Source organism: Streptomyces sp. NPDC001401, assembly GCF_042895385.1.
GTDB lineage: Bacteria > Actinomycetota > Actinomycetes > Streptomycetales > Streptomycetaceae > Streptomyces.
The window spans coordinates 111,017-167,168 of sequence record NZ_JBIAWI010000010.1 but is presented as its reverse complement, the minus strand read 5'-3'; the positions used below and the strand labels follow the sequence as shown (position 1 = coordinate 167,168).

At 70.8% G+C, this 56,152-nt stretch carries 51 protein-coding genes, 1 tRNA gene and 1 pseudogene (2 of these 53 cut by a window edge); 27 read left to right on the top strand and 26 right to left on the bottom strand.

Annotated features, from left to right (window positions below; genetic code table 11):
* Window positions 1-146 carry the 5' portion of a DUF4177 domain-containing protein gene (locus ACFY10_RS30420; RefSeq protein WP_003967454.1) on the bottom strand. The gene continues 13 nt to the left of window position 1, outside the view, so the window shows 146 of its 159 coding nt (coding positions 1-146); it begins with the start codon at window positions 144-146; its stop codon lies off the left edge, out of view.
* Window positions 147-241: 95 nt separating this feature from the next.
* Here ACFY10_RS30420 and ACFY10_RS30415 point away from each other — a divergent pair, with 95 nt between their 5' ends.
* Both ACFY10_RS30415 and ACFY10_RS30410 read left to right on the top strand, forming a co-directional pair.
* Entirely contained in the window at window positions 242-1,219 is a 978-nt protein-coding gene (locus tag ACFY10_RS30415; RefSeq protein WP_390668395.1) for an ArsA family ATPase, read from the top strand.
* Window positions 1,220-1,268: 49 nt separating this feature from the next.
* Window positions 1,269-2,621 carry an ArsA family ATPase gene (locus ACFY10_RS30410; protein ID WP_390668394.1) on the top strand — a complete coding sequence of 451 codons (1,353 nt, stop codon included), beginning with the start codon at window positions 1,269-1,271 and terminating at the stop codon, window positions 2,619-2,621.
* 14 nt (window positions 2,622-2,635) lie between these two features.
* Here ACFY10_RS30410 and wblA read toward each other — a convergent pair whose 3' ends face one another.
* On the bottom strand, window positions 2,636-2,974 hold the full coding sequence (wblA, locus tag ACFY10_RS30405; RefSeq protein WP_185124443.1) for a transcriptional regulator WblA: 339 nt from the start codon (window positions 2,972-2,974) through the stop codon (window positions 2,636-2,638).
* 408 nt (window positions 2,975-3,382) lie between these two features.
* On the opposite strand from wblA, the gene ACFY10_RS30400 reads away from it, so the two are divergent.
* Window positions 3,383-5,647 (top strand): transglycosylase domain-containing protein, encoded by a 2,265-nt coding sequence (locus tag ACFY10_RS30400; protein ID WP_390668393.1) that lies wholly within the window; start codon window positions 3,383-3,385, stop codon window positions 5,645-5,647.
* Window positions 5,648-5,807: 160 nt separating this feature from the next.
* Here the strand turns inward: ACFY10_RS30400 and ACFY10_RS30395 are convergent, their stop codons facing one another.
* On the bottom strand, window positions 5,808-6,275 hold the full coding sequence (locus ACFY10_RS30395; RefSeq protein ID WP_390668392.1) for a GatB/YqeY domain-containing protein: 468 nt from the start codon (window positions 6,273-6,275) through the stop codon (window positions 5,808-5,810).
* Between the two features lie 119 nt (window positions 6,276-6,394).
* On the opposite strand from ACFY10_RS30395, the gene ACFY10_RS30390 reads away from it, so the two are divergent.
* The 3 genes from ACFY10_RS30390 (at window position 6,395) to ACFY10_RS30380 (ending at window position 8,370) form a co-directional block, all read left to right on the top strand.
* Window positions 6,395-7,333, top strand: a complete 939-nt coding sequence (locus ACFY10_RS30390; RefSeq protein ID WP_390668391.1) for a metallophosphoesterase — start codon at window positions 6,395-6,397, stop codon at window positions 7,331-7,333.
* Window positions 7,334-7,468: 135 nt separating this feature from the next.
* A complete protein-coding gene (locus ACFY10_RS30385) occupies window positions 7,469-8,254 on the top strand; it encodes a Pr6Pr family membrane protein (RefSeq protein WP_390668390.1) in 786 nt (261 codons plus the stop codon).
* A 42-nt stretch (window positions 8,255-8,296) separates the two neighbouring features.
* Window positions 8,297-8,370 (top strand) — tRNA-Pro (locus tag ACFY10_RS30380).
* Window positions 8,371-8,488: 118 nt separating this feature from the next.
* Here ACFY10_RS30380 and ACFY10_RS30375 read toward each other — a convergent pair.
* A pseudogene (locus ACFY10_RS30375) lies at window positions 8,489-8,665 on the bottom strand (LacI family transcriptional regulator); the annotation flags it as partial.
* A gap of 321 nt (window positions 8,666-8,986) precedes the next feature.
* Here ACFY10_RS30375 and ACFY10_RS30370 point away from each other — a divergent pair.
* Window positions 8,987-9,508: a DUF5994 family protein gene (locus tag ACFY10_RS30370; RefSeq protein WP_390668389.1), complete on the top strand. Its 522-nt coding sequence runs from the start codon at window positions 8,987-8,989 to the stop codon at window positions 9,506-9,508.
* 64 nt (window positions 9,509-9,572) lie between these two features.
* Here the strand turns inward: ACFY10_RS30370 and ACFY10_RS30365 are convergent, their stop codons facing one another.
* Together ACFY10_RS30365 and ACFY10_RS30360 are read right to left on the bottom strand one after the other, a co-directional pair.
* Window positions 9,573-9,971 carry a DUF5994 family protein gene (locus ACFY10_RS30365; protein WP_390668388.1) on the bottom strand — a complete coding sequence of 133 codons (399 nt, stop codon included), beginning with the start codon at window positions 9,969-9,971 and terminating at the stop codon, window positions 9,573-9,575.
* A gap of 42 nt (window positions 9,972-10,013) precedes the next feature.
* Entirely contained in the window at window positions 10,014-11,015 is a 1,002-nt protein-coding gene (locus tag ACFY10_RS30360) for an acyl-CoA desaturase (protein WP_390668387.1), read from the bottom strand.
* Between the two features lie 502 nt (window positions 11,016-11,517).
* Here ACFY10_RS30360 and ACFY10_RS30355 point away from each other — a divergent pair.
* The 6 genes from ACFY10_RS30355 to ACFY10_RS30330 all read left to right on the top strand — a co-directional run bounded on the left by ACFY10_RS30355 (window position 11,518) and on the right by ACFY10_RS30330 (window position 14,849).
* The gene (locus tag ACFY10_RS30355) at window positions 11,518-11,865 is read left to right on the top strand and encodes a hypothetical protein (RefSeq protein ID WP_390668386.1); all 348 of its coding nucleotides are present in this window, start codon (window positions 11,518-11,520) and stop codon (window positions 11,863-11,865) included.
* 148 nt (window positions 11,866-12,013) lie between these two features.
* Window positions 12,014-12,631: a DUF5994 family protein gene (locus tag ACFY10_RS30350; RefSeq protein WP_390668385.1), complete on the top strand. Its 618-nt coding sequence runs from the start codon at window positions 12,014-12,016 to the stop codon at window positions 12,629-12,631.
* 10 nt (window positions 12,632-12,641) lie between these two features.
* Window positions 12,642-12,917 carry a hypothetical protein gene (locus ACFY10_RS30345; RefSeq protein WP_390668384.1) on the top strand — a complete coding sequence of 92 codons (276 nt, stop codon included), beginning with the start codon at window positions 12,642-12,644 and terminating at the stop codon, window positions 12,915-12,917.
* 53 nt (window positions 12,918-12,970) lie between these two features.
* Window positions 12,971-13,297, top strand: a complete 327-nt coding sequence (locus tag ACFY10_RS30340) for an STAS domain-containing protein (protein WP_390668383.1) — start codon at window positions 12,971-12,973, stop codon at window positions 13,295-13,297.
* Window positions 13,297-13,998, top strand: coding sequence for a hypothetical protein (locus ACFY10_RS30335; RefSeq protein WP_390668382.1), 702 nt, complete (start codon window positions 13,297-13,299; stop codon window positions 13,996-13,998). Before ACFY10_RS30340 ends, ACFY10_RS30335 begins: the two co-directional genes overlap by 1 nt.
* Window positions 13,986-14,849, top strand: a complete 864-nt coding sequence (locus tag ACFY10_RS30330; RefSeq protein ID WP_390668381.1) for a slipin family protein — start codon at window positions 13,986-13,988, stop codon at window positions 14,847-14,849. Before ACFY10_RS30335 ends, ACFY10_RS30330 begins: the two co-directional genes overlap by 13 nt.
* Before the next feature lie 66 nt (window positions 14,850-14,915).
* Here ACFY10_RS30330 and ACFY10_RS30325 read toward each other — a convergent pair whose 3' ends face one another.
* Window positions 14,916-16,910 (bottom strand): YncE family protein, encoded by a 1,995-nt coding sequence (locus tag ACFY10_RS30325; RefSeq protein WP_390668380.1) that lies wholly within the window; start codon window positions 16,908-16,910, stop codon window positions 14,916-14,918.
* A 448-nt stretch (window positions 16,911-17,358) separates the two neighbouring features.
* Here ACFY10_RS30325 and ACFY10_RS30320 point away from each other — a divergent pair, with 448 nt between their 5' ends.
* A complete protein-coding gene (locus tag ACFY10_RS30320) occupies window positions 17,359-21,369 on the top strand; it encodes an AAA family ATPase (RefSeq protein ID WP_390668379.1) in 4,011 nt (1,336 codons plus the stop codon).
* 246 nt (window positions 21,370-21,615) lie between these two features.
* Here ACFY10_RS30320 and ACFY10_RS30315 read toward each other — a convergent pair whose 3' ends face one another.
* The 3 genes from ACFY10_RS30315 to ACFY10_RS30305 all read right to left on the bottom strand — a co-directional run bounded on the left by ACFY10_RS30315 (window position 21,616) and on the right by ACFY10_RS30305 (window position 23,879).
* Window positions 21,616-22,101 carry a hypothetical protein gene (locus tag ACFY10_RS30315; protein ID WP_390668378.1) on the bottom strand — a complete coding sequence of 162 codons (486 nt, stop codon included), beginning with the start codon at window positions 22,099-22,101 and terminating at the stop codon, window positions 21,616-21,618.
* A gap of 123 nt (window positions 22,102-22,224) precedes the next feature.
* Window positions 22,225-22,959 carry a TIGR03943 family putative permease subunit gene (locus tag ACFY10_RS30310; protein WP_390668377.1) on the bottom strand — a complete coding sequence of 245 codons (735 nt, stop codon included), beginning with the start codon at window positions 22,957-22,959 and terminating at the stop codon, window positions 22,225-22,227.
* Window positions 22,956-23,879, bottom strand: coding sequence for a permease (locus ACFY10_RS30305; RefSeq protein WP_390668655.1), 924 nt, complete (start codon window positions 23,877-23,879; stop codon window positions 22,956-22,958). The genes ACFY10_RS30310 and ACFY10_RS30305 overlap by 4 nt, the downstream gene beginning before the upstream one ends.
* A 331-nt stretch (window positions 23,880-24,210) precedes the next feature.
* Here ACFY10_RS30305 and ACFY10_RS30300 point away from each other — a divergent pair, with 331 nt between their 5' ends.
* Complete coding sequence (locus ACFY10_RS30300; RefSeq protein ID WP_390668654.1) at window positions 24,211-26,082, top strand: NAD-binding protein; 1,872 nt, start codon at window positions 24,211-24,213, stop codon at window positions 26,080-26,082.
* 104 nt (window positions 26,083-26,186) lie between these two features.
* Here the strand turns inward: ACFY10_RS30300 and ACFY10_RS30295 are convergent, their stop codons facing one another.
* The gene (locus ACFY10_RS30295; RefSeq protein WP_390668376.1) at window positions 26,187-28,001 is read right to left on the bottom strand and encodes a prolyl oligopeptidase family serine peptidase; all 1,815 of its coding nucleotides are present in this window, start codon (window positions 27,999-28,001) and stop codon (window positions 26,187-26,189) included.
* 114 nt (window positions 28,002-28,115) lie between these two features.
* Here ACFY10_RS30295 and ACFY10_RS30290 point away from each other — a divergent pair, with 114 nt between their 5' ends.
* A complete protein-coding gene (locus ACFY10_RS30290; protein ID WP_390668375.1) occupies window positions 28,116-28,952 on the top strand; it encodes a class I SAM-dependent methyltransferase in 837 nt (278 codons plus the stop codon).
* A 61-nt stretch (window positions 28,953-29,013) separates the two neighbouring features.
* Window positions 29,014-29,793: an SURF1 family protein gene (locus tag ACFY10_RS30285; RefSeq protein WP_390668374.1), complete on the top strand. Its 780-nt coding sequence runs from the start codon at window positions 29,014-29,016 to the stop codon at window positions 29,791-29,793.
* Between the two features lie 120 nt (window positions 29,794-29,913).
* Here the strand turns inward: ACFY10_RS30285 and ACFY10_RS30280 are convergent, their stop codons facing one another.
* The 4 genes from ACFY10_RS30280 to ACFY10_RS30265 form a co-directional block, all read right to left on the bottom strand.
* Entirely contained in the window at window positions 29,914-30,960 is a 1,047-nt protein-coding gene (locus ACFY10_RS30280) for a hypothetical protein (RefSeq protein ID WP_390668373.1), read from the bottom strand.
* Window positions 30,961-31,073: 113 nt separating this feature from the next.
* Window positions 31,074-31,649, bottom strand: coding sequence for a SigE family RNA polymerase sigma factor (locus ACFY10_RS30275; protein ID WP_390668653.1), 576 nt, complete (start codon window positions 31,647-31,649; stop codon window positions 31,074-31,076).
* Window positions 31,650-32,184: 535 nt separating this feature from the next.
* On the bottom strand, window positions 32,185-33,243 hold the full coding sequence (locus ACFY10_RS30270) for an aspartate-semialdehyde dehydrogenase (protein WP_390668372.1): 1,059 nt from the start codon (window positions 33,241-33,243) through the stop codon (window positions 32,185-32,187).
* Complete coding sequence (locus ACFY10_RS30265; protein WP_390668371.1) at window positions 33,243-34,520, bottom strand: aspartate kinase; 1,278 nt, start codon at window positions 34,518-34,520, stop codon at window positions 33,243-33,245. The genes ACFY10_RS30270 and ACFY10_RS30265 overlap by 1 nt, the downstream gene beginning before the upstream one ends.
* A 251-nt stretch (window positions 34,521-34,771) precedes the next feature.
* On the opposite strand from ACFY10_RS30265, the gene ACFY10_RS30260 reads away from it, so the two are divergent.
* From ACFY10_RS30260 to ACFY10_RS30245, 4 genes are read left to right on the top strand one after another with little or no spacing between them, the layout of a single operon-like run.
* Window positions 34,772-35,500 (top strand): tRNA-dependent cyclodipeptide synthase, encoded by a 729-nt coding sequence (locus tag ACFY10_RS30260; RefSeq protein WP_390668370.1) that lies wholly within the window; start codon window positions 34,772-34,774, stop codon window positions 35,498-35,500.
* Window positions 35,490-36,686 carry a cytochrome P450 gene (locus tag ACFY10_RS30255; protein ID WP_390668369.1) on the top strand — a complete coding sequence of 399 codons (1,197 nt, stop codon included), beginning with the start codon at window positions 35,490-35,492 and terminating at the stop codon, window positions 36,684-36,686. The genes ACFY10_RS30260 and ACFY10_RS30255 overlap by 11 nt, the downstream gene beginning before the upstream one ends.
* 58 nt (window positions 36,687-36,744) lie before the next feature.
* A complete protein-coding gene (locus ACFY10_RS30250; RefSeq protein WP_390668368.1) occupies window positions 36,745-37,434 on the top strand; it encodes a response regulator transcription factor in 690 nt (229 codons plus the stop codon).
* Window positions 37,431-38,822 (top strand): sensor histidine kinase, encoded by a 1,392-nt coding sequence (locus ACFY10_RS30245; protein WP_390668367.1) that lies wholly within the window; start codon window positions 37,431-37,433, stop codon window positions 38,820-38,822. Before ACFY10_RS30250 ends, ACFY10_RS30245 begins: the two co-directional genes overlap by 4 nt.
* On the opposite strand, the gene ACFY10_RS30240 is transcribed toward ACFY10_RS30245, so the two are convergent.
* Window positions 38,788-39,288, bottom strand: a complete 501-nt coding sequence (locus ACFY10_RS30240) for an SgcJ/EcaC family oxidoreductase (RefSeq protein ID WP_390668366.1) — start codon at window positions 39,286-39,288, stop codon at window positions 38,788-38,790. The two genes, ACFY10_RS30245 and ACFY10_RS30240, sit on opposite strands and share 35 nt — an antisense overlap.
* A 148-nt stretch (window positions 39,289-39,436) precedes the next feature.
* Between ACFY10_RS30240 and ACFY10_RS30235 the strand changes: the two genes are divergently transcribed.
* The gene (locus tag ACFY10_RS30235; RefSeq protein ID WP_390668652.1) at window positions 39,437-40,159 is read left to right on the top strand and encodes a sulfite exporter TauE/SafE family protein; all 723 of its coding nucleotides are present in this window, start codon (window positions 39,437-39,439) and stop codon (window positions 40,157-40,159) included.
* Window positions 40,160-40,178: 19 nt separating this feature from the next.
* Here the strand turns inward: ACFY10_RS30235 and ACFY10_RS30230 are convergent, their stop codons facing one another.
* The 3 genes from ACFY10_RS30230 to ACFY10_RS30220 are packed head-to-tail and all read right to left on the bottom strand — an operon-like array spanning window position 40,179 to window position 41,838.
* A complete protein-coding gene (locus tag ACFY10_RS30230) occupies window positions 40,179-40,841 on the bottom strand; it encodes a DUF5063 domain-containing protein (protein WP_390668365.1) in 663 nt (220 codons plus the stop codon).
* On the bottom strand, window positions 40,834-41,433 hold the full coding sequence (gene recR / locus ACFY10_RS30225) for a recombination mediator RecR (protein WP_390668364.1): 600 nt from the start codon (window positions 41,431-41,433) through the stop codon (window positions 40,834-40,836). The genes ACFY10_RS30230 and recR overlap by 8 nt, the downstream gene beginning before the upstream one ends.
* A 60-nt stretch (window positions 41,434-41,493) precedes the next feature.
* Entirely contained in the window at window positions 41,494-41,838 is a 345-nt protein-coding gene (locus ACFY10_RS30220) for a YbaB/EbfC family nucleoid-associated protein (RefSeq protein ID WP_030942250.1), read from the bottom strand.
* 281 nt (window positions 41,839-42,119) lie between these two features.
* Here ACFY10_RS30220 and ACFY10_RS30215 point away from each other — a divergent pair, with 281 nt between their 5' ends.
* The gene (locus ACFY10_RS30215) at window positions 42,120-42,869 is read left to right on the top strand and encodes an SLATT domain-containing protein (RefSeq protein ID WP_390668363.1); all 750 of its coding nucleotides are present in this window, start codon (window positions 42,120-42,122) and stop codon (window positions 42,867-42,869) included.
* An 18-nt stretch (window positions 42,870-42,887) separates the two neighbouring features.
* Here ACFY10_RS30215 and ACFY10_RS30210 read toward each other — a convergent pair whose 3' ends face one another.
* The 4 genes from ACFY10_RS30210 to ACFY10_RS30195 all read right to left on the bottom strand — a co-directional run bounded on the left by ACFY10_RS30210 (window position 42,888) and on the right by ACFY10_RS30195 (window position 47,467).
* Window positions 42,888-44,291 carry a M20/M25/M40 family metallo-hydrolase gene (locus ACFY10_RS30210; protein ID WP_390668362.1) on the bottom strand — a complete coding sequence of 468 codons (1,404 nt, stop codon included), beginning with the start codon at window positions 44,289-44,291 and terminating at the stop codon, window positions 42,888-42,890.
* A 92-nt stretch (window positions 44,292-44,383) separates the two neighbouring features.
* Complete coding sequence (locus tag ACFY10_RS30205; protein WP_390668361.1) at window positions 44,384-46,312, bottom strand: serine/threonine-protein kinase; 1,929 nt, start codon at window positions 46,310-46,312, stop codon at window positions 44,384-44,386.
* Between the two features lie 88 nt (window positions 46,313-46,400).
* A complete protein-coding gene (locus tag ACFY10_RS30200) occupies window positions 46,401-46,859 on the bottom strand; it encodes a MarR family winged helix-turn-helix transcriptional regulator (RefSeq protein WP_390668360.1) in 459 nt (152 codons plus the stop codon).
* Entirely contained in the window at window positions 46,856-47,467 is a 612-nt protein-coding gene (locus ACFY10_RS30195) for a type 1 glutamine amidotransferase family protein (protein WP_390668359.1), read from the bottom strand. Before ACFY10_RS30195 ends, ACFY10_RS30200 begins: the two co-directional genes overlap by 4 nt.
* Before the next feature lie 146 nt (window positions 47,468-47,613).
* Here ACFY10_RS30195 and ACFY10_RS30190 point away from each other — a divergent pair, with 146 nt between their 5' ends.
* From ACFY10_RS30190 to ACFY10_RS30175, 4 genes are all read left to right on the top strand, one after another.
* Window positions 47,614-48,969: an aspartate aminotransferase family protein gene (locus ACFY10_RS30190; RefSeq protein ID WP_390668358.1), complete on the top strand. Its 1,356-nt coding sequence runs from the start codon at window positions 47,614-47,616 to the stop codon at window positions 48,967-48,969.
* A gap of 138 nt (window positions 48,970-49,107) precedes the next feature.
* Window positions 49,108-49,809 carry a GntR family transcriptional regulator gene (locus ACFY10_RS30185; RefSeq protein WP_390668357.1) on the top strand — a complete coding sequence of 234 codons (702 nt, stop codon included), beginning with the start codon at window positions 49,108-49,110 and terminating at the stop codon, window positions 49,807-49,809.
* A complete protein-coding gene (locus ACFY10_RS30180) occupies window positions 49,806-52,247 on the top strand; it encodes a dolichyl-phosphate beta-glucosyltransferase (RefSeq protein WP_390668356.1) in 2,442 nt (813 codons plus the stop codon). The genes ACFY10_RS30185 and ACFY10_RS30180 overlap by 4 nt, the downstream gene beginning before the upstream one ends.
* A gap of 56 nt (window positions 52,248-52,303) precedes the next feature.
* On the top strand, window positions 52,304-52,954 hold the full coding sequence (locus ACFY10_RS30175) for a hypothetical protein (protein ID WP_390668355.1): 651 nt from the start codon (window positions 52,304-52,306) through the stop codon (window positions 52,952-52,954).
* A gap of 20 nt (window positions 52,955-52,974) precedes the next feature.
* Here ACFY10_RS30175 and ACFY10_RS30170 read toward each other — a convergent pair whose 3' ends face one another.
* The 3 genes in view from ACFY10_RS30170 to ACFY10_RS30160 are tightly spaced (each overlapping or abutting the next) and all read right to left on the bottom strand, a layout consistent with a single transcriptional unit that may run on beyond the window.
* On the bottom strand, window positions 52,975-53,457 hold the full coding sequence (locus ACFY10_RS30170) for a poly-gamma-glutamate biosynthesis protein PgsC/CapC (RefSeq protein ID WP_390668354.1): 483 nt from the start codon (window positions 53,455-53,457) through the stop codon (window positions 52,975-52,977).
* Entirely contained in the window at window positions 53,454-54,719 is a 1,266-nt protein-coding gene (gene pgsB, locus ACFY10_RS30165; protein ID WP_390668353.1) for a poly-gamma-glutamate synthase PgsB, read from the bottom strand. Before pgsB ends, ACFY10_RS30170 begins: the two co-directional genes overlap by 4 nt.
* Window positions 54,689-56,152 carry the 3' portion of a HAMP domain-containing protein gene (locus tag ACFY10_RS30160; protein ID WP_390668352.1) on the bottom strand. It continues 387 nt past the right edge of the window, so the window shows 1,464 of its 1,851 coding nt (coding positions 388-1,851); its start codon lies off the right edge, out of view; the stop codon is at window positions 54,689-54,691. The genes pgsB and ACFY10_RS30160 overlap by 31 nt, the downstream gene beginning before the upstream one ends.

Genomic DNA, 56,152 nt, shown 5'->3' with positions numbered 1-56,152 from the left:
CGCTTCAGGTAGGCCACCAGCTGCTCGGGGTTGTTCGGCCCGGGCACGACCTGGACGAGCTCCCAGCCGTCCTCGCCCCAGGTGTCCAGAATCTGCTTCGTTGCGTGGACGAGCAGTGGCACAGTCGCGTATTCCCACTTGGTCATGTGGCCGACTCTAGCCGCTGCCCGAACGCCGCCCGTTCTCGCGTTATCCACAGGCTGTCGCGTGGTTGGCACACAGACTGGTTAGGCTCGAAGGCGTGAGCAGGCTCCAGGTCGTCAGCGGCAAGGGCGGGACCGGAAAGACGACGGTCGCCGCCGCCCTCGCGCTGGCCCTCGCGACCGAGGGGAAGCGGACGCTTCTCGTCGAGGTCGAGGGGCGCCAGGGCATCGCGCAGCTCTTCGAGACGGAAGCGCTGCCCTACGAGGAGCGGAAGATCGCCGTCGCTCCGGGGGGCGGGGAGGTGTACGCCCTCGCCATCGACCCCGAACTGGCCCTTCTGGACTACCTCCAGATGTTCTACAAGCTGGGTGGCGCGGGCAGAGCCCTGAAGAAGCTCGGCGCGATCGACTTCGCCACCACCATCGCACCGGGCCTCAGGGACGTGCTCCTGACCGGCAAGGCATGCGAGGCGGTACGCAGGAAGGACAAGGCCGGGCGGTTCGCCTACGACTACGTCGTCATGGACGCACCGCCCACCGGCCGCATCACCCGCTTCCTGAACGTGAACGACGAGGTGGCGGGCCTCGCCAAGATCGGCCCGATACACAATCAGGCGCAGGCCGTGATGCGGGTGCTGAAGTCGCCGGAGACGGCCGTGCACATGGTGACGCTGCTGGAGGAGATGCCCGTCCAGGAGACCGCGGACGGGATCGCCGAACTGCGCGCCGCGAAGCTGCCGGTGGGGCGGATCATCGTGAACATGGTGCGGCCCGAGGTGTTGGACGCGGAGGATCTGGAACTCGTACGCAGTGTGCCGCGTTCTTCTGTTGCCAGGTCGCTGTCGGCGGCGGGGCTCGGCGGGGCGCGCCGCGGTGGGAACGCGGAGAAGCTGGTGGACCCGCTGCTCCAGCAGGCCGACGAGTACGCCGAGCGGTACGCGCTGGAGCACGAACAGCGTGCGGTCCTCGCCGAGCAGAACCTGCCGCTGCACGAACTGCCGCTGCTCGCCGAGGGCATGGACCTGGCAGGGCTGTACGAGCTGGCCACCGAGCTGCGGGAGCAGGGCCTGTCATGAGCCGGGGCACGCGGAGCACGAGTCGTAAGCAGCGGAAGCAGGGGATGTCATGAGTCCGGAGCCGGCCCACACACAGGAGACCGCCCGCCACCGCCTGACCCCCGCGCGCGTGCTCGACGTCGACCCGCTGCTCGACGACCCGAAGACGCGGATCGTGGTGTGCTGCGGCTCGGGCGGGGTGGGAAAGACCACGACCGCGGCCGCCCTCGGCCTCAGGGCCGCCGAGCGCGGGCGCAAGGTGGTCGTGCTGACCATCGACCCTGCGCGCCGGCTCGCCCAGTCCATGGGCATCGACTCGCTCGACAACACCCCGCGCCGGGTGAAGGGCGTGGACGGCGACGGCGAACTGCACGCCATGATGCTCGACATGAAGCGCACCTTCGACGAGATCGTCGAGGCGCACGCGGACGGTGAGCGGGCCGCCGCGATCCTGAACAACCCCTTCTACCAGTCTCTCTCTGCGGGCTTCGCGGGCACGCAGGAGTACATGGCGATGGAGAAGCTCGGGCAACTGCGGGCGCGGGACGAGTGGGACCTGATCGTCGTCGACACCCCGCCGTCCCGCTCGGCGCTCGACTTCCTGGACGCACCCAAGCGGCTCGGCTCGTTCCTGGACGGCCGGCTGATCCGGCTGCTCACCGCCCCGGCCAAGCTCGGCGGGCGGGCGGGCATGAAGTTCCTGAACGTCGGGATGTCGATGATGACCGGCACCCTCGGCAAGCTGCTGGGCGGTCAACTCCTCAAGGACGTCCAGACGTTCGTGGCCGCGATGGACACGACCTTCGGCGGGTTCCGCACGCGCGCGGATGCGACGTACAGGCTGCTGCAGGCGCCCGGGACGGCGTTCCTCGTGGTGGCGGCCCCGGAGCGGGACGCGCTGCGGGAGGCCGCGTACTTCGTGGAGCGGCTGGCCGCCGAGGACATGCCGCTCGCCGGTCTGGTGCTCAACCGGGTCCACGGCAGCGGCGCCGCCCGGCTGTCGGCCGAGCGTGCGCTCGCCGCCGCGGAAAATCTTGTGGAGCCCCGCATTGTGGATCAGGACGGCGGGAAAGCTGGAGTTCGTAACTCTCCCGACACGTACGGCAGTTCAGGATCCCCCGCATCCGAGTCCGCCGCGCCTCCCGCGTCCGAGACCGACTCCCCCGGTCCGGATCAGGAGGACGAGGCCGCCCAGAGCGTCGAGCGGCTCACCGCAGGCCTGTTGAGGCTGCACGCCGAACGTATGCAGCTGCTCTCCCGCGAGCAGCGCACGCGTGACCGCTTCACCTCGCTCCACCCGGAGGTGGCAGTGGCCGAAGTGGCCGCGCTGCCCGGCGATGTGCACGACCTCACGGGGCTCAGGGACATCGGGGACCGGCTCGCGGCCAATCGGCCGGAGCTGCCCGAGGCTGCCGTCGACTGAGCCGAGGGGTGCCCTCAGCTCACCGCCGCGTAGTTCTCGTACACCTCGTCGTCGTCGAGCGGCAGGATCCCCACGCCGCGTTCGTATTCCAGACGAGCCGTCTCAAGAAGCCGGCGCCAGGAGGTGACGGTGGGTCGCCTGCGCAGCAGTGCGCGGCGCTCCCGCTCCGTCATGCCTCCCCACACGCCGAACTCGACGCGATTGTCGAGCGCATCGGCCAGGCATTCGGTGCGTACCGGGCATCCGGTGCACACCGCCTTGGCCCTGTTCTGCGCTGCTCCCTGAACGAACAGTTCATCCGGATCGGTAGTGCGGCAGGCGGCCTGCGCACTCCAGTCGGTTACCCAGCCCATACCGGCGCCGTCCTCTCCCGAATCGAGGCTCCCCCACGGCGGCAGCGGCATATTCACCGCCGCCAGTTGAGGACGTTACGGAAGGTGGGCACAGCGCAACACCCCCTTCGGGCCCAATCTTGAATGGCCCGAACGGACTATGCGTAAGCGGCAGATCACCCGGGGGAGTGAGCTGGTGACATGCGTGACCTTCCCGGCAAACCGGGACAGTTCAGTTGAGTCACAACGGGCGCCAGGTGACACACAAGGCGGATTCGGACACGCCCCCATCAAAAAAGTTGGGGAACCTCCGGAACGATTCGGGGTCGCCGGACGTATTGATACGTGGTCCTACTGTTGTGACAGTTGAGAGCAGCTTAGGCCAAGGCATATACGCGTGTCCGGCGAATGAGAACGTAGGCTGCCCTCATGCCAAAGAAGCGCTCGGGCGGTGGCCTGTCCCCCACGCAGCAGGCCGCCAAGTTCCTCGGTGTCAGTGTGCTCGCGGGAGCCGTCCTGGCCGGTATCGCGCTGCCTGCCGTCGGCGCGCTGGGACTTGCGGCCAAGGGCTCGGTGGAGAGTTTCGACGAACTCCCCGCCACCCTCAAGACGCCACCCCTGAGCCAGCGCACCACGATCCTCGACGCAGAGGGCGGCCAGATCGCCACGGTCTACTCGCGTGACCGCACGGTGGTGGGCCTCAAGGACATCTCGCCGTACATGCAGAAGGCGATCGTCGCGATCGAGGACTCGCGCTACTACCAGCACGGCGCGGTCGACCTGAAGGGCATCCTGCGCGCGCTGAACAAGAACGTGCAGAGCAGCGGGGTGGCCCAGGGCGCCTCCACGCTCACCCAGCAGCTCGTGAAGAACGTCGCCATCGAGGAGGCCGGCGACGACCCGACGAAGGTCGCGCAGGCCACCCAGCAGACACTCGGCCGCAAGATAAGGGAGCTGAAGTACGCGATCCAGCTCGAGGAGGAGCTCGGCAAGAAGAAGATCCTCGAGAACTACCTGAACATCACGTTCTTCGGCGAGCAGGCCTACGGCGTCGAGGCCGCCTCCCAGCGCTACTTCTCCAAGCACGCCAAGGACCTGAACGTCCAGGAGTCGGCGCTCCTTGCGGGCATCGTGCAGTCGCCCAGCCGGTACGACCCGGTCAACGACTCGACGGAGGCCACCAAGCGCCGTAACGTCGTCCTGCAGCGCATGGCCGACATGGGCGACATCTCGCAGGCGGAGGCCGACAAGGCCAAGAAGACGCCGCTGGGCCTCAACCCCAGCCAGCCGAAGAACGGCTGCATCACCGCGGTCAAGGGCGCCGGCTTCTTCTGTGACTACGTCCGCGAGGTGTTCCTCACCAACCCGATGTTCGGCAAGACCAAGGAAGCCCGGGCCAAGATCTGGAACCAGGGCGGTCTGACGATCCGTACGACGCTCGACCCGCAGGCCCAGGCCTCGGCCCAGGCGTCCATCAAGGAGCACGTCTACAAGACCGACGACGTGGCCACGGCCGCCACCATCGTCGAGCCCGGCACCGGCAAGATCCTCGCCATGGGCCAGTCCCGCCCGTACGGCTTCGGCAAGCACGAGACGCAGATCGACCTGTCCGTGAACCAGTCCATGGGCGGCGGCGCGGGCTACCAGCCCGGTTCGACGTTCAAGCCGATCGTGGCCGCGGCCGCCATAGAGGGCGGCACGCCGGCGAACCAGACGTACCCGTCGCCGTACGAGATGGCGTACCCGAGCCCGGTCTCGATCTGTGACGGCAAGCAGTGGAAGGACGACCCGAACAACCCCACCAAACTCACGAACGAGAACGTGGAGGAGCACGGGCCGTACAGCATGAAGGAAGCGACCGCGAAGTCGGTCAACACCTACTACGTGCAGCTGATCAGCGACATCGGTATCTGCCCGGTCACCCAGATGGCCAAGAAGATGGGCGTGGAGCGCGCGGACGGCGGCAAGATGCAGCAGGCCCCCTCCATCGCGCTCGGCACCCAGGAGATGTCCCCGCTGACAATGGCGAACGCGTACGCCACCTTCGCCTCGCGCGGCATTTACTGCACGCCGGTCGCCATCGAGTCCATCACCCAGACCGTCGGCAGCCAGAAGAAGTCCCTCGCGGTGCCGAAGTCGACCTGCACGCGCGCGATGTCGCAGAAGACCGCTGACACCGTGACGACCCTGCTGAAGGGCGTGGTCGAGGACGGTACGGGTACGGAGGCGGGCCTCACCGACCGCCCGAGCGCCGGCAAGACCGGTACCACGGACAACCGCTACGCCGCCTGGTTCGTCGGCTTCACCCCGAACATGGCGGGCGCGGTCTGGGTCGGCGACCCGGCCCACAAGCGCCAGATGAAGAACATCAGCATCGGCGGCGTCTGGAACGAGAAGGTCTACGGCGGCAAGGTCCCCGGCCCGATCTGGCGCGACATGATGACCGGCGCCCTGGACGGCAAGCCCGTGGAGGAGTTCAACCTCGTCAACATCCCCGACAGCAACAAGGGCAAGGGGAACGGCGACGGCAAGAACGGTGACAACGGCGGCACCACCGACGGCGGCCTCATCGGCGGCCTGACCGACGGCGGCACGAACGGCGGCACCACCTTCCCGACGCCCACCTTCTCCATCCCGGACAACCTGTTCCAGGGCACGAGCAACGGGAACGGGAACGGGGGGCGGCGCGGCTGAGGCCATGGCTTGTGAAGCCGTGGCCTGGGATCGCCGTGGCCTGCGAGAACCGTGACTTGAGAACGGCGTGACCCAGAACACCGACGGCCCCTGATCTTCGTACGCAGACTTCTCTCGTACGAAGATCAGGGGCCGTTCTCCTCGGTGCGCCCCGTGCCGCTCAGCCCGCGAGCAGCTTCTTGACCGCCGCGGCGACCCGGCCGCCCTCGGCCAGGCCCGCGACCTTCGGGTTCACGATCTTCATGACGGCGCCCATGGCACGCGGGCCCTCGGCGCCGGCGGCCTTGGCCTCCCCGACGGCCTGGGCGACGATGTCGTTCAGCTCCTCGTCGCTGAGCTGCTTGGGCAGGTACTCGGCGAGCACCTCGCCCTCCGCCTTCTCCCGCTCGGCACTCTCGGCCCGGCCACCCTGCGCGAAGGCGTCCGCCGCCTCCCGGCGCTTCTTCGCCTCCTTGGTGATCACCTTCAGCACCTCGTCGTCGGAGAGCTCGCGCTTCTCCTTGCCCGCGACCTCCTCCTTGGTGATCGCGGCGAGCGTCAGCCGGAGCGTCGAGGAGCGGAGCTCGTTGCGCTCCTTGATCGCGGCGTTGAGGTCTTCCTGCAGCTTCGACTTGAGCGTGGTGGTCATGGATTTGATTGTCGCAGGTGTGCCAGGTCCGATGCCCGTTCATTTAAAGGGCGGTGGGGCTCGGGCGTTCAAGGGGCGGTTGGGCTCGAGGGGTCTTCCGGGTCTGACACGATGGATGTATGCGCGCTCGATACGGAGTACCTCTGGGGATCGCGGCGGCCGGTGCCGCCGGTGTGGTGTACGCGGCGGGATTCGAGGTCCGCTCCTTCCGCCTGCGACGGGTGACGGTCCCCGTCCTGCCCGCCGGAATGCGCCCCCTGCGTGTCCTCCAGGTCTCCGACATCCACATGGTCGGCGGCCAGCGCAAGAAGCAGCGCTGGCTGCGCTCGCTGGCCGGCCTGCGCCCCGACTTCGTGATCAACACGGGCGACAACCTGTCCGACCCGGAGGGCGTGCCGGAGGTCCTGGACGCGCTGGGCCCGCTGATGGAGTTCCCGGGTGCCTACGTCTTCGGCTCCAACGACTACTACGGCCCCACGCTGCGCAACCCCGCCCGCTACCTGCTGGAGAAGGCACAGGGCCGCCACGGCCTGAACGGCAACCCTCCGGTCGTCGGCGCGCGCCACAACCCGTGGGAGGACCTGCGGGACGGTTTCGACGCGGCGGGCTGGCTGAACCTCACGAACACGCGCGGCACCCTGAAGATCGAGGGCGTCACCCTGGAGCTGACAGGGCTGGACGACCCGCACATCAAGCGCGACCGCTACACCCAGGTGTCCGGCGGCCCGTCCGCCACCGCGGACTTCTCGATGGGCGTCGTACACGCCCCCTACCTGCGGGTACTGGACTCCTTCGCAGCGGACGACTACCCCCTGATCCTGGCCGGCCACACCCACGGCGGCCAGCTCTGCATCCCCTTCTACGGCGCCCTGGTCACCAACTGCGACCTGGACCCCGGGCGGGTGAAGGGCCTGTCCAGGCATACGGCGGAAGGCCGTACGTCGTACCTGCACGTGTCGGCAGGCTGCGGCACCAGCCGTTACACGCCGGTACGGTTCGCCTGCCCGCCGGAGGCGACGCTGCTGACGTTGGTGGGCCGGGAGCGGCAGCCGGGGTGACTGGGGCGGGGGCGAGATCGTAGACGGGGCATGGACGGCGTGACGCACGGGGTGATGAGCCGGATCCTGGGCAGGACGTAACCCGGTCGCCTCACCCACATCGCCCGATATGCCCCCTTTGCCTAGCCTGGCGGCATGACCGCCCCCATACCCAGGGACATACCGGACATCCCCGCACTGCCCGGTGTGCCCTCACTGCTGTCCTCCCCCGTCCCCGCCTCCGCGGTGGTGGCCCCCGTACACCGCCCACTGGCCGCCGTGTACCGCCTGCTGGTCGCCTTGGTGGCAGTGGCAGGTGTGACGATCGACCTGGTCCTCGGCAGCCCGGTCCACGTCCTGAGCTACTTCACGATCCAGAGCAACATCCTGCTGGCCCTGGTCTTCACGCTCGCAGCCCGCCGCGCCTGGACGGCCCGCCGCCCGCTCCCCTCCGCCCTGACGGGTGCGACGCTGCTGTACATCACCATCGCAGGCCTGGTGTACCACCTGCTCCTGACCAACACCTCGAGCCCGTTCTCCATGACGGGCGGCACAACACCGCCGACCGGCTGGCAGTGGATCAGCAACCAGATCCTGCATACGGCCGTCCCCATCGCCGCACTGCTCGACTGGCTGCTGCTGACCGCCCCCGGCCGCCTCCACCTCCGCCAGGCGCCGACATGGCTGCTCTACCCCCTGGCATACCTGGTGTTCTCTCTCGGCCGGGGCGAGCTGATCCTCCCCGGCACCCCTGGCCGCTATCTCTACCCGTTCCTGGACGCCGGCCTGCACAGCTACAAGAGCGTCCTCGGCAACGCCCTCCTCCTCGGCCTCGCCTTCTACGGCCTCGCCGTCCTCATGATCGCCCTCGACCACGTCCGCCCGAACCCCGTCCGCCACCGCGGGAAAACCGGATTTCGTCTCCAGCCACCAGTGGGCTAAAGTAAACGACGTCGCCGCGATGAGCAGGACATGCGACGACATCGGGGTGTAGCGCAGCTTGGCAGCGCGCTTCGTTCGGGACGAAGAGGTCGTGGGTTCAAATCCCGCCACCCCGACAGCCGAAACACCAGGTCAGGGCCGGTTTCCCTTCGCGGGGAACCGGCCCTGACTCGTTCCATAGAGTCTCCGGGAAGTGAATGGGGAGTGGATCAAGGAAATCGACTCCCCGAACGTCATCCGTTCATCCATGAGTTTGGGCGGGATCCCGAGCTTCTCCCATGACTGCTTATGGGAGTGCCTGATCCCGTGCGGAGTGAGACCCCGTGCGATCGGCAGCCAGCACGCGTCGGCACGGCCCGAGGCATTCCGGCCCCGCGCCGGCACTCCTGGCCAAGGGTGCGCCATCACGGGGTTCTCCGCCGCTGCTTCGACGCCACCGAGGAGCGCAGCTTCCCCTCGGACACCTAGGGAGGCACCCGTCTCCAGCCCACCGTGGACACCACCCGCGCGGCGGAGCCGGTCAGGTCCTGGCTGGAGGCCGGCCGCTCCTCGGGCGAGAACGGACGCCGGAAGTGAGGCGACCTCCTGGAGTGGTCCGTCCGGCCTCTTCGGGGAGTAGCGTGAAGTCATCGGGAGTACTTCGCGCACCGGCCCCGATACCGGTGTCGTTCCTGGTGAGCAATGACACCGGACAACTGCCTGTGCGCAGAGGTCCGGGGACGGGTTCGGGCGATGTCCGCGACCACCGACCATCTCTCGCCGCGCGCCGTGCCCTTCAGGGTCCCGACCGCCCGCGTCGCCCTCAAACCCCTGAATACTTCCTCGGAATGTGTCGAGCTGGACGGCGCCTGGTGGCCCCGCTCGCGTGACCTGAGCCACGAACTCCCCGCGCTGGCCGACGTGCTGGACCCGCTGTGGGGGCGGGTCACCCGTATCGCCGTCAACCCCCGCTACTGGCCGGTCATCCCGCCCAGGATCTTCGTCAACGGCCATGTGGTGAAGGTGGGTTGGTTCACGGCAGAGCTGGACCCGCACAAGATCCTGCTGCTCTCCTACACGGCGGGCCGCTGGGACCTCCTGGTGGTTCCCCCGGAGACCAGTGCCCCCTCGGCCGCCCGGCTGATGGCCGCCGCGAGCGCGAGCACCGGCCCGCAGTCGACCGCGTCCGATCTCATGACGGCAGAACAGGCCGACACTTCCTCGTCGTACGAAGCCGCCGCCGGACAGCTCGGCCGACTGGCGGCGGGGATGTGACGGTGACGTCACCGCCCCGGCCGTCAGTGCCGGTGAATCGCCGGGCAGTGCATGACAGCCCCGATCAGCCGTGACCGCCCGCGGCGGCCGCCATGAGCGGTACCGCAGCTTGCTCGGTCGTATCCGGGGGCACGACCAGCAGGTCCCAGCGCCCCCGGCCGGGGGCGAGCAGGACGACGGTGTGCGGGGCGGACGCCGTCAGGGTCCTGCGCAGTCGTACGACCTGGTTGGAGACGAGCATCCGGCCGGGCACCGCGGACCACATCGCACCGTTGACGGTGACGCTGGTGATGTGGCCCCATGCGCGCGGCAACCCGGCGAGCAGTCGCGGAAGTTCGGCGAGCAGATCGTACGAACGCGGCCACCACGCGCCGTCGATGGCCCGGGGCAGAGCCCCGTGGGGTGCCAGGCGCAGGCGCAGCACGGGCTGGGAGGGGAGCGAGGGCTGCAGCGCGGTGGTCATGATGGCTCCTGCCAACTGCCTTGCACGAATGGATGGTTGACGTCAGGCGCGACGGGCCGCGACCCGCTCCGGCGTCGGCCAGCGCACGTCGTGCACCCAGCCGAGGCGTTCGAAAAGGCGGATGACGGCGGCCGACGGGTCGATCTGACCGCGGTCGACTCCGTGCCGGGCACTGGTGGGATCGGCGTGGTGCAGGTTGTGCCAGCTCTCCCCGAAGGAGAGCAGGGCCAGCGGCCACAGGTTGGTGGCCCGGTCGTGACGCCGGGTACGGAACGGGCGCTCACCGATCATGTGGCAGAGGGAGTTGACGCTCCAGGTGACGTGGTGGAGCAGGGCGATGCGGACCAGACCCGCCCACAGCAGGGCGGTCACGCCGTACACCCAGCTGCCGCCGATCGCCCAGCCCAGCCCGAACGGCAGCGCGAGCGTGAGAAGACACAGCAGGGGGAAGGCGCGGGAGACGGCACGGATGTCGCGGTCGGCCAGCAGGTCCGGGGCGTAACGCTCCGGCGGCGTGCGGTCGTTGCGGAACAGCCAGCCGACGTGGGCGTGCAGCAGTCCGCGCAACTGGCCGCGCAAATGCGTGCCGTAGCGGTACGGCGAGTGCGGGTCACCCGGCCGGTCGGTGAAGGCGTGATGACGGCGGTGCGTGGCGACCCAGTCGATGACATTGCCCTGGAAACTCAGCGAACCGGCCACCGCGAGCGCGATCCGCACGGGACGGACCGCACGGTAACTGCCATGGGTGAGCCCCCGGTGGAAACCGACCGTGACACCGAGGCCCGTGACCGCGTAGAGGACGGCGGCGAGAACGATGTCGGCGGGGTGGATGAGCCGGCCCCACAGCAGCCAGCCGGCCAGGCCCAGCGCCACGAACGGCAGGACGACGATCACCGCCGTCACGGCCACGTACAACCGCTCCCCGCCCTCGCGCGCGGGCAACGAGCCGTCCGACGGGAAGGGGGAAGTGCCGTCGTAGTCCTGCTGCGGCGAGGCGGTGTCCGACGGAATCGCCGTCGTGGACGTGGTGGAATCGAGCGACATGCGGGGCTCCTCGGCCTCGGTGCGGATGGCGCGGCCGGGGTCAGGGGCTGCCTCTGTGACGGGAGACGCGAGAACAGGGCCGGTTGCGACGCCGGCAGACGAAAGGTCCTCGCTTGCTTCACGGTACTCCCGCATGCTCGGAAACGGACGGGCCGGACAGCGTGGCCATCGCGTTGACACGGAGCGCCGCCGGACGTTGACTGGCAGCGCGGCGCAGGGCCATGCCACTGAAAGAACGCCCGGCGAGCATTCCGCCCACCCGCCTCGCCCAGCCCCCGCGGGAACCCACCCACCGGACAACAGCGAGGCCGGCCATGACCGTTCCACGGAACATCAGGAACCAGGCGCAGACGCTGAAGGGCAGGATCACGGAGGAGCTCGGCCGGGTCACCCACAACCGGCGACTGCAGCGCCGGGGCAGGAACGACCGTGTCTCCGGAAGCCTGAAACAAGCCGTCGAGAAGGCCAGGGGCGCCTTCAGGCCAAACGGAAGCGGCCCCCGATGATGTACGACCAGACACGCGCCCGGCAGTCCGCTGGCCAGGCCCCGGGCCCGGCCGGGCGCAGTAGCGCGGGCCCGGAGCCGCTGCTCTCGTCGGACGAACAGGACAAGGTCCTCCAGCGGCTCCGGCACGCCCTCAACACCTTCGCCGACACCCCGCGCGAGGCGCTGGAAGAGGCCGAGAGCGCCTACGACGAAGCCACCGCCCAGCTCGTGAACGCCCTCGGGGAGCGGCGACGCGTCCTGCGCGCAAGCCGGCAGGACCAGGACCCCGAGACGCAGTCCGACGAATTCCGGCACGCGCTGAGGCAGTACCGGGAGATCACCCAGCGACTGCTCCGCATCTAGGCGGCCACTGTTCCCCGCCGGGACGGAGCGCGGAGTAGTGTGGGCAGTACCGAGAGCATTTCGCACACCGGCTTCCACGCCGGGTCGTTCTCGGCGAGAGATGAAACCCGGGCCGCTGCAGAAAGCGGCCCGGAGACGGGTCCGCATCATGTCGGCGACCTTGCTTCCACCCCTGCCGCACCCCGAGCCCGTCGCAGCCCCGGCCGCGCGTCTCACCCTGAAGACCGACGGCACCTCCCGTGGACTCCTGGACGGTGCCTGGTGGCCCCGCTCCCGGGATCTGCTGAGCGAACTGCCCGCGCTGACCGATGTGTTGGACCCCCTGTGGGGCCGCATCACCCGCATTGCCGTCAACCCGAAGTACTGGCCGGTCATCCCCCGCAAGGTTCCCGTGAACGGCCACATCGTCAAGGTCGGCTGGTTCACCCCGGAAATCGACCCCCACAAGCTGCTGCTGCTCTCGTACGGCACCGGCCGCTGGGACCTGCTGATCATCCCGCCGGAGACCGGGCCGGAGTCGGCGGCCCGGCTGATGGCTGCCGCATCCGACTACGACGGCCCGCCTCTGACCGCGAGCGCGCTCATCGCCGCGGACGAGACCCGGCACGGCGCCGCCGCGACCGACGACAAGCCACTGGACCCGGACGAGGCATGGGAGTACGAAGGCGGCGCCTCCGCGGTGTCCGCGGCCGTCCCGCAACAGCCCGATCCGCCCAGGCCGGTCAGTGAGACCAGCCGGACCAGTCGCCTGATCGTCGGCATGTGAGGCGGCCGCCATGAACGCCTTCCTGACGGCCGCCACCCTCGTCGTCCTCATCGCAGCGGCGGCATACGTGATCCACCGGCTGAACCTCGAGCACGCCGACAGAATCGCCGTGCACCGGTACAGCTCCCCCTTGCCCGGCCGGCGCGGACGCGGGACGCCGCAGCCCCCGGTGGGACCGGACCGGTCCGAGTCGCCGACCGCCGTCGAACGCCGGGACCACCGCGACGGGGGCCGTGGCCGTTTCCCGCCGCGGCGCCGCAGCGGCCGTAGCACTCACCAGCGGTGACCAGCCGGTTTCCGTCACCGAGCCATCGACCGTGCGAGGAGCGGCCGGGCCCCATGAACCGAGGCGTCATGACTCTTCCGCAGCTGAACATCTACCGGCACGACCGGGGCACGCGAGCCCTGGTCACCCTGGCCGGTGAGATCGACCCGGTCACCGCGCCCCAGGTGCGGACCGCCCTGGAGCGGTGTCTGTACGACGGCATCACCACCATCGACGTCGACCTGACCACCGTCGGCTGCTGCGACAGCAGCGGCCTGCGCGTCTTCCTCGACGCATCACGGCACGCCGCCGAGGCCCAGGCGTCCCTGCGGCTGCACCACCCGTCCGGACAGACCGCACGGCTTCTCGCGGACACCGGCTCCGATCGCGTGCTTCTGTGATGAACCGGGCAGGAACAGCGCTGTCGAGGAAGGGAGTTGACGAGGCGGCCCCCCTGAACGCGATCCGCCTGCGCCGGCTGAACCGCGGGCAGGCCGAGTGCCTGCGGGGGAACATCGCCGACCTGTACGTGAGGTCCGCCGTCGGGGCGGGCGGCGAGGAGTACCGCGACCGGGAAGGTTTCCTCCGTCGTCTGGCGGATGACATCCGGCGTCCGGGCTTCGCCCTGCTGGTCGCGGAGACGACGACCATGGTCGGCTGCACCTTCGGCTTCCCGGTCGGCCGCGACGGCTCCTGGTGGCGGGGCTTCGCCGGCACACTGCCGTGGAGCATCGGGCAACTCACCACCGCCGGGCGGGTCTTCGCCCTCACCCAGGTCGTGGCCCACCCGCACGAGCAGAACCGCGACATCGCCGACCGACTGCAGGAACGGCTGCTGACCGACCTCCACGCCTCACTCGGGGTGACCCTGGTCCATCCGTACGACCGGGCCGCCCGCACCGCGTTCCAGTCCTGGGGGTGGCTGGAGATCGGCGAGACGGTGCGACTGCCCGGACCGGTCGCGCTGCGGGTGCTGGTCCTGCCCGTGGCACGGTCGCCGCGGCCGGATTCCCCGGCGATCCGCCCACCGGACCGAACGAGTGCCGGGAACTCCCCGCACCCCGTGACCCTCGTACCGAGGAGCCTCCCATGCAAGCCCTGATCGTTCTCGTCGTCGTGATCGGCCTTCTGGCCCTCCTCGGTCTCGCCCTCTCCCTGAAGGTCGTCAAGCAGTACGAGAAGGGCGTGCTGTTCCGCTTCGGGCGGCTCGTCGGCACCCGTGACGCGGGGCTGCGGTTCATCATCCCGGTCGTCGACGTCCTGCACCGGGTGTCGCTGCGGGTCGTTACCATGCCCATCCAGTCCCAGGGCATCATCACCCGGGACAACGTGAGCGTCGACGTGTCCGCGGTCGCCTACTTCCGCGTGGTCGACGCGGTGAAGTCGGTCGTCGCCGTCGAGAACGTCCACGCGGCGATCAACCAGATCGCCCAGACCACCCTGCGGAAGGTCGTCGGACAGCACACCCTGGACGAGACACTGTCGGAGACCGACCGCATCAACCTCGACATCCGCGAGATCCTCGACGTCACCACCGTCGAATGGGGCGTGCAGGTCACGCTGGTCGAGCTCAAGGACATCCAGCTGCCCGACACCATGAAGCGCGCCATGGCCCGCCAGGCCGAGGCCGAGCGGGAGAAGCGAGCGAAGATCATCAACGCGGAGGGCGAGTCCCTGGCCGCCGCCGCGCTCGGCGACGCCTCGGACACGATGATGGCCCACCCCCTCGCCCTCCAACTGCGCAATCTGCAGAGCCTGGTGGAGATCGGCGTCGACAAGAACACCACCGTCGTCTTCCCCGCCCCCCTCATGAGCACCATCGGCGAACTCGGCTCCTTCCTCGCCCGGGAGACCGCGGCCGCCACCCCCGCCGCGGAGCTGCCGCCGTCCGTCCCCGACCGCACCGACAAGACACTCAGGCCGGCCGCCGACGCCCCCGGCACGGCAGCATGATCCGTGCCGCACCCCGGCATCCACAGCGGCGGCGCGGGCCCGCCCGGCAGCAGACCCGCGCCCTGATCAGCTGGTGAAGATGAAGTACTTCCACGTCCCGTACGTCGTCGAGTTCACGTTGTCGCCCGACGTCGTGTCGATGTAGGACGAGCGGATGCGGAAGCGGACGCCTGTCGGTGGGGTGCCGGTGAGTTCGAGGGTGTCCGTGCCGCCCGAGCCGAGTACGAGGTACTCGCTGTGCGTGCTGCGCCAGGCGCCGTCGTAGTAGCCCTGGACCTCCGCCTTGTACTTGCGGTTCGGGTAGGGCGTCATCGTCGTGTCGTAGACGGGGTCCTTGGACTTGTGGAAGTAGCGGTACGTCTGGTTCCACGCCGTCTTGGTCGTGTAGTAGCCGCTGAGGGCGGTCGAGACCTTGACCTGTGCGCCTGCCGTGCTGGTGGCCGTGACGGGGGCGTAGCGGGTGTCGCCCGTGAACTTGGCGGTGAGCTTGGTGTCGCGGGTCAGGTAGACGGTGGCGGAGAGGTTTCCGGAGGAGTCGACCGTGCCGGACTTGACCAGCTTGTTGGGCTTGTCGCCGCCGTACGGGTCGGCGTAGATCGCGACGGTCCGGTTCTTGTACGTCGTCCCCAGGTGCGCCGTGAACTTCACCTGGCTGTTGTAGGCGTACACCTTGCCGTTGTTGTTCAGGGTCAGGGTGGTCGTCGTCTTCGCGACGTTCACCGTTGACGTGGCGGTGGCGCTCGCGTGGTAGTCGTCGCCCGCGTAGGTGACCGTGTACGTGACCTGGCCGCCGGCCGGCGGGGTGTCGGCGAAGGAGTACGAGCCGTCGGCGCCGACCGTGGCCGTGCCGAGCAGTTTGCCGGACGGGGTCTCGGCGTCGGTGCGGCGGACGGAGACCGTCGTGCCGGACGGGAAGGCCGCGTCCGAGGTCAGCTTGCCCGTGACGGACAGGGACTTGGCGCGGGGCGCGGTGGCCGGGGCCGTCGCCGTGAGGGTGGTGTCCGCCTTGGTCGGGTTGTCGAGGACGCGGAGCGAGTAGACGTCCGAGTCGTTGTACGACACCGCGAACAGCTTGCTCGCGTCCGGCGCCCAGGCCAGGCCCGAGGCCGCGAGGGTGTCGGCGCCGCTGCTGTTGCCGGTGTTCGGGAAGTCGTACTGGCGGACCGGGGCGGAGATGCCCGGCTCGAAGATGTGGACGTCGGGGTCGTACCAGGAGAAGGTGCCGGCGGCGACCGCGCCGTTCGGGGCGATGTCCACCGCGTTCGGGTAGGCGTTGGTGGTGTAGCTGCCGTCCCCGGAGAGGTCCGAGACCTTGAACACCTGCTGCTTGTACGGGGAGCCGCTGGCCGTGACGACGTCCTTGCCGTCGGGGGTGACGGCGAGGTCGCTCAGGTCGCTGCTGCTGCCCGGGTCCCAGGCGTACGCGGTGCGGGTCGCCGAGCCCGAGGACACGTCGAAGACGGCGAGTTCGTTCGGGCTCTGCCCGGAGGTGCCCGCGACGACAGTGCCCGGGGCGCCCGGCGAGGAGGCCAGGATCGGGGCGTCGTTCCAGGTCTTGTTGGTGTCCTGGCCGAGAGACACGACCGGGTCGCTGCCGCTCAGGTCGAGCGAGCCGATGTTGCCGGTGCCTGATCCGCGGTAGCCGAACCAGAGCTTGCCGCCGGCGAGGGCCGGGTATTCGGGCTGGGTGCCGGCGCCCGTCGGGTAGCGGTGGGCCTCGGTGGCGGTCGCGGTGTCGATGGCGACGATCGCGTCGGCGTCCTCGACGGCCGCGTACAGGGTGCCGGAGTCGGCGGAGAGCTCCAGGCCGCGGACGCCGGCGAGCGATTCGATCGTGCCGACGACGGTGCCGTTGTAGTCGGTCGCGACGACCTTGCCGTTCTTCGGGTCGCTGATGAAGACCCGCTGGTGGACGCCGTCGACGACGACGTCGCCGGTCGAGGCGACCGGCAGGACGGTGCTGGAGTCGGCCAGCGCGGGCGCGGCCGACGTGACCGCGAGCGCGGCCGAGCAGAAGAGGACCGCGAGTGCTGTCGCGGCCGGGAGAGTGCGTGTGCGCACGGTGGTTTCGAACCCCCCGGAACGAAAAAGAGCCCCTGTGGAACTGGGGAAGTGAGCGGAGCGTAGATCACGCGAGTGACGGCAGCTACAAAGGAGGGTCAACAGTGATCAAAAAGCACTCCGCGCCGTTCGGCTCCGGTCCCTCCCCTCGTGGGGACCGGTGCCGAACGGCGCGGATCTCGCGGGCTCGGGCGATCTGTCCGGCTCCGCCGTCCCGTAGCCCCTGCGGAAGCTGGCCGAGATGTTTCGGCGCCGTGGGCTGTCTTCCCGAGCGCTGAGCCGATGGCCTGCCCAGACGGTGGGTGACGGGTTCGCCCTTGCGTCGTGATCCTGCCAGCTGTGGCTTCCCGTGAGGAGATTCCGGTGCCGGTCCGGAGGCTTACGCCGCAGGTCAGCCGTATAAAGTGAGTTTTCCGGTCCGGATGTCCAAGCGCGGGGGGAGTAAGGGGTGGAGGCCTTGGGTCCCGACTCTGGGGCACGTACTGCCTTCGCGGAGCGGCTCGCTCTGCTGTACAAGGAGGCCGGCAACCCTCCTCTCGCGCGCGTGGCCGAGGCGGTCGTACACCTTCAGCGGGTGGATGAGCGGGGGCGGCCCGTACGGGTCTCCGCTCAGCGGATCAGCGACTGGCGGCGGGCCAAGAACGTGCCGGCCCAGTTCGCCGCCCTCGCCGCGGTGCTGCACGTCCTGATCCCCCAGGCCCGGCGTGCCCGGCCCGCGCCGGTCTCCGCCGGTCTGTACGACATGGGTCAGTGGCAGCGCCTGTGGGAGCGTGCCCTGGCGGACCCGGCCGGCGAGCGGCCCGCGGCGTCCGCGGAGGCGGACGAGCGGCCTCCGGCCGAGGCTCCGGCCGTCGCCGTCTGTCCGTACCGGGGGCTGGCGTCCTACCGGCAGGAGGACGCCCGGTGGTTCTTCGGCCGGGAGCGGAGCACCAACGCTCTCGTCGACCAGCTGCGGGCGGCGGAGAAGACGGGCGGGCTGGTCATGCTCGTCGGCGCCTCGGGGGCCGGGAAGTCCTCGCTGCTGAACGCCGGTGTGGTGACCGCCCTGCGGGACGGCGCGCTCGGCGGCGAGGACGGCGGGGCGTCAACGGCGTCAACGGCAGGGGTCGTACAGCTCGTGCCGGGCAGTGCTCCGCTCTCGGAGCTGACCGGGCTGATCCCCGAGCTCAAGACCGTGGTCCCGGCGGCGGAGGAGGCCGGTACTCCGGAGTTCACGGCCGCGGTCCACGGCGCCGTCACGGCGTGGATGGAGCGCGAGGGGTGCGAAGGCGATCGTCCGGTCGTCATCGTGGACCAGTTCGAGGAGGCCTTCACCCTCTGCCCCGACGAGGCGAGCCGGCGCACGTTCGTGCAGGTCCTGCACGCCGCGTGCTCGCCCGCCGGGCCGGACGACCCGGCGCCCGTGCTCGTGGTCCTCGGCATCCGCGCCGACTTCTACGAGCAGTGCCTGCGCTATCCCGAACTGGCCGACGCGCTGCAGCACCGGCACATGGTGCTCGGGCCGCTGAGCACGGCGGAGCTGCGCGAGGCGGTGACCGGGCCGGCGAAGGCCGTCGGGCTGGAGCTCGAACCGGGCCTCGCGGAGCTGATCGTCCGGGAAGTGAGCACCGACGGGCCCCGGGGGGCGCACGACGCGGGCGTGCTGCCGCTGCTCTCGCATGCGCTGCTCGCCACCTGGCAGCGGCGGAAGGCGGGGCGGCTGACGCTGGCCGGTTACCGGGCCGCGGGCGGCATCCAGGGCGCGGTGGCCGCCACCGCCGAGCGGGCCTGGTCGAGCCTCGATCCGCCCGCGCGTACGGCCGCGCGGCTGCTGCTGCTGCGGCTGGTCCGGCTCGGCGAGGACACCCAGGCCACCCGTCGGCGGGGGACCCGGCGTCAGCTGTCGGCGGAGTCGACGGATCCCGGCAAGACGGAGGAGTCGCTCGAGGCGCTGGTCCGCGCCCGGCTGGTGACGCTCGACGCGGAGACCGTGGAGATCACCCACGAGGCGCTGCTGACCGCCTGGCCGCGCCTGCGCGACTGGATCGACGAGGGCAGGAACGACCATCTGCTGCGCCAGCAGCTGGAGGAGGACGGCAGGGCCTGGGAGGGCTCGGATCGCGACTCCTCGCTGCTGTACCGGGGTTCGCGGCTGGCGCAGGCCCGCAACTGGGCGAAGTCCGCCGGCGACACCTTCCTGACCCGCAGCGCGGTGGAGTTCCTGGCCGCTTCGGTACGGCTGCGCAAGCGCACCGTCATCATGCGGCGCGGCGCGGTGTCGGCGCTGGTCGTCCTGGCCGTCCTGGCCGTCGGCGCGGCGGTCGTCGCCTGGCAGCAGCGCAATGACGCGGTGTTCGAGCAGGTGGTCGCCGAGGCGGACCGCGTGCAGTACACCGACCCTTCGCTCTCCGCCCAGCTGGACCTGGTCGCCCATGGCCTGCGGCCGGACGACGCGGGGGCCAACAACCGGCTGGTCTCGATCGTCAACGCGCCGCTGGCCACACCGCTGCTCGGCCACACCGGCGCCGTCTACCTCACCTCGTTCAGCCCGAACGGGAAGCTCCTGGCCACCGCCAGCTACGACCGCACGGTCCGGCTGTGGGACGTCAGCGACCGCTCGCACCCGAAGCCGCTGGGCAAGCCGCTCACCGGCCACACCAGCTGGGTGAGCACCGCGATCTTCAGCCCGGACGGGCACACCCTCGCCAGCGCCGGGGACGACGGCACCGTCCGGCTGTGGGACGTGCGGGATCCCACGCACCCCAGGCCGCTCGGCACGCCCCTGACCGGCCACACCGGCACGATCTACCTGCTCGCCTTCAGCCCGGACGGACGGACGCTCGCCTCCGCCGGCGAGGACCACACCGTACGCCTGTGGGACATGACCGACCCGGCCCGTCCGAAGGCGCTCGGCCCCCTGACCGGCCACTCCGCCGCCGTGCGGTCCGTGGCCTTCAGCCCTGACGGCCATCTGCTGGCAGCAGGCGGCGACGACGACACGATCATGCTGTGGGACACGTCCGATCCGCGCCGTCCGAAGCCGGTCGACCAGGTGCTGAAGGGCCACACGGACACCGTGCACTCGGTGGCCTTCAGCCCCGACGGCCACACGCTCGCCAGCGGCAGCGCAGACGACACCGTCCGGCTCTGGGACGTCACCGACCCGCGCCACGCCGCCCAGCTGGGTTCGCCGCTCGCCGGCCACACCGGTCCCGTGTGGTCCGTGGCCTTCAGCCCCAAGGGCGGCATGCTCGCGGCCGGCAGCGCGGACAGCACGGCGAGTCTGTGGAACGTCAGCGATCCGGCCTCCCCGTCGCAGGTCGGCGAGCCGCTCGCGGGCAGCAGCGGCGAGATGTACGCCGTGGGCTTCAGCCCCGACGGCCGCACCCTCGCCACCGGCAGCGGCGACAGCAAGGTGCGCCTGTGGTCGGTGCCGATGTCGGACATGACCGGTGCCTTCGGATCATTCCGCCCGGACGGGAAGGTACTCGCCATGGCCTCCCGCGACGGGCGGATCCGGCTGTGGGACGTGCGAGTTCCCGGCCGGCCCGTGGCGATGGGCAAACCGTTCATGCCCGCGGACGGCGCCCAGCGCCAGCTGGCGTTCTCCCCCGACGGCCACACGCTCGCCGTGATGAACGGACGCCGGAAGCTGTACCTGTGGAACGTCACCGACCCGGCCCGGCCGGTCCTTTACCGGACGCCCCTCTCCCTGCAGACCCGCTTCTCGGGCACCCACACAGTGGCTTTCAGCCCGGACGGACGCACGCTGGCGACCCCCTACGACGACCGCACCATCCAGCTGTGGAACGTCGCCGACCCGTCCCATGCCGTCAAGTCCGGCGCTCCACTCACCGGCCACAAGGGCTTCATCAACTGCCTCGTCTTCAGCCCGGACGGCCATACCCTCGCCAGCGGCAGCGCGGACGCCACCATCCGGTTCTGGAATGTCACCGACCCCCGCCGTGTCACCCCCCTCGGCGCACCGCTCACGGGCCACGGCGGCCCCGTCAACGCCCTCGTCTACACTCCGGACGGCCACACGCTGGCCAGCGGCAGCGACGACGACACGGTGCGGCTGTGGAACGTCACCGACCCCCTCCACGCGACCGAGGCAGGTGCTCCCCTCACCGGGCACACCGAAGCGGTCATGTCGCTCACCCTCAGCCAGGACGGCCGCACCCTGGCCAGCGGCGGCAACGACAACACCGTCCGCCTCTGGAACGTGGCCGCCCCCTCCGAGGCCACCCCGATCGGGCAGTCGATGAGCCCCAACGCCAAGACCGGCAACTTCCTTTCCTTCAGCCCCAAGAGCCACCTGCTCGGGGTGTCGAGCGGCGCCGACACCGTACGGCTGTGGAACCTGGACGCCGACGTCGCGATCCAGCACATCTGCTCGACCACGCGGGGCGTCCTGACACCGGATAAATGGCACGAATACCTGCCGCGACTCTCGTACAAGCCTCCGTGCGGCCAATAGTCCGAGTGGTCGACGTCCTGCCGACAGCCATGCGCCGGAACTGGTGTCAGCCCTGGTGACGGCCCTGGTGGCAGTCCTGCTCCAACAGGGCCGACTCAGTGATCCCGGCCACATACCCGCGACGCGGCAGAGCAGTCGACTCCCGTCGAGCCTGCGGCCTTGTTACGCTTGGCCACAGCCCGATCGCTGGTGCATCCCCCGTCGCCAGCGGTCGGGCATTCTTATGCCCTGCCGCAGCCACCCGCGTCATCCGGGCCCCGACCGACCGCCTGCTGCGGTCAGCCACTGGGCGACCTTTCGCACCGTGGTCTCGTCGAGTTGCTCGACGAGGGTCTGTACGGCCGCGTAGTCGTCAGGCTCGAGGTCGTAGAGGCCTGCCTTGGTCAATCCGGCCATGAGCACCTGCTGCCGGCGGCCGCTCATGCGTTCCGTCAGCGTGCTCGGCTCCTTGGGGCCGGTCGACGGCGGCTCCGGCGCCGCGGCGTTCGTGGTCGCAGTCGATACGTCGAAGCGCTGCCACGCACCGTCCTTCGGACCCCACAGGCTGACCGCGAGGTCGCCGCCGCGCGCCCGCACGGTGTGGGCCATCTCGGCGAGCGCGTACTGCACGGGAGCGCGGTGGGGCGACTCCGCACACACCTGCCAGGAGGCCGAGGAGGGCCGGTGGAACAGCGCCACCCAGCGGGGAGCCCCGGTCGGCTGCGGACTGGGGGGACGTGTCGTCGTCTCCACTGCGCTCACCCCTTCATTCACCCGTTTCCTGCACCCGTTCGGAAGCCGCACAGCAGGGGACGATAACTGACGGTCCGTCAGATATCCAGGGGCAGGGGCCGCCGGCCAAGGGGGTGGCTCCCGTCAGTTGTTCCAGGACTCGTCGTACGGATCCTTCGGCGTCGGCACCGGCGTCGCCGCCGTGACCCGGAGGTACGGTATCGGGCCGTTGTTGACGGGGTCCTTGGTCTGCTTGGCGGTGTAAGTCCCGGTCACCTCCAGCCACTTGTCCGGTTGCAGGACCGGCGGGAGCTTGCCGGTCAGGGCGATCTTCACCGGCTGGGCGTCCGCGGCACAGCAGTTGAGGGCCATGCGGACCAGGTACGGGCTGCCGGAACGGTCCAGGGCGACGAAACCGGTGACCTTGATCTGGCGGCCCTCCATGTGACGGCCGTGGTCGTAGACGGCACGGGTCGCGTAGTCGACCACATTGAGGTCGAGCGGGCCGGTGGCGGGGAGCTTGTTGTAGCCGTACGGCTGCTGCAGCGCCGTACCGGTGCGCATCGCGCTGTACGAGCCGAGGGCCGGCGGGGCGACCAGGATGAGAGCCAGGAGCGGCAGGACGAGCAGCCAGGAGACGCGGGGTTCGCGGTGGACATGACCGTCGCCGTGATCGTGACCGTCGCTCTGCTTCCCTTTCCTCCCCCGCCACTCGTACCAGACCGTCGCCAGCGCCGCCGCGATCAGCACCCCGCCCGACAGCAGCAACAGCGGCTGCAGCCCCGCCTTGACGTAGCGCAGATACAGGTTGGTGAAGCCCGCGTGCAGCAGGGCCGCACCCGTGAGGAACAGGACCGCCGCCTGTGCCTGCCGGTTCACAGGAGCACCGCCCCGGTAAGGACCGCGCCCGCGATCGCGAGGGCGAAGGTGGCGGGGGCGAAGCGCAGGGCGAAGCCCCGGCCGAAGGTGCCCGCCTGCATCGCGAAGAGCTTGAGATCGATCATGGGGCCCACGACCAGGAACGCCAGCTTGGCCGTGAGCGAGAACTGGGTCAGTGACGCCGCCACGAACGCATCCGCCTCCGAGCAGATGGACAGGAGTACGGCGAGGATCGCCAGGGCCAGGATCGCGACCAGCGGGTTGTCCGCCGCCGTGCGCAGCCAGCTCGCCGGGGCCACCGCCTTGAGCGTCGCGGCGGCCATCGCGCCGATGACCAGGAAACCGCCCGCATGCATCACGTCGTGCCGGACCGAGCCCCAGAACGCCGCCCCCTTGCTCTGGCCCTCGTAGTGCGGACGCTCCGGCGGGCGCAGCCAGTCCGTGCGGCCGAGGCGCTGCCACAGCCAGCCCATCACGCACGCCACGAGCAGGCTGGCGACGAAACGGGCGAGGACCATCTCGGGGTTGCGGGGGAAGGCGACCGCCGTCGCCGTCAGCACGATCGGATTGATCGCCGGGGCGGACAGCAGGAAGGCGAGGGCCGCGGCGGGGGTGACGCCCCGGCGCACCAGCGCGCCCGCCACCGGTACCGACGCGCACTCGCAGCCCGGCAGCACCGCACCCGCCATCCCGGCGACCGGCACCGCCAGCACGGGCCGCTTGGGCAGCGCACGGGCGAAGAACGACGCCGGTACGAATACGGCGATCGCCGCCGACAGCAGGACCCCGAGCACGAGGAAGGGCAGGGCCTGCACGAGCACGGCCACGAACACCGTCATCCAGCTCTGCATGACGGGTGCGGAGAGCGCTCCGCGGATGGGGCCCTGCAGCAGCACCAGCAGGAGCAGGAGCATGGTCAGGACGAGGGGGGACTTCGAGTCTTCTTTCCCGTTGCCCTGGCTGCCGTTGTCCTGCCCGGCCTTCGTCGGCTCATCGGGCTCCGGCGCGCCGCGTACCGGCTCATGGCTGTCCGCCCCTGTAGGGGCTGCTTTGGTGATGGCCACGGACGAGGTACCTCCGGTGGTGCGGAAGGGCGCTGGTTTCCCTCCCCATCCATACGATGGAGAAGGAGCGCCCGTTCAATGACTACGGTCAGTTGCTTCTGGAACCACCTCTCCCGATGAGGCAGTCTTCTCACTCGTGGGGAGCGTTCCGAATCAAGGTGTGGCGAATGGTGAGGTGTCGGCGCACATGGTGGTGTGCGGCGACGACGGACTGGCGCATCGGCTGGCCGCCGAACTGCGGGGTGTGTACGGCGAACAGGTCACGCTCGTCGTGCCGCCCGCCGACCGCGGTGTGCGACCGCCGGTGGTCGGGCGCGCGCGGGCGACCACGGCGGCACTCTTCGACCGGATGGTGAACGCGGCCGTCAACCGGGCGAACGGCGCCGCCACCGAACCCGTTGTCGCAAACGCCCAGGTCGTGGAGGCCGCCGAGGCGACCGAGGAGGCGCTCGGCGCGGCCGGCGTGGAGCGGGCCGCCGCGCTGGCGCTCGTGTACGACGACGACGAGACCAACATCCGTGCCGCCCTCACCGCCCGCCGGCTCAACCCGCGGCTGCGGCTCGTCCTCAGGCTCTACAACCGGCGGCTCGGCCAGCACATCGAGGAACTCCTCGACCAGGCGGCCGCGTTGGCGACCGGCGACGGCGGATCCTCCGGCAGCGACACCTCCACCACCGTGCTCTCCGACGCCGATACGGCCGCGCCCGCGCTGGCCGCCACCGCCGTCGCCGGCACCAGCAAGGTCGTACAGACCGACGGGCTGCTGCTGCGGGCGGTGGAACGGACGCCGCTCGTCGGGCAGTTGGCCCGGCCGGGACTGGCCACGCTGGCGCTGCTGTCCCCGGAGGGTGCCGAGACCGGCGGCGAGCAGGGGCCGGAGCTGCTGCCCGACGCGGCGGCGGTCCGCGCCGCGACCGGCCGCGGAACCGTCGTACTGGAGCAGGTGTCCTACGCCGGACCCCAACTGCCCCCGGCCCGCGGGGCCGTGGCGTTCTCCTCGCTGTTCTCGCGGCGGCTGCGGTGGTCGCTGGCGGGCATGGTCGGGTGCGTGGTCGCGCTCGCGGTGGCGTTGTGGCTGGTGACGGGGATGCATCCGCTGAGCGCGTTCTATCTGACGCTGCTCGATCTCTTCGCCATCGACAACCCCGCCATCGGGGAGTCCATCGGGCGGCAGATCCTCCAACTCCTCTCCGGGCTGACGGGGTTGCTGCTGCTGCCGGTCCTGCTGGCCGCGGTGCTCGAGGCACTGGGCACCTTCCGGACGACGTCCGCGCTGCGGAAGCCGCCTCGGGGGCTGGGCGGGCATGTGGTCCTCCTCGGGCTCGGCAAGATCGGTACGCGGGTGCTGACCCGGCTGCGGGAACTGCACATCCCCGTGGTGTGCGTCGAGTCCGACCCCGAGGCCCGGGGACTGGCCACGGCGCGGCGGCTCAGGGTGCCCGTGGTGCTCGGGGACGTCACCCAGGAGGGCGTCCTGGAGGCCGCCAAGATCCACCGCGCCCATGCGCTGCTGGCGGTGACCAGCGCGGACACGACGAACCTCGAGGCCGCGCTGTACGCACGGTCCGTGCGGCCCGATCTACGGGTCGTGCTGCGGCTGTACGACGACGACTTCGCGACCGCCGTGTACCGCACGCTGCGGGCTGCTCATCCGCGCGCGTCCACCCGGAGTCGCAGTGTGTCCCATCTGGCGGCGCCCGCTTTTGCCGGGGCGATGATGGGGCGGCAGATCCTGGGGGCGATTCCGGTGGAGCGGCGGGTGTTGCTGTTCGCCGCGATGGATGTGGCCGGGCATCCGCAGCTGGAGGGGAAGACGGTCGCGGAGGCGTTTCGGGCGGGGGCGTGGCGGGTGCTGGCCCTGGATACGAGGGTCTCCGGCGGGCGGCGGGAGGAACCTGCTTCCGAGGAGGCGTACGAGGATCGGCCGGGGTCGAGGCTGGTGTGGGATCTGCCGGACGAGCGGGTTCTGAGGGGGTCGGACCGGGTGGTGCTGGCCGCTACGCGGCGGGGGTTGGCGGAGTTGCTGGGGCGGCGTCCGCGGGAGCGGGCCGGGGCCTGACCGGTGCTGGGGCGGGGGTGGGGGTGGGGGTGGGTTCGCTTGCCCGCGCCGGCAGGGTGCCGCTGCGCCCACCCGTGCCGCCCCAGCGGCACGACTGCCCGCAGCTACGCCAAGTACCGCTCCGCAAAGTCCAGTTCCAGTCTCACCTGCTTGATCCGTTCGTCGACCACCAGGGAACCGTGACCAGCGTCGTAGCGGTACACCTCATGGGCCGCGCCCTTCGACTCCAGGCGTCTGACGTAGTTCTCGATCTGGCGGATGGGGCAGCGCGGGTCGTTGACGCCGGCCGAGATGTAGACCGGGGATCTGACCTGGTCGACGTAGGTCAGGGGGGACGAGGCCTCGAAGCGTTCGGGGACCTCCTCGGGGGTGCCGCCGAGGAGGGTGCGGTCCATGGCCTTGAGGGCCTCCATCTCGTCGTGGTACGCCGTGACGTAGTCGGCGACCGGGACCGCCGCGATGCCGAGCGTCCAGGCGCCCGGCTGGGTGCCGAGGCCGAGGAGGGTGAGGTAGCCGCCCCAGGAACCGCCGGTGAGGATGAGGCGCTCGGGGTCCGCCAGGCCGGAGTCCACCGCCCAGGCGCGGACCGCCTCGATGTCCTCGAGTTCGATGAGGCCGACGCGGTGCTTGAGGGCGTCGGTCCAGGCACGGCCGTAGCCCGTGGAGCCGCGGTAGTTGACGCGGATCACCGCATACCCGTGGTCGACCCAGGCCGCCGGGCCCGCCGCGAACGCGTCGCTGTCGTGCCAGGTGGGGCCGCCGTGGATGTCGAAGACCGTCGGCAGCGGGCCGGTCGCGCCCGCCGGCTTCTGGACCAGGGCGTGGATACGGCCGCCGGGGCCGTCCACCCACACGTCCTCAACCGGCACCGAGCCCGGGGACTTCATGCCGGGCGGGTCGAGGACGACCGCGCCGGTCGTCGAGCGGACCGCCGACGGTTCGGCGGCCGAGGACCAGAGGTACTCCACGCTGCCGTCGGGGCGGGCCGTCGCGCCGGAGACCGTGCCGGGCGGGGTGGGGACCTTCTCCAGGGCGCGGCTCGCCAGGTCGTACCGGAACAGTTCGCTGCGCGCCTCGAAGCTGTGCACGATGAGCAGACCGGTGCCGTCCGGGTACCACTCGGCGCTCACGTCGCCGGGCAGCTCCAGGGCCAGGTCGGTCTCCTCGCCCGTCGCCACGTCCCACACCAGGGGCTCCCAGCGGCCGCGGCGCTGGTGGCCGATGAGCAGTCGGGTGTCGCCGTCGACAGGGGCGAAGCCCAGAACCTCCAGGCCCAGTTCGTCCGTGCCCCCCTTGGTGTCGTCCAGTTCGGCGACCGCCGTGCCGTCGGGGCGCAGGACGCGCAGCGCGGAGTGCATGGCGTCGCCGTGCTCCGTGTGCTCGATCGCGATCAGCGAACCGTCGTGGGAGAGGTCGCCGACGCCCGCCGACTCGCGGTGGCGGTAGATCTCCACCGGGGCCTCGCCCGCTCGCGCGAGATGGATCGTCGTGCCGTCCTCGTCCGTGGAGCGGCCGACGATCGCCGTGCGGCCGTCCCGGGCGAGGGCCAGGCCCGCCGGGTAGGAGGCCTCCAGGCCGGGCGCCGCGAGCTCGTCCGCACCGCCGTCGAAGGGCTGTCTGCGCCAGACGCCGAACTCGTCGCCGTCCTTGTCGTCGAACCACCAGATCCAGGCGCCGTCGGGGGTGAGCACGCCGTCCGTCGTGCCGTTCGGCCGGTCCGTGACCTGGCGTTGCCCGCCCGTCGCCCGGTCCCAGGCGTACAGCTCGTACGTCCCCGTCGCGTTCGACACGAACAGGGAGCGGTCCGGTGCGTCCTCCGCCCAGTCGGGCAGCGACACCCGCGGCGCCCGGAAGCGCTTCTCCCAGTCCGGCATGTCCTCGTTCCGCTCCGGCGCGCCGGACCCGTTGCTCTCAGTCATGGCCCCATAGTGCCTGCCCTCACCGACAATTCGCTGGCGGGGCCCCCAGCCTGTGGATAACTTCTACCCGGCACTTACCGAACACACGTCCAAGCAGGTCAGAAAGCCGGTTCAATGTCCTCTCCCACCCCGCCCGCCTCCCCCGCCGACTGGCGCGAGACCAACCGCGCCAACTGGGACGAGAGGGTCCCGCTGCACACCGCCGGCGACTTCTACGACCTCGAAGGCTTCCAGGCCGGCAAGGATCCCCTGCGCCACTTCGAGCTGGCCGAGGTCGGCGACGTGACCGGCAAGTCGCTGCTGCACCTGCAGTGCCACATCGGCACCGACACCCTGTCCTGGGCCCGGCACGGCGCCGCCCGCGTCGTCGGCCTGGACTTCTCCGAACCGGCCGTCGCGGTCGCCCGCGATCTCGCCGCCGGTCTCGGCCTCGGACCCGAACGGGCGGAGTTCGTCGCGTCCGACGTGTACGACGCGGCCACAGCGGTGCCGGAGTCCTCGTACGACATCGTCTACACCGGCACCGGCGCGCTGTGCTGGCTGCCCGACATCCGCCGCTGGGCCGAGACGGCCGCCGGGCTGGTGGCTCCGGGCGGGTTCCTCTATCTCGCCGAGTTCCATCCGCTGGCCGACGTCCTCGACGACGAAACCGGCTCGCGGATCGTGCGGGACTACTTCGACCGCGAGCCACAGGTCTACGACTTCTCCGGCACGTACGGGGCGGAGAGCACCGACACCGTGCAGAACCGGACCGTGCAGTGGACGCACCCGCTCGGCGAGGTCGTCTCCGCGCTCGCCGCGGCGGGCCTGCGCATCGAGTTCCTGCACGAGCACGACGTCTCGGTGTTCAGGCAGTTCGAGGCCTTCGAGGAGCGGGACGGCTACTTCCGCTTTCCGGCGGACCGGCCGCGCTTCCCGCTGATGTACTCGTTGCGGGCTGCCAAGGGCTGACTGCCGGCGGTACCGAACCCCGCAGCCGGGCCCGGCGCAGCGGCCCCGTACCGTTGAAGGCGTGTACCGGTTTCTGCTGACGCCCCGCTGGTGGGGGATCAACGTCTTCGTGCTGCTCGCCATCCCCTTCTGCATCTTCATGGGGTCGTGGCAGCTGAGCCGGTTCGAGGACCGGGTGCAGGCCCACCGCGACGCGACCGAGCAGGTCACGACGGACCGGCACGAGGCGGCCCGCCCGCTGCGGGAGCTGCTGCCCGTGGACAAGGCGACGTCGGGCAGGCAGGCCACCGCGACCGGGCGGTACGGCAAGCAACTGCTTGTCCCGGACCGGCAGCTCGACGGCAAGCGCGGGTTCTACGTCCTGACGCTGCTGCGCACCGACGGCGGCAAGGCGCTGCCCGTGGTGCGGGGCTGGCTGCCGGGTTCCGCCGACGCGGCCAAGGCGCCCGCCGCGCCCACCGGTGAGGTCACCGTGACCGGTGCGCTGCAGGCGTCCGAGACGCCGGGGGACAACGGGGTGAGCGCCCAGGGCGGCCTGCCGTCCGGGCAGACCGCGGCGATCAGCTCGGCGTCTCTGGTGAACCTCGTGCCGTACGACGTGTACGACGCCTGGGTCACGCTGGACAAGGCCGACGCCGGGATGACGGCCGTGCCGGCGACGGCGCCCGCGGACTCCGGGCTGGACCTCAAGGCGTTCCAGAACCTCGGTTACACCGGCGAGTGGTTCGTCTTCGCCGGGTTCGTGGTCTTCATGTGGTTCCGGCTGCTGCGGCGGGAGGCGGAGTTCGCGCGGGATGCGGAGATGGGTCTGGTTGCCGAGGAAGAGGGCGTTGCAGTCTGACCTGCTTTCGGCTGCACCGGCGCTGCGGCTTGAGGGGTGTCACTTGCCCGCGCTTGCGGGGTGCCGCCTGCGCCCACCCGTGCCGCCCCAGCGGCACGACTGCCCGCAGGCTGAGCGGGTCTACGCCCCGGCCAGCACCCCGGTGTAAATCACCGTACCCGCACACGCGTTGGACACCGTCGCCGAAACCGTCGGCGACCCTGCCGCCGTCGTGTGGGACACGATCACGCTGCCGTCCGCCGTGCCGTCCGCCGTCATCATCTGCGTGGTGGCGCCGCTGTCCGTGCCGGTGGAGCTGGTGCCGGACGTGCTGCCGGTGTCGGCGGTCGGGGTCGGGGTCGGGCTCGCGGTGGAACCGCCGTCGGTGGTGCCGCCGGTGCTGCCGCCCGTGGTGGGGCAGGTCTCCGAGGGAACCCAGGCGAACTTCACCTCGTAGGCCGCGCCCGGCTGCAGCTGCAGCCCGGTGACCTCGGTGGACGGGTCGGGCAGGCCGGTCGCGGCGTCCCCGGTCACATGCCGGGCCGTAGTGATCTTGGTGGCGTCCGCGGCGCCCTGCGCGAGCGTGCTCAGCGTCCCCGCCCCGCCGACGGTGCAGGCGGAGGTGGAGATGTTGACGACGCGGAAGGTGCCGTAGACCGCGCCGCCGGTGTCGGGGGCGGTGACGGACTGGGTGGCCGAGCCGAACTGGTCGGCCGTGCACACGGGGGCACCGGCGGCGCTGGTGGACGCGGGGCCGGTGCTGCTGCCCGTGCCCGTACCGGTGCCCTTGCCCTTGCCGTCGCCCTTCGAGTCGCCCTTGCCCTTGCCCGGCGAAGTGCCCGGGTTGCCGCCGGCAGTGGTCTCACTGCCGTCCGCGTTTTTTCCCTGGCTCGCCCCGCCCTGGGCCTGCGAGGCCTGGCCGGCGACGGACGGGTTGACGTCGGAGCCGGTGGAGTTGGAGACGTGCACCAGGGCCGGAACGGCGGTGCCGATGAACAGCGCGGCGGCCGCCATGCCGACGACGGCCTGCCGCTTGCGGGCGCGCCGTGCGGGTACGGCCCGCCGCAGATGGTCCAGCGTGCCGTCGCACGGTTCGACCGTCTGCACCGCCTGGTGCAGCAGCCTGCGCAGAGCCAGCTCGTCCGAGTCGAGCCCGTCGGGGCTCTGGTCGTCGGGGCCGTGGTTCACAGTTCCGTTCCCAGCGTGCGATTGCCTGTGCTCTTGCTCGTGCCCTGCCGTCGGCTCGTGCCAGGCAAAGGGTTCATGGCGGTCATGGGAATCACGTCCCTCGCCGTCCTTGTTCATGCCGGTGCCTCCATCGCGAGACGGAGGGCCGCGATACCGCGGGAGCCGTACGCCTTCACCGAGCCCAGCGATATGCCGAGCGTCTCGGCGACCTGGGCCTCGGTCATGTCGGCGAAGTAGCGCAGCACCAGGACCTCGCGCTGGCGGCGCTGCAGGCCCTTCATCGCCTTGATCAGGGAGTCGCGCTCCAGCTGGTCGTACGCGCCCTCCTCGGCGCTCGCCATGTCGGGCATCGGCTTCGACAGGAGCTTGAGGCCCAGGATGCGGCGGCGCAAGGCCGAGCGGGAAAGATTGACGACCGTCTGACGCAGGTAGGCGAGCGTTTTCTCCGGGTCGCGGACCCGTTTGCGTGCCGAGTGCACGCGGATGAAGGCCTCCTGTACGACGTCCTCGCAGGAGGCGGTGTCGTCGAGCAGGAGGGCGGCGAGACCCAGCAGCGAGCGGTAGTGCGCGCGGTAGGTCTCGGTGAGGTGGTCGACGGTCGTACCGGCCGCCGCGATGTCGTCGGCGCCATCACGCTGATTCGGTATGCGGGCGGGCCGCGCTGCGGGCATGGGCGCGATCACCGGCATGCCGCCGGGCGCGCCGGGCATGCGGGGTCGGAGCGACGGGCGGGGCGGCCGTAGAGCCGTACCGCGGGTCGCCGCTTGGAAGTCGAGAACCTCTGCCACGCCAGTTGGACACGCTCCCCCCCGTCAGGGTTGTACGTGCCGGGCGTCACTTTTGCGTCATGTGCCGCAGCCGGCCGTCCGGTGTCAGGCAGCGCAACTGACCGTGCGTCAAACGCCCTCATGCCTACCCGCTCTTCCCCTATGTCCCGAATGTTCGAGGCGTCCCCACGCCTCACCGCGCATCCCCGCACCCCGAAGGGCGTTCGCAAAGACGCTCCCCGCCCTTCGCGCGGTTGCGGAGAGCGGGGAGGGAAATCTTCGGATGCCGAGGCGGCCCGGGGCAAGTGGTACGGACCATCGCCGGGCCACGTGTCGCCCACAGATCCTACAAACCAAACGGGCCACGGCCAGGGCTTTTCCGGCGGTAACCCCTTGCTTCGGGATGTGTTGCACGCAACACGGCACGTCATGGGAGCGCGACCATCGTCACGCCCCGTCACAGGAACTCGGTCGCCACCAGCTCCGCGATCTGTGCGGTGTTGAGGGCCGCGCCCTTGCGGAGGTTGTCGCCGCAAACGAAGAGTTCGAGCGCCGTGGGGTCGTCGAGCGCGCGCCGCACCCGGCCCACCCAGGTCGGGTCGGTGCCCACGACGTCGGCGGGCGTGGGGAACTCGCCGGCGGCCGGATCGTCGAAGAGGACGACCCCTGGGGCGGTGGCGAGGATCTCCCGGGCCCCGTCGACGGTGACCTCGCCCTGGAAACGGGCGTGGACGGTGAGGGAGTGCGTGGTGACCACCGGTACCCGTACGCAGGTGACGGCGACCGGCAGGTGGGGCAGGCCGAGGATCTTGCGGGACTCGTCCCGCACCTTCATCTCCTCCGAGGACCAGCCGTCCTCGCGCAAGGACCCGGCCCACGGTACGACGTTCAGCGCGACCGGCTCCGGGAACGGCCCGGTGTTGTCGCCGACGGCCCTCCGCACGTCACCGGGGCTGGTCCCCAGCTCCGTACCGGCGACGAGGGACAGCTGCTGGCGCAGGGTCTCGACACCGGCGCGCCCCGCCCCGCTCACCGCCTGGTACGAGGAGACCACCAGCTCGCGCAGCCCGAACTCGGCGTGCAGCGCGCCCAGGGCCACGATCATGGAGAGGGTCGTGCAGTTGGGGTTGGCGATGATCCCGCGCGGGCGGCGCCGGGCGCAGTGCGGATTGACCTCCGGGACGACCAGCGGCACCTCCGGGTCCATCCGGAAGGCGCCCGAGTTGTCGACCACCACCGCGCCCTTGGCCGCGGCGATCGGCGCCCAGTGCGCGGAGACCTCGTCGGGCACGTCGAACATGGCGACGTCGACCCCGTCGAAGGCCTCCTCCGTCAGGGCCGCCACCTCGACCTCCTCGCCGCGCACGGCCAGCTTGCGGCCGGCCGAGCGCGGTGAGGCGATCAGACGGATCTCGCCCCAGATGTCCGCGTGCTGGGACAGGATCTGGAGCATGACCGTGCCGACGGCTCCGGTCGCACCCACGACCGCGAGCGTGGGCCGTCCCCTGCCGGCCATCAGCGGCCGGTGCCCCCGTAGACGACCGCCTCGGCGGTGTCGGAGTCGAGGCCGAAGGCGGTGTGCACGGCGCGCACGGCCTCCGGCACGTCGTCGGCGCGGGTGACGACCGAGATACGGATCTCGGAGGTCGAGATCAGCTCGATGTTGACCCCGGCGTCGCTGAGCGCCTCGAAGAAGGAGGCCGTGACACCCGGGTTGGTCTTCATGCCGGCGCCGACGAGGGAGATCTTGCCGATCTGGTCGTCGTAGCGCAGCGAGTCGAACCCGATGGCCGTCTTCGCCCGCTCCAGGGCGTCGATGGCCTTGCGGCCCTCGGTCTTGGGGAGCGTGAACGAGATGTCCGTCAGCCCGGTGGAGGCGGCGGACACGTTCTGCACGACCATGTCGATGTTGATCTCGGCGTCGGCGATGGCGCGGAAGATCGAGGCGGCCTCGCCCGGCTTGTCCGGGACGCCGACGACCGTGACCTTGGCCTCGGAGGTGTCGTGCGCGACACCGGAGATGATGGCCTGCTCCACCTTCTTGTCCCCTTGCTCGATCGGCTCACTGCTGACCCAGGTGCCCTGCAGCCCCGAGAAGGAGGAGCGCACATGGATCGGGATGTTGTAGCGGCGGGCGTACTCCACACAGCGGTGGAGCAGCACCTTGGAGCCGGAGGCGGCAAGCTCCAGCATGTCCTCGAAGGCGATCCAGTCGATCTTCTTCGCCTTCTTCACCACGCGCGGGTCGGCGGTGAACACGCCGTCGACGTCGGTGTAGATCTCGCACACCTCGGCGTCGAGAGCGGCGGCCAGCGCGACGGCGGTCGTGTCGGAACCGCCGCGGCCGAGCGTGGTGATGTCCTTCTTGTCCTGGCTGACGCCCTGGAAGCCGGCGACGATGGCGATGTTGCCCTCGTTCACCGAGTCACGGATACGGCCGGGCGTGACGTCGATGATCCGGGCTTTGTTGTGAACGGAGTCGGTGATGACGCCTGCCTGGCTGCCGGTGAAGCTCTGGGCCTCGTGACCCAGGTTTTTGATCGCCATGGCCAGCAGCGCCATGGAGATACGCTCTCCGGCGGTCAGCAGCATGTCGAACTCACGCCCGGCCGGCATCGGAGATACCTGCTCGGCGAGATCGATCAGCTCGTCCGTCGTGTCGCCCATCGCGGAAACGACGACAACCACCTGGTTGCCGTTCTTCTTCGCTTCCACGATTCGCTTGGCGACGCGCTTGATGCCCTCGGCATCGGCTACGGAGGAGCCTCCGTACTTCTGCACGACAAGGCCCACGTGCGCTCCTCGCTCGTCCCGTAATCTGTCGGCTCATTTTACCGAGCGCCCGATATCGACCTTGGGGAAACCACATGGTGAGACCCGGCGCTCCAGCACGGCCCCTGCCCACCCCGCACATGAACACTCCGCAAAGTGGGCCAGGTCACCCGTTGACGCTCTGAGTAGCCGACCGATAACTTCGCGTCGTCGTCGCCACACCAGGAGCACACGGCTCCATCGGGACTAGCGACGCGAAGGATTCTCCTTCCTTGACGACTGCGACCGTTTCCGAGATCCAGCACGTCACGCCCGCCGACCTCTTCCAGGTCCGGCCCTTCTCCCCGCACTGCGAGGTCATCCGCACCGCCGCCGACCACGCCGTCATCGGCGTCTCCCCCGGCAACAGCTACTTCTCCGCACACCGCATCCACGACCTGGCCCGCTGGGGCCTCGCCCTCTTCGAGCGCGTGGACTTCGTCTACACCGATCTGCACGTGGCCGAGATGTACGAGGCCTCCGGCTATCCGGCCGACGACGCGCGCCGCAAGGCGGTGAAGAACCTGCGCGGCGTCCGCGCCAAGGTCCTCGGCGCCGTCGAGGCCGTCGACCCCGACGGCACCCGCCTCAGGGCCCACGCCATGTCCGAGCTGAGCGGCAACCCGGCCTACCGGGAGCTCCACGAGGACCTCCGCACCCGGCTGACCCGCGACGACGAGTTCCGCACGACCTGCGAGAAACTCGTCGACTCCTTCCTGTCGACCAAGGCGCGGGAGGTGACCGCGCGCCAACGGGCCGTCTGCATGGAGTACGTCACCGCGGAGGCGCCCCTCTTCCTCGACACCCCCGCGATCCTGGGCGTCCCCTCCTCCCTCAACTGCTACCACCAGCTCCTGCCGATGGCCGAGCTGCTCTACTCGCCCGGAGCGGGGCTGCGCGCCTCCCGCAACCAGGGCCACGCCATCGTCACGCCGGCCGAGGGAGTCACCGATGCCCACTGAGGAACTCGAGGAAGTCATCGCCTTCCCGTTCTCCTGGCGCGGCGACCAACTCCCCGCCGAGGTCGAGGAGTTGCGCGAGTCGACGCCCGTACGGCGGGTGCGCACCATCGCGGGTGACGAGGCCTGGCTGGTGTCGTCGTACGACCTGTGCAAACAGGTCCTCGAGGACCCGCGGTTCAGCCTGAAGGACACCTCGGCCCCGGGGGTCCCCCGCCAGTACGCGCTGACGATCCCGCCCGAGGTCGTCAACAACATGGGGAACATCACCGGCGCGGGACTGCGCAAGGCCGTGCTCAAGGCGCTGAACCCGAAGAGCCCGGGGCTCGTGGGGTGGTTGCGGTCGTACGCCGACGAGCTGGTCGACGGCCTGGTCCGCGAGGGCGCTCCGGTGGACCTGCGGGGCGGTTTCGCCGACCCGTACTCGGCGGGCATGCACTGCCGCATCCTCGGCATCCCGTACGCGGACGCGCCCGGGCTGATGCGGAGCCTGGACATCGCGTTCATGAACTCGGCCTGTCCGGTCACGGGCGCCAGGCTCAACTGGGACCGCGACATCGCCTACATGACCGAGCGGCTGGACGACCCGGCGACCACGGGTCTGATGGCCGAGCTCGCCGCCCTGCGCACGGACCCCGAATACGCCCACCTCACCGACGAGATGCTCGCGACGGTCGGCGTGACGATGTTCGGCGCGGGCGTCATCTCGACGTCCGGCTTCCTGACCATGGCGCTGGTGTCGCTGATCCAGCATCCCGAGCTGCAGGAGGAGCTGGTCGCGGACCCCGGGAAGATCCCCGCGGCTGTCGACGAACTGCTCCGCATCAATCTCTCCATCGGTGACGGGCTGCCGAGGCTGGCGACCGAGGACGTACGCCTGGGAGAGGTGAACGTCCGTAAAGGACAGCTGGTCCTCGTCCTCGTCGAGGGCGCGAACTTCGACCCGGCCGCCTTCCCCGACCCGCACACCGTCGACCTGACCCGCGCCAACAGCACGGCCCACCTCTCCTTCGGCGGCGGCAGCCACTACTGCCCCGCCACCGCCCTCGGCCGCAAACACGCCGAGATCGCCCTGGAGACGCTGCTGGAGCGGATGCCGCGGCTGCGGCTCGCGGTGCCGATCGAGCAACTGGTCTGGCGGACCGGGTTCATGAAGCGGATTCCGGAGCGGTTGCCCGCCATGTGGTAGCAGCACCCCCCGGCTCGGCGGCCGGTCGTCTTTAAATTTCAAGCATTAGGGTTCGCCTGTGCGCGTACTTCTGGTGGAAGACGATGAGCCGGTCGCCGAGTCCCTTCGCCGTGGCCTGACCCGGTACGGCTTCGAGGTGGAGTGGGTCACCACGGGCGGCGCGGCGCTGAGTCACAAGGATCCGTACGACGTCGTACTCCTCGATCTCGGGCTGCCCGACACCGACGGCCTCGACGTCTGCAAGGCGCTGCGCGAGCGCAGTGATGTGCCGATCATCGTGATCAGCGCGCGCAGCGACGAGACGGACCGGGTGGTGGGCCTGGAACTCGGCGCGGACGACTACGTGTCCAAGCCGTTCGGGGTCCGGGAGGTCATCGCGCGGATACGAGCGGTGATGCGGCGCGTGCAGCCCCGTACGCCGGAGGAGGCCGCGGCAGGCCCGGACCGGTACGGGTCCCGGCTGACGATCGACCGCAAGGCGGCCCGGGTGCACGTGGACGGCGAGGAGGTCGCCCTCGCGCCCAAGGAGTACGACCTGCTGGCCTTCCTCACCGAGGAGCCGGGCGCGCTGATGTCCCGGGAGCAGATCATGGAAGCGGTCTGGGACGCGAACTGGTTCGGGCCGACCAAGACGCTCGATGTGCATGTGGCGGCGCTGCGGCGGAAGTTCGCGGGGATCATCACCGTCGAGGCGGTGCGCGGGGTCGGCTTCCGGCTGGAGGTCGTCAAGGACGCCGAGGCGTCATGAACCGCCAGCTCATTCGCAGTTACATCCTGCTCGTCGCGGTCGCCATCCTGCTGTTCACCGTGCCGGTGGCCTTCACGCTCACCGCACAGCTGCGGGACGACACCCGGGAGTCCGTGCACCGCGAGGCCACGACCATGGCCCTGCTGCTGGGCAACGGCGACCCGGCGTCCTGCAAGGCCCTGGCCGAGATGGCCGCGGTGTACGACGTGGAGACGCCCGGCACGGTCCAGGTCGTCTCCACGACCGGCCGGCCCTGCGCGCCGGACCTGCAGAAACCGGCCCGGGACGCGGCGCTGACCCAGGCCGTGCGGGACGGGAAGAGCACGACCGACTGGGGCTCGAGGTTCATCTGGGGCCGGAACCTGGTGATCACCGTTCCGGCCCGCGAGGCCACGGCGGCCGGTGCGGGCAAGGGCCCGGTCGTGGGCGCCGTACGGATCAAGTACTCCACCGACGAGCTCACCCACAGGCTGTGGACGATCTGGGGCTTCCGGGCGGGTCTCGCGGTGGCGGTGCTCGGTGTGGCGGCGCTGATCGGTGCGGTCGCGGCCCGCCGGATCACCGCGCCACTGCGCGAACTGAACTCCATGGCAAGCAAGTTCAGCGACGGCGACCTGACCGCCCGCTCCCCGGTGACGGGCCCGCCGGAGACCCAGACCCTCGCCCGCACCCTGAACCAGGGCGCGGAGCGCCTGGACACGCTGGTCGCCTCACAGCGGATCTTCGTCGCCGACGCCTCCCACCAACTCCGTACGCCCCTCACTGCGTTGCGCCTGTCGCTGGACAACATCGCGGACGGGGTGGACGACGAGTTCGTGCGGGAGGACGTGGAGCAGGCGACCGCCGAGGTGGTGCGGATGAGCCGGCTGGTCAACGGCCTGCTGGTGCTCGCGCGGGCCGAGGCGAAGGTGACGGCCGCGGAGCCGCTGCCCCTCGGGGAGATCGTGGACGAACGTCTGTCGGTGTGGAGGCCGGCCGCCGACGAGCGCGGAGTCACCATCACGCTCAGGGGGAGTGCCGACGGCCGGCCGGCTGTGCTGGCCGGCCCCGGTCATCTGGACCAGGTGCTGGACAACGTGCTCTCGAATGCACTGGAGGTCTCGCCGGACGGCTCCACGATCACCGTCCGGATCGAACCGAGTGGGGACGAAGTGGTGCTCTCCGTCCTCGACCAGGGCCCCGGCATGTCCGACGCGGAGAAGTCCCGCGCCTTCGACCGCTTCTGGCGCGGCCAGGGCCTGACCGGGCGCTCCGGCTCCGGCCTCGGCCTCGCCGTCGTCAAGCAGCTGGTGACCGACGACGGCGGGACCGTGACCCTGCGGGATGCTCCCGGCGGCGGGCTGGAGGTCAGGATCAGCCTTCGGGCATCTTCGAGGAGTGGTGGTTGACGATCAGCCACTTTCCGTCCCGCTTCTCGTACTCGTACGTGTAGCGGGCCTTGACGACGCTCTGCGTCCCGGTCGCGTGGTCGGTGAGCGTGAACTGGTAGATCCCGGTGTCGATGGCGGAGTCGTCGTCGAGCACGTTGACGATCGTCTCGAGCTTCTTCCCGACCGGCTTGTTCTCCAGGAAGTGTTCGAAGTAGTCGACGATGCCTGCGTGGTCGGTGCGGATCTTGTTGGAGACGGTGGGCAGGAGGACCGCGTCGTCCGCGTAGAGGTCCGCGACCTTCTCCGGGTCGCCGGTCTGCAGGGTTCTGTTCCAGGTGTCGAACAGCCCGGCTATCTGCTTCTTGCTCGCCTTCGCGTCGTTGTCTGAGCCGGCGACGCCGATCCCGGCAGCGAAGGTGCCAACGGCGACGAGAGCGGTGGCGGTGACGACGGCTGCGCGCTTGGTTATGGAACGACGGGTCATCGCTGTCTCCAGTTTCGGTGCGGTTCCGGGTCTTTCACCTCCCTGCTGGGGAAGTGACTCCAGACTCGCTTTTCACTGGTTAGGGCCCGTGCAGCCGTCGTACAGCGCAGATCCAAGACGCACCCAACTCACATGGAGTGACCACTTGATCACGACGGACATACTGCTGGCGGGCATCGTGTTGCTCGGGTCCTCCGTGCAGTGGCTGACCGGTATGGGGTTCGCCCTGGTCGCCGTGCCCGCGCTGGTGCTGCTGCTCGGACCGGCCCAGGGTGTCGTGCTCGCCAACTGCGCGGCGGGGGCCATCAGCGTCGTGGGACTGGCCGGCGGTTGGCGGCGGGTGCGGCCGCGCGCGATGGTGCCGCTGTGCGTGGCGGCCGCATGTACGGTGCCGGCGGGGGCGTGGCTGACCCGTCAACTGCCGGAGCCCGCACTGCTGTTGGTCATGGGCGGCCTGGTCACGGCCGCCGTACTGCTGGTCATGCGCGGCGCCCGGGTGCCCGCCCTGCGCGGCACGAAGGGTGCCGTCGCCGCGGGCGCGGTGGGCGGGTTCATGAACTCGGCCGCGGGCGTGGGCGGTCCGCCGGTTTCGCTGTACGCCGTCAACGCGGGCTGGACGGTACGGGAGTTCGTGCCGAACGCGCAGTTCTACGGGGTGATCGTGAACGCGTTCTCGGTGGCGGCGAACGGGGTGCCGGAGCTGAGCGGGGCCCGTTGGGGGTGGGTCGTCACCGCGATGGTGGTGGGGGCGTTGATCGGGCGGGGGCTCGCCGAGCGGATACCCGAGAAGCGGGCCCGCCTGCTGGTGCTGTCGCTGGCGCTGGCAGGCGGGGTCACCGCGGTGGGGAAGGGGCTGTGGGGGCTGCCGTAAAGCTGCTGCCCCCACCCGCCTACTTGCCGGGGCGCATCCCCAGCGGCTCCCCGATCTCCTCCGCCATGACCTTGCCGGCCTCGAACTCGAGGGTCTCGTCCCCCATGGCGGTCTGGTCCGTGTCCAGCCCGTCCAGTTCCTCCAGCGGCTGGTTCAACCGCACATGCGCGACCACCGACTGGAGCGCGCGCAGGGTCGCCGACGCCGTGGAGCCCCAGTTGGAGAAGTAGGAGAACTGCCACCACCACAGGGCCTCCGTGGTGCGGCCCGAGCGGTAGTGGGCCATGCCGTGGCGGAGGTCGGTGATGACATCGGTCAGGTCGTCGGAGATACGGGCCGGGACCGGGGCCTTGCGCGGCTCGTAGGGGTCGAAGACCTCGGAGTAGACGTCGATCGGGTCCAGCAGGCGGGCCAGGTTCTCGCGGAGTTCGTCCACGTCGGCGTCCGGGCCCGTGTCGGGCTCGTAGCGCTCGTCGGGGACGATGTCCTCGTGCGCGCCGAGGCGGCCGCCGGCCAGCAGGAGCTGGGAGACCTCCAGGAGGAGGAAGGGGACGGCCGAGTCGGGCTCGTCGCCCTTCGCCACCTCTGTGACGGCCACCAGGAAGCTCTCTACCTGGTCCGCGATCTGGACCGCGAAGTCGTCCGGGTCCTGCGTCGTGGCATGCAGCGTGGCGTCAGACATCTAGGAGTCGTCTCCCCTCGAAGGCGCGGCCGAGGGTGACCTCGTCCGCGTATTCCAGGTCTCCGCCCACCGGGAGGCCGCTGGCCAGGCGGGTGACCTTGAGGCCCATGGGCTTGATCATGCGGGCGAGGTACGTCGCTGTGGCCTCGCCCTCCAGGTTCGGGTCCGTGGCCAGGATCAGTTCCGTGACCGTCCCGTCGGCCAACCGCGCGAGAAGTTCTCGTATACGCAGGTCGTCGGGGCCCACTCCCTCGATGGGGCTGATCGCGCCCCCGAGCACGTGGTAACGGCCGCGGAACTCGCGGGTGCGCTCGATCGCGACCACGTCCTTCGGCTCCTCCACCACGCAGATGACGGAGCGGTCGCGGCGGCTGTCGCGGCAGATGTTGCACAGCTCTTCCTGTGCGACATTGCCGCAGGTCGCGCAGAAGCGGACCTTCGCCTTGACCTCCATCAGCGCCTGCGCGAGCCGCCGTACGTCCGTCGGTTCCGCCTGCAGGATGTGGAAGGCGATCCGCTGGGCGCTCTTGGGACCGACGCCGGGCAGCCGGCCCAGCTCGTCGATCAGGTCCTGCACCACGCCTTCGTACACGGACTGCCGTCCTTCCCGGGGTTCCTTACAAGTACGTACGGTAGTTGGCGGACGCCCCTCTTAGAAAGGCAGGCCGGGGATACCGCTGCCGCCGCCCAGGCCCTGGGCCAGCGGGCCCAGCTTCTGCTGCTGGAGGTTCTGGGCGTTCTCGTTCGCCGCCTGGACCGCCGCGACGATCAGGTCCGCGAGGGTCTCGGTGTCCTCGGGGTCCACCGCCTTGGGGTCGATCTTCAGCGCGCGCAGCTCGCCGGATCCGGTGACGGTGGCCTTCACCAGGCCGCCCCCCGCCTGCCCGTCGACCTCCGTCTGTGCCAGCTCCTCCTGCGCCCGCTGCAGGTCCTGCTGCATCTTCTGGGCCTGCTGGAGCAGCTGCTGCATATTCGGCTGGCCACCACCGGGAATCACGATCAGCTCCTGGTTTCGTACGGCTGTATGGGCGAGGTTTTCCCGCCTGGCACGAGCCTACGTGGTCCAGGCAGCCATCGCCCCAGCACTCTTTCGAGTGAGGTGTTGCCGAGTCCTATACCTGATCAAGACCCACTTCCGGGCGGAATAGAGGTGAATCCAGGGGCTCCGCCACCCATTGGGCGGTAGGAAGGGTCGGGCACATCAGGATCAGGTGTCACGCAACGTGTTCGGTCGTGGTCAGCCTCGTGATCAGCGCCGTGATCAGTAGGGAGTGCCGTGTGGGTCAGCCGGAGATGCAGCCCGAGGGACCGGCTCAGGACGGGCGGGGCGAGGGGGCGGCCGGGCTGCGGCCGGGCGATCTGATCGGGCGGTCGTTCCCGCTCGGGGACTGGGGCGAGCCGGCCGAGCGGCTGCACGAGCTGTACCTCTGGGTGGAGCGCGGGGCGCTTCAGACGGCGGCCTGGTACCTCGCGGACCGGGTGTGGAAGCGGCGGGGTGCGCGGGCGCTGCGCACGGGGGCCGCGCTGGGGGCCGCCGCCGGGGCCGCGCTGCCGCTGCTGGATCTGACCGGGGTGGCCGCCGGGATGGCCGCGTGGGGGTATCTCGCGCTGCTGTTCGCGGTGGCGTGCGTGGCCGTGGACCGGTTCTTCGGTGTGACGTCGGGCTGGATAAGGGATGTGGCGACCGCGCAGGCCGTGCAGCGGCGGCTGCAGGTGCTGCAGTTCGACTGGGCCTCGGAGAGTGTGCGCGAGGTGCTGGGCCCCGCGGAGGGGACGGCGAGCGAGGCCGCCGAGCGGTGCCTGGCGGTGCTGCGGCGGTTCTCGGAGGACGTGACCGAGCTGGTGCGCACGGAGACCGCGGACTGGATGGTGGAGTTCCGGACCGGATCCGCGCCGTTGGGGATCCAGTCCGCGGCGGCCGGGGCCGGGCGGCACGAGCAGGGCAGTGTGCCGGGGCGCTTCCCACTGCCTCCGGGGGCGGGCTCGCGGCCGAACATGCCGCGGCAGCGGCCGCCCGAGCCGCGGTGACCGCATGGGAGCGGGCGTCTAGGACTGCGGGGCCGGGAACGCCACCGGGCTCCTGTTCCCCGCCCGGCCCACGGCCCGAACGCCGAAGAACACGTTGTCCTTCGACAGGTCCACCTCGTACGTCGTGACGTCCCCGGCGGGGATCACGTGCGTCCACTCCGGTGCCGTCGTCTCGCGCCAGACGATCTCGTAGCCCGCCAGGTCGGGTTCCGTGCCCCGCGTCCACACCAGCTGGGTGGAGTTGGTCAGGGCGGAGGTCACGATCTTCGCTCCGCGTGGTGTGCCCGGTGCCTGGGCGAGGGTCCACAGGGCGGCCGCGTTGACCCGCGCGACCCGCTCGACGAAGTCGAAGTCGCAGAACTCGGGCAGGTCGCCGTACTGCTTGCCCGTCTCGTCGACGCGTACGTCCTGGTGCTGGTGGGCGAAGTCCTCGGCCGGTTCGGTGAAGCGGGCGGCCGGGTAGCCGCGCTCGAGGAAGGGGATGTGGTCGCCGCCGCGGAGGTAGCGATCGCGGCGGTAGACGACGCGGATGTGCATGCCGGTGGCGTCGTTGTCGGCCACGTCCCGCACGAATCGGGCGAGTTGGCGGGCCGGGGAGTCGTTCTCGCCGCCGACCGACTTGCGGATCGCCGCCTGTTCCGGGGTCTCCGAGGAGGGGACGCCCTCCGCGAACAGGCGGATCGTGTACGGGTCCTTCGTGCCGTCGTCCGCCGTGGAACTGCCGACGATGTCGTTGGTGAACATCCCCTGCACATCGGTGCCGGCCGCCTTCAACTGCTGTGCCAGATACGTCGATCCGTACAGCCCCTGCTCCTCCCCCGCCACCGCCGCGAACACGATCGTGGCAGCCGGACGGCGTTTCGCCATCACCCGCGCCAGCTCCAGTACGACGGCCACCCCGGACGCGTCGTCGTCCGCGCCCGGCGCGTCGGAGGTGGCGTTCATGACGTCGGTGACCCGGGAGTCGTAGTGCCCGGAGACGACGTACACGCGCTCCGGTGTCACCGATCCACGCAGGGTCGCGAGCACGTTCGTGATCTTCGTGGCGGTGGGGATGCGGGACGCGGGTTCCTGGACGTACGACTGGAGTTCGGCCGTCATCCGGCCGCCGGAGGCGGCGGCGCAGGAGCGCAGCTCGGCGAGGAGCCAGTCGCGGGCGGCGCCGATGCCGCGGTCCGGGTCGTCCTGGGCGGAGAGGGTGTGACGGGTGCCGAAGGAGACGAGCTTGCGGATGGTCGCTTCGATGCGGGCGGAGTCCAACTCGCGCAGCAGCGCGCGGAGTTCGCGGTTCGGGGGCTGTGCGGTGACGGGCGGGCGGCGGCCCGGCGTGGCCGCCTCGGCCGGGCTCGGCGCCGCCCCGAGTGCCGCCGCACTCGCCGCCGTCGCGGTCAGGACCGTTCTCCTGGTGGGGCTGGGACGCATGTGTCCTCCCGGGGCTGCCGATGCCGACGCTCCGCCCATCGTCATGGACACGCCACTACGGCACAAGGGTGCCCGTCAGCCCCTCACCCGCGTCACTGCCTGGTGTACTTCAGCTTCTCGCCGTTGCTGGTGTTCTCGCGCTGCAGGCTGCCGTCCGGCAGCAGGCTGATCTCGGTGGCGTCGCCCGGCTTGCAGTAGCCGGAGTCGCCGGACGTCACGCTGGACGGGCCGATCTCCAGGGGGCCGGCGCTGCCCGGTGCCGCGGTCAGATCGGCCTGGAACACGCAGTGGTAGGTGCCGTTGCTCGTGGGGCCGTCGGCGACGAGGGACATGACCGTGTCGCCCACCTTGCCCTGCTGGATGGTGAGTTCGCGGGTGTTCTCGCCGTCGGCGTTGGTGATGGTGGTCGTCCAGGTGCCCAGGTAGCCGGCCGGGATCGCGCCGTTCGAGGGCGCGGAGGTGGTGGGCTGCGCGCTCGTCGTGGCCGTCGGGCTCGGCTCGGTCTTCGAGGGTGCGGCGGCGGTCGGCGCCGGGCTCGGCTTGTTGTCGGCCTTGTCGCCGCCGCCGTTCATGAGGGCGTAGACCGAGCCGCCGGCGCCGAGCGCGACGATCAGGGCGACGGCGATCAGTGCCGCGGTGGAACGGCCGCTCCTTCGGGGCGGTTCCTGCGGGGCGGGCGGGACCGGGCCGGTGTAGGGCGGGCCGTAGGGCGGGGTGGAGCCGAGGCCTCCGTAGGCGCCGGGTTGCTGGGGGTAGCCGTACCCGCCGGGCTGCTGGGGCGGGTAGCCGTAGGCGGGCTGCTGCTGGGGGTGCTGCTGCGGATAGCCGTAGGCCGGGGGTGTCTGCGCATGGGCGGGCGGGGGTGTCGGTGCGCCCTGGCCCGCGACCATCGTGGGGAGGTGGTTCAGCGGGGCGCCGCTGCCCGGCTGCCCGGGCGGGGGCGGTCCGGCGGGCGGGCCCGGTTCCGGTGCGGAGTCGTCGGCGGCGGGGGCGTGCTCGGGGGAGGCCTCGGGGGCCGTCTTCTGCAGCGAGGGCCCGCCGGGGCCCTGGTCCCTTTGGGGTGCCGTCCCCTCCTCCGGGTCCTCCGCGTCCAGCAACTGCACGGCATGACGGCCGAGTTGGGCGACGAGTGCGCTGGGCAGCCAGGGGTCGCGGGAGCGCCCGCCGAGCACGGTGTCCTCGGCGCCCGTGCGCTCCAGCACCTGGTCCAGCGTCGGCCGCGCGGCCGGGTCCTTCTTCAGGCAGTCCCGTACGAGGTCGGCGATGCCCTCGGGCACCCCCTCCAGGTCGGGTTCCTCCTGGGCGATGCGGAACATCAGGGCGTGCACACCGCTGTTGGCGCTGCCGAAGGGGAGCTGGCCGGTGGCCGCGTACGCCAGCACGGAGCCCAGGCAGAAGACGTCGCAGGCGGGGGTGATGCGGTCGCCGCGCACCTGCTCGGGGGCCATGAAGCCGGGCGATCCGACGAGCGCGCCGGTCCGTGTCAGCCCGCCGTCCGTCACGGTCTCCAGCGCCCGCGCGATGCCGAAGTCGATGACGCGCGGTCCGTCGATGGTCACCAGCACGTTGGACGGCTTGAGGTCGCGGTGGATGATCCCGGCGGCGTGGATGTCCTGCAGTGCGTGGGCGAGACCGGCCGCGAGGATGCGGACCGAGCGCTCGGGCAGCGCCCCGTGGTCGTGCCCGACGACCTGCTGCAGGCTGGGCCCGGCGACGTACCCGGTGGCGACCCACGGCACCGCGGCCTCGGTGTCGGCGTCGAGAACGGGCGCCGTCCAGTGCCCGCCGACCTGCCGCGCGGCCTGCACCTCCTGCCGGAACCGCGCCCGGAACTCCTCCTGCGCGGCCAGTTCCTCGCGCACCAGTTTCACGGCGACGGTACGGCCGCGGTCGGAGCGGGCGAGGTAGACGAACCCCATCCCTCCGGCGCCGAGCCGCGCCAGCAGCCGATACGCCCCGATCCTCCCCCAGCCTCCGGCCGGGGGGACCCCCATCGGATCCCCAGCCCCGAGCTTCTCCATCGCAGGCCTCCCCCGAAATCCCCCGCCACGCCCTTGTTCAACATCCCAACGATAGTGCGGGCGTACGGGGAGGCGAGCGGACCGGTGTCTACGGTTCCGTAACAGGCGGCCCCAGCTGGTCCAGCACCTTGGACAGCCGTTCCAGCACGTGCACGGCCTCCGCGAGCCCGTCCTCCCCGAAGGCCTCCGCGAGGCGGTCGGCGAAGGCGGCGTGCCCGGGGTTGATGCGCCGGATCGCCGCGCGGCCCTCCTCGGTCGGGGCGAGGAGCTTGGCGCGGCGGTGGGCGGGATTGGGCCGGTACTCGGCGAGCCCGCGCTCGACAAGAAGGTCCGCGATCCGCTGCACGCTCTGCCGCGTGATGCCCATCGCCCGGGCGATCCCGGCGACCGACAACGGCTCCCCGAGCACCGCGCCGAGCACCTGCCACCAGGCGGCGGTGAGCCCGGCAGGCTTCGCCAACTCCTCTGCGACGGCCAGGAATTGACCGTTGAGCCGAAAGACCCCGAGGGCGCTGCGGCTGAGCAGCTCCTGACGCTCTCTGCTCACTGCGCCGCGGCCTTCTGCAGCACGGCGTAGGCCTCCGCGTCCGAGTCGTGGTACAGCCGGTACCAGGCGTCGAGCACCTCGCCCTCGTACACCCCGAGCAGCCGGAACACCTCCCGGCCGAAGGCGACGGGCTCGGTGGGCCCGGCGGTGATCAGGTCCCCGTCGGTGACGGCATCGGCGTCGACGTACCGCTCGCCGCCCTTGTACCCGGTCGCGGCCAAATAGAAGGAGACGGCACCGGTGTGGTCCCGCTCGTCGAGCAGGCCCTCGCGGGCGAGCCCGGCGGTGGCGCCGCAGATGGCGGCGACAGGGACGCCGGCATCAAGGAAGGCGCGGGCCTTGCGGGCGAAGGGCGCGAGGTCGTCCCCGGCGTCCCAGAGGTCGGCGCCCGGGAGGATCAGGAGGGAGCTGTCCTCGGGGCGTACGTCGTCCAGGGCCAGGTCGGGCAGGACGCGGAGGCCTCCGATGGACCGCACCGGCTCGCGGGTCGGCCCCACGGTGCGGATCTCGTACCCGGCGCGGGCGAGATACGCGGTCGTATGCCCCGTCTCCCAGTCGGCGAGGCTGTCGTACACGGCCAGATGGACGGGCTTGCGGCTGCTGTTCATGGCTCCTCCATCCAAGGATGACAGGATGCTGTCTTTTCGACAGCGTACTGTCATCTTGCCCTGTCGACAACCTGTCGTGGAAACCCCCACATCACAGACAGGAAGCCGATACCGAGCGGGCACCGCGGACACCTACGCTCGCCGCCATGACCCCTCAGCCAAACCCCGAGGCCGGCGCCGCCGTGAAGGCCGCGGACCGTGCTCATGTGTTCCACTCCTGGTCCGCGCAGGAGCTCATCGACCCGCTCGCCGTCGCCGGTGCGGAGGGGTCGTACTTCTGGGACTACGACGGCAGGCGGTACCTGGACTTCACCAGCGGGCTCGTCTACACCAACATCGGCTACCAGCACCCGAAGGTCGTCGCCGCGATACAGGAGCAGGCCGCAACCCTCTCCACGTTCGCGCCCGCCTTCGCGATCGAGGCCCGTTCGGAGGCGGCCCGGCTGATCGCCGAGCGGACGCCGGGCGACCTGGACAAGATCTTCTTCACCAACGGTGGCGCGGACGCCGTGGAGCACGCCGTGCGGATGGCCCGGCTGCACACCGGGCGGGCCAAGGTGCTGTCCGCCTACCGCTCGTACCACGGCGGCACCCAGCAGGCGATCAACCTCACCGGGGATCCGCGCCGTTGGGCCTCCGACAGCGCTGCCGCCGGTGTCGTGCACTTCTGGGCGCCGTATCTCTACCGCTCCCGCTTCTACGCCGAGACCGAGGAGCAGGAGTGCGCGCGGGCGCTGGAGCACCTCGAGACGACGATCGCCTTCGAGGGGCCGGCCACCGTCGCCGCGATCATCCTGGAGACCATTCCGGGCACCGCCGGGATCATGGTGCCGCCGCCCGGCTACCTCGCCGGTGTACGTGAGATCTGCGACAAGTACGGGATCGTCTTCGTCCTCGACGAGGTCATGGCCGGGTTCGGGCGGACCGGTGAGTGGTTCGCCGCCGATCTCTTCGATGTCGTACCCGACCTCATGACCTTCGCCAAGGGCGTGAACAGCGGATATGTGCCGCTCGGCGGTGTCGCCATCTCCGGCGCGATCGCCGAGACGTTCGGGAAGCGGGCGTACCCGGGCGGGCTCACGTACTCCGGACACCCGCTGGCCTGCGCCGCCGCCGTCGCGACGATCAACGTCATGGCGGAGGAGGGCGTCGTCGAGAACGCCGGGCACCTGGGTGCGAGCGTCGTCGGGCCCGCGCTGCGCGAGCTGGCCGAGCGGCACCCGAGCGTCGGCGAGGTGCGCGGTGTCGGCATGTTCTGGGCGCTGGACCTGGTGAAGAACAAGGAGACGCGCGAGCCGCTGGTGCCGTACAACGCGGCCGGCGAGGCGAACGCCGCGATGCTCGCCTTCGGCGCGGCCGCGAAGAAGCACGGCATCTGGCCCTTCATCAACATGAACCGCACCCATGTCGTGCCGCCGTGCAACGTGAGCGAGGCCGAGTTGAAGGAGGGATTCGCGGCGCTGGACGCGGCGCTCTCCGTGGCGGACGAGTACACGGAGTAGCGGCTCGCGACCGCTGAGAAACCGCATCGAAGGGCCACAGCTACGCGGGTAAACAGCGGGAGGTCGAACGCGTAAGGTGGCGTGCTCGTAGATAGGTATGTGCACGCCACCCGAACGCGACGAGGAGACGCCCGACCCATGCCCGGCAGCAGCGGCAACGGCTCCGTGACCCGCAGCACCCTGCGGCAGCAGATCGCCGACGCGCTTCGCGACGAGGTTCTCGCGGGGCGGCTCCAGCCGGGTCAGGAGTTCACGGTGAAGGAGATCGCCGAGCAGTACGGGGTCTCCGCGACGCCCGTGCGCGAGGCGCTCGTCGACCTGTCCGCGCAGGGGCTCCTCGACGCCGACCAGCACCGCGGCTTCCACGTCCACGAGTACTCGGTCGCCGACTTCCGCGGCATCGTCGAGGCCCGCAGCCTGGTCACCGACGGCATGTTCATCGCCCTGGACAACGACCAGAACCGTTTCCCGCCGCACGACGAGCCCCGTGCCGTCGCCGCCCTCGCCGGGGTCCGGCGGCGCGGCGAGGAGGCGCAGCGGGCCTCGCTGGCCGGCGACCTCACCGTGCTGATCGGCTACGACCTGCGCTTCTGGCACGAGCTCGGCACCCTCTTCGGCAACCCCTACCTGGCCGACTTCCTGCACCGGCTGCGCGTCCAGTCCTGGGTGTGCGCGGTGCAGCATCTGCGCCGGCTGCCCGATCTGCGCGGCGCCCTGTGGTCCGGCCACACGGACCTGGTCGACGCCCTGGCCAAGCGCGACACCAGGACGGCGCGGGCGATCGTCGGCGCGTACAACGAGCACGCGCTGGCCCTCATCGAGCGGCTGGCGGACGAATGAGCAAGCGGGCCAGGAGCACACCTGCCTGGGCCGTGGACCTTTCCGTCGTCATCCCCGCCTTCAACGAGGAGCAGCGCCTCGGCCCCACCCTCGACGCCGTCACCCGCTATCTGGGCGAGAACGAGGGCCGCTGGGGCGAGTGGGAGGTCGTCGTCGCCGACGACGGGTCGACGGACACCACCCGTGATGTCGTCACGGAGCGCCGGGACGCCCGTATCCAGCTCGTCACCAGCCCCCGCAACCGCGGGAAGGGCAACGCCCTGCGCCTGGGCGTCGCCGCCTCCCGCGGGCGGCGCGTGCTGGTCACGGACGCCGATCTCGCGGCCCCGATAGAGGAGCTGGAGCTGCTCGACAAGGCGCTCGGCGAGGGGAACGCGGCGGCGATCGGCTCCCGTTCCGTGCCCGGCGCGACGATCGGGGACCGTCAGCATCCGCTGCGCGAACTGCTGGGCCGCGCCGGGAACTTACTCATACGCCGCACGACCGTGCCCGGCATCCGGGACACCCAGTGCGGCTTCAAGCTCTTCGAGGGCGAGCGGGCCCGCGAGGCCTTCGCCGCCTCCCGGATCAACGGCTGGGGAATCGACGTCGAGGTCCTGCGTCACTTCCACCGCGCCGACTGGCAGGTCGCCGAGGTCCCCATCCGCTGGTCCCACCAGTCCGGCTCGAAACTGCGCCACCTCGACTACGTCCGTGTCCTCGCCGAACTGACCCGACTGCGCTTGCGCTCCCTGCGGCCCGCCGACGTCCTGGTCGTCGCCCTCTTCCTCCTCATGTCGATGGCCCTGTACTCGGGCCGCCTGTTCGACCCGGACCACCGCTACCTGCCCGACTCCCTCCAGGACCAGAACCAGTGGGAGTGGTTCTTCGCGGTCACGGCCGACAACCTCGCCCACCTCCGCAACCCCCTCTTCTCCGATCTGCAGGGCTTCCCCGACGGCGTGAACCTCATGGCCAACACGGTCATGCTCGGCCTCACCGTCCCCTTCGCACCGCTCACCCTCCTGGCGGGCCCGGCGGTCTCCCTCAGCGTCGTGATGACGCTGGGCCTCGCCGCCACCGCGGCCGCCTGGTACTGGCTGATCGTGAAACGCGTCGTACGGCGGCGACCTGCGGCCTTCGTCGGCGCGGCGCTGGCGGCGTTCGCGCCGCCCATGGTCAGCCATGCCAATGCGCACCCCAACTTCGTGGTGCTGTTCATGATCCCGCTGATCATCGACCGGGCCTTGCGCCTGTGCGCGGGCACCCGGGTGGTCCGGGACGGGGTGGTCCTGGGCCTGATGGCCGCGTACCAGGTCTTCCTCGGCGAAGAACCCCTGCTGCTCGCGGCGATCGGCCTCGTGCTGTTCGCGGGCGCCTACGGCGTCGTACGCAGGGATGTGGCGAAGGAAGCCCGGCGGCCGCTGCTGCGTGGCCTGGCGATCGCTGCCGCGGTCTGTCTTCCGCTCGTCGCGTATGCGCTGACCTGGCAGTTCGCCGGTCCGCAGAGCTACAGCCGGATGCCGCACGCTGCCAACTCGGGCAACAGCCCCCTCGCCCTGCTCTCCTTCGCCGAACGCTCCCTGATCGCGGGCAACGCCCAGCGCGCGAACGCCCTCTCGCCCAACCCCACCGAGCAGAACGCCTTCTACGGCTGGCCGCTGGCCGCCCTCGCCTTCGCGATCGTCGTACGGCTGTGGGAGCACGCCCTGGTCAAGGCGCTGGCGGTCACGGCGGTCGGCGCGGCGCTGCTCTCGCTCGGCCCGAAGTTCCGCATCCCGATGACGGACAAGGTCTACCCGGGCCCCTGGGCGTTCCTCGCCAAGCTCCCGCTGTTCGAGTCGGTGATCGAGGGCCGGGTCGCGATGATCTGCGCCCCGGCGCTCGGCATGCTGCTCGCCCTGGCCCTGGACCGGCTGGCGGCGACCCGCAACCTGGGCACGCAGTACCTCGGCCTGCTCGGCGTCTGCCTGGCCCTGCTCCCGCTGGTCCCGGCCCCGCTGAAGACGGTCGAACGCCCCGCGACGCCCGCCTTCTTCACCGACGGGGCGTGGCAGCCGTACGTCCGCAAGGGCGAGTCGCTCGTCACGGTGCCGCTGCCCGGCGCCGGCGACGCGGAGGCCCTGCACTGGCAGCAGCGGGCCGGCCTCGGCTTCAAGCTCCCCGGCGGCTACTTCAACGGCCCCTACGGCGCCGACCGCATCGGCATCTACGGCGCCTCCCCCCGCTACACCTCCGACCTGCTGAGTGACGTCCGCGACACCGGCGTCGTCCCGAAGCTCGACCGGAACTGGCAGGCACAGGCGCGGCGCGACTTCGCGTACTGGAAGGCAGGAGCGCTGGTCGTGGCCCCCGGCCTGCACGACGAGGCCTTGCGCGGGGCCGTTACCGAACTGGTGGGCCGGCCCGGTAAGTGGGTGGACGGGGTGTGGGTATGGGACCTGCACGATGGGAGCTGACCTGGTGCCGCACCGATTACGCTGCCTTGACCGCATTGCCGTGTGAGGAGCCTTCTTTGGCCTGTGACCTGTGGCTGGTACCGCTCGTCGACGTGTTGTGCCACACCCCCGACAATCCGTTCGCCGAGGAACTCGCGCAGTACAACAACGTGCTCGCCGCCGCCGGACTGCCGCCGGTGCCGGTGTACCAGTACATGCCGGGTCTGTCCGGCGAGGTCGCCCCGGTGGCCGGGTTCGACTACGACGCGCTGCACTTCCTGCGCCGCGTGTATCTGCTGCAGGTGTGCGGGCTGCCGGTGACGCCGGTCGACGAACTGGGCGGCGACTACGAGCAGTTGCTGGAGATGTTCGAGGCGACGGCCCAGCAGTCGCACCTCGTCTGGCACTACGACCACGCGGGCGCCTACGTCCCGGTCGACTTCCCCCAGCCTTTGTCGAACGACGAGCTCCTGTCGGGCGGCGGCCCGCTGGGCTCCGCCCAGGCCCTGCTGCGCGAACTGGAGTACGTGGCCCCCTCGATCGGCATAGATCCCGCCAACCCGCCGACACCGCCCGAACCCCCGCGCGCCCCGACGGAGCTGGAGGAGCCCGCCGTCCCCGCGCCGTACGACCCCAGCCCCTTCGCCCGCGAGCGCCATGTGTGGCTCGGCCTGCACGCGGCGGCGACGCGGAGTCTGGCGCAGGGGTCGATGATCGTCTTCAGCTGAGGCTCGCGGGGCCCGGGCGGTCAGACGCCGGGCAGCGCGCCGAGCAGCGCGCCCGTGGCCAGGACGATGTACGCGCCGACCGTGACCGTCGTCGTCGCCAGCAGCGTGGCGCGCGGCGGCTGGCGGACCAGCTGGTAGGCGATGAGGCCGGGCACGATGTAGCCGAGCGTCTGGTGGCTGAAGAGGTACGGGAACTGATGCTGCAGGGCGAGATACAGCGCCCCCTGGATCAGCACACCGCACATCACCACGGCCGCGAACAGCCGCTTGCCGTAGAGGATCACGAGGCGCTGCATCACCCGTGTGCAGCCGTACGTCACCACGCTCACCCCGAGCACCATCACGAACAGCCGCCAGTCCCCGACCAGGGCCAGCGCCAGCCAGCCGGGGGTGATCATGCCGCCGGGCGAGAGGTTGGTGGTGAGGTAGCAGATCAGCGAGAAGAACAGCCCGAGCGCGATGCCGATCGCGGCCATGTCGGGGCTGAGGGCGACGGGGGTCACAGGTCGTTTTCTCCGTTGTGTCCGTGTCCGGAATCGGTGCTGCGGGTGCGCTGAGCGGGAAGGGTGACGGCGTCGGCCGCCGGGAGCTGCGCGAGCCGCGCGAGCCGCTCCAGGAGCTGCTCGCCCTGGCCGTGGATGTTGCCGATGGCCACCAAGGAGGAGTCCGGGCCGAGGGCGGCGAGCAGGTCGGCGGTGAGTGCGTCGGCGCCGCGGTCGTCGCCGCCGAGGTCGACGACGCGTCCGCCCCAGTTGCCGGGGATGCCGTCGCGGGCGCTCTTGGTGGGGTGGCCGATCAGGAAGACGGTGTCGGGCGCGAGGTCGGGGATGATCTGGCCCATCTGGACGTTGCGTTCGACGCGGTCGGGGCGGCAGTTGATCACGACGTGCAGGGGGCGGCCGATCGCGCCCAGGTCGAGAAGCTGGCCCACGTTCATCAGCGTCGACTCGGGGTCGTTGGCCGCGAAGACGTTGGCGAAGCGCAGCTCGCCTCCGTCGGGGGTGCGGTACCGCTCGACGGAGAGCACCCCCGGGTCCGGCGGGGCGTCGTACATGCCCTGCAGGGCCGTCTTGCGCTCCACGCCGAGGAGTTCGGCCACGGTGAGCGCGATGGCGACGTTCTCCTTGAAGGTGAACCAGGAGAATCCGCGCAGTTCCTCGTCGGTGACGGTGTCCGGGTCGGCGTACATCAGCTTGCAGTCGCGGGCTGCGGCCTCCTGCTGGAGGATGTGCAGCCGCTCGCGTTCGGCGGTGACGCAGATGCCGCCGACGGGCATCGAGCGGGACAGCGAACGGGCGACGTCGTCCAGGGTCGGCCCCATCTCGGCGAGATGGTCCTCGCGGACGTTGCACAGCACGCCGATGGTGGAGCGGATCAGCTTGGTCTGGTTGACCTCCTGGAGGGCGGGCATGACGGCCATGCACTCGATGACCAGGGCGTCGGGCCGGTAGACGGCCGCGCGGCGCACGATGCCGATCTGCTCGACGACGTTGGCGATGCCGAACTTGCGGTGGACGGGCTCCTCGGTGGCGTCGGGGTGGATGAAGCGGGCGGCCGTGCCGGTGGTCTTGGCAACCGTCGTCAGGCCGCCGCCGCGCAGCGCGCCCGCGCACAGGCGGGTGATGGAGGACTTGCCGCGGATGCCGTTGACCAGCACCCGCTGGGGTATCGCGTCGAGGTTCGCGTAGTGCCGGCGCTGTTCGACGATTCCGGCGACCAGCAGGCCGAGGCAGCCTACGAAGAAAACGCTGAAGAGGAAGACCATGACCCTGCTTCTCGGTGTGCTTCTGGGTGTGCATCGCGATGTGCATGCGCGGGTGCGGGTGCCGCGGCCAGTTGCTGCCGGACGAGTTCGAGGCTGCGGGCGACGGAGCCGACCTCGTCGTGGTGGACCGGGTAGATCACCGTCGTGCGGTCGCCGGCCGCGAGGGCCCGCGCCGAGCGGTCGAGGGCGCGCAGCGGGCGCAGCACGGTCAGCTCCAGCCAGCCGAGGCCGAGCCCGGCGGCCGCGAGGGCCAGCAGGGCGGCGAGTTCGGCGTGCCGCTCGGTCTCGTACGCGGCCAGGCGCGTCCAGGACAGCGGCTTGTGGGTGACGACGCGCCAGCGCAGACCCTGGACGGCCTTCGCGCCCTTGACCGGGGCGGTGGCGACGAGGGTGCGGCCGCCGGGCGCCGGCGGTGAACGGAAGGCGATGAAGCCCTGGTTGGAGGCGATGATCCGGCCGTTCGGGTCGACCAGCCAGGACCGGCCGAGCCCGGAGCGGGTCAGGACACCGTTGAAGGCGTCCGGCGTGAGCTCGCCGACCAGCTTGCGGCTGCCGTCGCCGACGGGCACGACGGCCGCCGCCACCGGCACCCTGCCGCTGCGGTTGAGCTGGAGCACCGTGGGCCCGCCCGGCTTGACCGGGGCCAGCACGGACTTGCGGTCGATGTCGAGCGGGTGGTGGCCGGACCGCGCCAGGACCCTGCCGTCGCGGTTCACGAGGTAGAGCGAGCGCCAGGCGCCGTGCCGGGGCAGTTCGTCGTCGAGCACGTCGCCGAGGCCACGGGCACCGGCGGTGAGCCTGGCGATGGAGGACAGGTCGGCGACGGTCTCTCCGAGGGTGCGGCGGATGCGGTCGGCGGCGGCCTGAGTGCGGTCTCGCTGGTCGCGGGCGGCCTGTGCGGGGACGTATCGGCCGCCTTGGCCATGGCCGGCCAGGGGCAGGGCGACCGCCCAGGCGGCGATCAGGGCTGCGCAGCCCGCCACGACGAGGCGTAGCGTGCCGCGATATGCCGTCTTTTCTCTGCGGCTCCGTTGTGGCTGGTCGCGCCCCGCGGCGGAGCCGCATATCGACACAGCCCCGCGCCCCTTCAGGGCGCTGCCGAACTGCGGCCGACTCCGCGCGGTTTCCTTGGCAGACGCCGACTCGACCGTCTCGCCCAGCAGTTGCCGTCGGAGCGACTCCAGCGCCCCCGCGATCCGCCCCGCCTCGCCGCGGGCCCGCACGGCGACCGGCCGTGCCACTTCGCCGCGGGCCATGCGTCGCGCCTCCTGGTGCAGCGCGAGCAGCGGTCGCTGGACGTACCGCACCAGCAGCCAGGTCACGAGGAGCCCCACGACCAACAGCGCACCCGCCGCGCCGAGCCCCCGCAGCCGGTCGTCCCCGACGGCGGTCCCGGCGGGCACCGGCACCACGGTCGAGACGGTCAGCCCGAG

Coding starts and splice junctions, on each gene's coding strand:
- ACFY10_RS30410 (WP_390668394.1), top strand. CDS start 1,269: ATGAGTCCGGAGCCGGCCCACACACAGGAGACCGCCCGCCACCGCCTG.
- wblA (WP_185124443.1), bottom strand. CDS start 2,974: ATGGGCTGGGTAACCGACTGGAGTGCGCAGGCCGCCTGCCGCACTACC.
- ACFY10_RS30400 (WP_390668393.1), top strand. CDS start 3,383: ATGCCAAAGAAGCGCTCGGGCGGTGGCCTGTCCCCCACGCAGCAGGCC.
- ACFY10_RS30395 (WP_390668392.1), bottom strand. CDS start 6,275: ATGACCACCACGCTCAAGTCGAAGCTGCAGGAAGACCTCAACGCCGCG.
- ACFY10_RS30390 (WP_390668391.1), top strand. CDS start 6,395: ATGCGCGCTCGATACGGAGTACCTCTGGGGATCGCGGCGGCCGGTGCC.
- ACFY10_RS30385 (WP_390668390.1), top strand. CDS start 7,469: ATGACCGCCCCCATACCCAGGGACATACCGGACATCCCCGCACTGCCC.
- ACFY10_RS30370 (WP_390668389.1), top strand. CDS start 8,987: ATGTCCGCGACCACCGACCATCTCTCGCCGCGCGCCGTGCCCTTCAGG.
- ACFY10_RS30365 (WP_390668388.1), bottom strand. CDS start 9,971: ATGACCACCGCGCTGCAGCCCTCGCTCCCCTCCCAGCCCGTGCTGCGC.
- ACFY10_RS30360 (WP_390668387.1), bottom strand. CDS start 11,015: ATGTCGCTCGATTCCACCACGTCCACGACGGCGATTCCGTCGGACACC.
- ACFY10_RS30355 (WP_390668386.1), top strand. CDS start 11,518: ATGATGTACGACCAGACACGCGCCCGGCAGTCCGCTGGCCAGGCCCCG.
- ACFY10_RS30350 (WP_390668385.1), top strand. CDS start 12,014: ATGTCGGCGACCTTGCTTCCACCCCTGCCGCACCCCGAGCCCGTCGCA.
- ACFY10_RS30345 (WP_390668384.1), top strand. CDS start 12,642: ATGAACGCCTTCCTGACGGCCGCCACCCTCGTCGTCCTCATCGCAGCG.
- ACFY10_RS30340 (WP_390668383.1), top strand. CDS start 12,971: ATGAACCGAGGCGTCATGACTCTTCCGCAGCTGAACATCTACCGGCAC.
- ACFY10_RS30335 (WP_390668382.1), top strand. CDS start 13,297: ATGAACCGGGCAGGAACAGCGCTGTCGAGGAAGGGAGTTGACGAGGCG.
- ACFY10_RS30330 (WP_390668381.1), top strand. CDS start 13,986: ATGCAAGCCCTGATCGTTCTCGTCGTCGTGATCGGCCTTCTGGCCCTC.
- ACFY10_RS30300 (WP_390668654.1), top strand. CDS start 24,211: ATGGTGGTGTGCGGCGACGACGGACTGGCGCATCGGCTGGCCGCCGAA.
- ACFY10_RS30295 (WP_390668376.1), bottom strand. CDS start 28,001: ATGACTGAGAGCAACGGGTCCGGCGCGCCGGAGCGGAACGAGGACATG.
- ACFY10_RS30290 (WP_390668375.1), top strand. CDS start 28,116: ATGTCCTCTCCCACCCCGCCCGCCTCCCCCGCCGACTGGCGCGAGACC.
- ACFY10_RS30275 (WP_390668653.1), bottom strand. CDS start 31,649: ATGCCGGTGATCGCGCCCATGCCCGCAGCGCGGCCCGCCCGCATACCG.
- ACFY10_RS30270 (WP_390668372.1), bottom strand. CDS start 33,243: ATGGCCGGCAGGGGACGGCCCACGCTCGCGGTCGTGGGTGCGACCGGA.
- ACFY10_RS30255 (WP_390668369.1), top strand. CDS start 35,490: ATGCCCACTGAGGAACTCGAGGAAGTCATCGCCTTCCCGTTCTCCTGG.
- ACFY10_RS30245 (WP_390668367.1), top strand. CDS start 37,431: ATGAACCGCCAGCTCATTCGCAGTTACATCCTGCTCGTCGCGGTCGCC.
- ACFY10_RS30240 (WP_390668366.1), bottom strand. CDS start 39,288: ATGACCCGTCGTTCCATAACCAAGCGCGCAGCCGTCGTCACCGCCACC.
- ACFY10_RS30230 (WP_390668365.1), bottom strand. CDS start 40,841: ATGTCTGACGCCACGCTGCATGCCACGACGCAGGACCCGGACGACTTC.
- ACFY10_RS30210 (WP_390668362.1), bottom strand. CDS start 44,291: ATGCGTCCCAGCCCCACCAGGAGAACGGTCCTGACCGCGACGGCGGCG.
- ACFY10_RS30205 (WP_390668361.1), bottom strand. CDS start 46,312: ATGGAGAAGCTCGGGGCTGGGGATCCGATGGGGGTCCCCCCGGCCGGA.
- ACFY10_RS30195 (WP_390668359.1), bottom strand. CDS start 47,467: ATGAACAGCAGCCGCAAGCCCGTCCATCTGGCCGTGTACGACAGCCTC.
- ACFY10_RS30190 (WP_390668358.1), top strand. CDS start 47,614: ATGACCCCTCAGCCAAACCCCGAGGCCGGCGCCGCCGTGAAGGCCGCG.
- ACFY10_RS30185 (WP_390668357.1), top strand. CDS start 49,108: ATGCCCGGCAGCAGCGGCAACGGCTCCGTGACCCGCAGCACCCTGCGG.
- ACFY10_RS30180 (WP_390668356.1), top strand. CDS start 49,806: ATGAGCAAGCGGGCCAGGAGCACACCTGCCTGGGCCGTGGACCTTTCC.
- pgsB (WP_390668353.1), bottom strand. CDS start 54,719: ATGGTCTTCCTCTTCAGCGTTTTCTTCGTAGGCTGCCTCGGCCTGCTG.